Below are 56,155 nucleotides of genomic sequence, written 5' to 3' on the forward strand. Positions count from 1 at the left end.
AGCTCGGCGGCAAATCCGTCGTCGCCCGCCTGCGCGCCGATGCCGGCATCGCTCCGGGACAGACAACTCGCCTTGCCTTCAATCTCGACAAGGCCGTGTTCTTCGATCCGGACAGCCAGGTGCGGATCGGGTGATCAGTCGTCAGGCCGCGGCCGTCACGCTGAAGGTTACCGGCTCGAAACGCGAGGAGACCGCTTCGACGGTGATCTCGCCCACCATCCCGGTCGCCTCCAGCCAGAAGCCGGCGGTGCCGCCCTGCAGCGGCACATTGGCCGGGCCGACGACCCTTGCAGGTCCATGCACCTTCAGCGAAATCGTGTCGTTCATGAAGGGCAGGCGCTGGCCGCACTGGTCCAGTGCGCGGATGATGACGCGGGTGCTGTCGCGTTCGCGGGCTTTCAGCGTCGAGCTGTCGGCGACGATTTCCAGCGTGGTCGGCAAGGGATCGGCCGCCAGCGTCAGGCTGGCCACCGGCTCGCCGGCGATATAGCCGGTCAAGGTGCCGTCGATCCATTCGAGACCCCAGGTGCCGAGTTCATCCGTGGTGAAGTGCCGATGGTCGAGCACGACGGGCGGATGCGGCAGATGCGGATAGTTTTCGCGGTCCGGACCGATGCGCTTGCTGAGCACGCCGTATTGCAGCTCCACCTCGTCGCAATTGGTCAGGATGATCAGCGGCAGCACGCCGCCGATATTGCGTTCGCCGCGCGCCCAGAAGGTCGCCGGCTTCATGACGATCTCTTCGGACGGGTCGCACTGGCTGATATAGGCATAGGCGGCGAATTTCGGCTCGCGGAACATGTCCATGACGCCGTGATAGCAGATGCGGTCGCCGGAGCCGAAATCCTTGTGGGTGTTGTAATCGAACATGCACCAGCCGATGGCGCCGGAGATATCCGGATCGCCATAGGCGGCGTTCAGAACGTCGAGGTGGCGGCGCACATGCTCGGCCTGGCGCTGCTCCTGGTCATAGATCTTCGTCGGGTGCATGTGGCCGTTGAACTCGGTGATGAGGTACGGCACCTTGCGGGACAGGCCGGTATTTTCCTCCTGGCCGCGCAATGCAGTGCGCGGGCGGTTGGCGCCCGGCAGTTCCTCGTTACCGAGGATGAAGTCGTTCATCGTATAGACGTCCTCGAGCAGCTCGCTCTCGGTGATATAACGCACGCCGCCGGTCTGGCGGGTGCTGTCGAGTTCACGGGCGAGCCGGTTGGTCTCGGCGTAGAAATCGTGATCATCCTGCGATTCGTTGATGCGCACACCCCAGATGATGATCGAGGGATGGTTCCAGTCGCGCTCTATCGTGCGGCGGACGTTCTCGATCGATTCCTTCTGCCAGTCGGCATCGCCGATATGCTGCCAGCCGGGGATCTCCTCGAAAACCAGCAGGCCGATCGCATCGCAGCGGTCGAGGAACCATTTCGATTGCGGATAATGCGAGGTGCGGACGATATTGCATTTCAGCACCGACTTCATGATGTCGGCGTCGCGCTCCTGGGCCGACCGGCCGGCGGCATAACCGACATAGGGGAAGGCCTGGTGGCGGTTGAGGCCGCGCAGTTTCAGCGGCTTGCCGTTTAAGAGGAAACCTTCCGGGGTGAATTCGGCGGTGCGGAAGCCGAAGCGGGTGGAGAGACGGTCGGAGCCGTGCTCGGTCCTCAGTTCGACGGTGACCTCGTAGAGCGTGGGATCGGTAATGTCCCAGAGGGCGATGCCGGTGAGACCGCCGAAGGAAAGCCTGGTGCGGTCGCCGATCGTTTCGGTTGCTGCGGTGGCGATCACCGCGCCGTCTGCCTGCTTCAACGTGGCGGTGACGGTCGCCGAGAAGCTGCGCTCCTCGGGATTGGCGATATCGACGCGGATGGTTGCCGACTTCTCCGAGGCGAGAACGTCTGTGGTTTCGATCTTGAGATTGCGAATCGAGACGGGGTCGGTGACTTTCAGCCAGACGTCGCGATAGATGCCGGCATAGGTGAGATAATCGATGCGGCCGCCAAACGGCGGGATGGCAGGGTTTTCGCTGCCGTCGATCTTGACGGTCACGAGGTTCTTCCCCTTGAGGAGCTTGCCGGTGAGGCGTGCCTCGAAGGGAGTGTAACCGTCCTTGTGGGCGATGATTTCTTCGCCGTTCAAATAGACAACGCTGTCTGCCATGGCGGCGTCGAAAACGAGCGAGACCTCGCGGCCCTCGAATTCAGGCAGCCAGCGCAGCACCTTCTGATAGGTGAAGGCGCGCTGATAGCTGGTCTCGTCGAAGTAGTTGAAGGGCAATTCGACGGCGGTATGGGGCAGGCTGACCGACCTGGCGGCATCGAAGTTTTCGAGCAGGCGCTGGCCGAAGCCCTCGTGGAAACTCCAGCCTTCGTTGAAGGAAACGACGGACCGCATCTCAGGCTCTCCCGGTCATGGCTTCGGGAGCGGCGCGGCGCCTTTCGGCGCGTGAAAATCGGGTCATCGGCTATTCCTCCGTGATGCAATAAGGTGCGAGCCAAATTAAAGAATTAGAGCATGATGTTGTCCGAAAACCGCTCACACTTTTCGGCATCATGCTCTGAAGCGAGTCACATCGAATCTCTTTCATGCGACGCGCTTTAGCTTTTTTCATGCCTGTCGTCATCCTGAACCGCTTCACGCTCGGCTACGAACATGCATCAGGCGGTCGAGCCCCAGCGCGCGGTGCAGGTGAGCGTGATGTTGTGCGGGCCTTCGATCTCGGCGTCATGGCGTTCGATCAATTCGACGACGGCATCGATGAAGGCGATGTGGTCGAGGCTCAGCGTGGTGAGGTCATTGCAATCCCAGGCGGCCATGGCGATGCCATCCTGGCCGACGATGGCAATATCGTCCGGCGTGTTTCTGCCGAGCACGCGGCGGGCGGCATCACGTGCGCCGATCGCCATGACGTCGTTGCCGCAGATGATGGCGTCGACCTTGTCACGGTGCAGCAGCAGCACCGCTTCCTTGAAGCCGGAATCATAGGAATAGTCGCCAAAGGCCTGCGCCTCGAAGGCCAGGCCGCGCTTAGCCAGCGCATCGGCAAACCACTTGCGCCTGAGCTTGTCGATCCAGCTTGAAGTGGTACCGGCGAGGTAGGCGAAGCGCTTCTTGCCGTCGCGGACAATCTTGTCGATGATCTCGTCGGCGGCCGCAGAGCCATCGATGCGGATGCTGGAGACATTCTCGTTTTCGAGCGGCTCGAAGGAGACGATGATCGGCTTGGTCGTGTGGAAGATATCGACGGCGTCCTGCATCGATACCATGTCGGAGAAGACGACGACGTGATCGACCTGATAGGTGGAGGCAAGACGCATCAGTTGCAGCCGGTCGGCGTGGTCGGCGCAGCAAAGAATGATCGGCAGCAATTGCCGTGCCTGTAGGCGGTGGACGAGAAGCTGCTGCTCCTCCGCCTCGCATGGGTTGCCGATCGCATTGACGACCAGGGCAACCAGACGCGAGCGCTGGTTGTTCAGCGAGCGGGCGATCGCATTCGGCTGGTAGCCATGTTCACGGGCGACGGCGAGGATGCGGTCCCGGGTGGCGCTGCCGATACGCGAATCCGGCGAGAAGGCGCGGGAAACGGTGGCGGAGGAGACGCCGGCGAGCTTTGCCAGTTCCTTCGAGGTGATCCGCCGTCTGTTCATTCCGCTCATCTTCAGCGCCTATCGGGCGGCGATCCTGACGGAAGCGCCGTCGGCCGCTGCCGATTCCTTAATTGCATCCCATAGCCTAGCGAATCTGAGGCCCATTTCAACGGAGCCGGAGTTTTCCATCTTTCCCTCGCGAATGGCGAGGAAATTCTTCATCGGATTGCCGAGAATCTCGGCCTCCTCGCGCGGCTCGGCTTTGCTGCCGACACTGATCTCGCGCCAGCCGCCCCAGGCGTCGATGCGTACGATCGCCTTCGAATAGAAGAAGGTGATGTAGGAAGCGCAGCCGGGAGGGCCTTCGCCAGCGGCGGTCAGTGTCGCCAGCGCGCCGTTCTTCAGCCGGGCGGAGACGGCGGTGGCGATATCCACCTGTCTGCCATGGTTGTTCATGTAGGCCGACACGCTGTCGAAATCTGAATTGGCCAGCAGGCAGACGGTGTTCATCATGTGGGCGCCGGTATCGAACATGAAGCCGCCGCCCGATATGGCAGGCTGCTGCTTCCAATGGCCGTGATAGTTGGACGACCAGCTTTCCCAGATCATGCCCGATATGGCGATCAGCGCGCCGAATTCGCCAGCGAGAGCTCGCCGGCGGGTGTCCAGTACCAGCGGCGACAGGCCGCCCTGGAAGGCGGTGACGATGGTGACGCCGCTTTTCCTCTGGGCGGCGATCAGCCTCTCGGCCTCGGCGACCGTCGTCACCATCGGTTTTTCCAGGAAGAGGTCGAGGCCGGCCTCGGCGACGGCGGTTGCCTGTTCGGCGTGGAAGGCATGCGGGGTGGAGACGTAGATAATGTCGAGTTCACCGCGGCACTCGGCGAGCATCGGGCGATAGTCCTCGAAGCTCTTTGGCTCGGATGTGCCGGCGGCGAGACAGACGTCGATCAGGCGCTGACGCGAAGCCGCCGTGGTGTCGGCGAGCGCTGCAAATTCGATCTCCGGCATCCTCACCCAGCTCTCGGCATACTCCGCCGCCTTCAAGCCGGCGCCAATGACGCCGAGGCGTAGTTTCTCAGACATGAAATTCCTCCTCGGATGCATTGTGCACACGATTACACAAGTAATGCAGTTATCGCAAGACTTATAATAGTCTGTAAAATCAATGAATTAACTTTTACGCTCGAGTCTTTTCAAAAACGCCTTGCGACTCATTGGAATACGTGTACATTTTCACAGCCGGTGCTGGAGGGCGCCGTGTGTCTGAAAGAGGGAGGATTTTTCGTTGAAGAAAACGGTTCTTGGTGGCCTGTGGGCCATTTTGCTCAGCGCGGTTTCGACCCTGGCGCAGGCTGAGACAATCCGAATTGCAAATCATGGTCAGGCCGGCATCGATGCGATGAAATCGACGGTCGAGCGGATCGAAAAGAAATATGGGGTGACCGTCGAGGTCATCGAATATCCGGCGCCCGACAAGGACTACCTGACCAAGCTGCTGACGGAGCTCGGCGCCGGCAACGCGCCCGACCTGTTCTCTATCCCGACGACGGCGGCCGTCGCCGACATGGTCGAAGCCGGCTACCTCACGCCTGTTACCAAGGCGTTCAAGGCCTGGGACGGCTATGCCAACCTCTATGACGTCGCCAAGGAGCTTGCCGTCAGCCCCGATGGCGAAACCTATGTGATGCCGTTCATGCTCGGTATCCAGGAAATCTATTACCGCAAGGACGTTCTCGAAAAGGCCGGTATTTCAACCGAACAGCCGAAGACCTGGCAGGAGCTTCTCGACCGCGCCGCCGAGATCAAGCAGAAGACCGGTGCCTACGGCCTGCTCTTCCCGGCCGGCGTCTCCTGGGGAAGCGGCGCTTTCGACGAAGGCTTCCAGCACCTGCTCGTCGGCTCGAAGACGCCGCAGCTGGTCGATGCCGACGGCAAGCTCGATCTCAATGGCGAAGGCATCAAGGATGTCTTCAACGTCTACAAGCAGCTGATCGATAAGGATCTGATGCCGACGCAGCCGCTGCTCGGACCGGAACCCTGGGTCGTGCCGAAGTACCAGATGTTCCCGGCCGGCAAGCTTGCCGCGACCACCTGCGGTTCCTGGTGCTACATTTTCGACTGGGGCCGCGAAAGCAAGAACCCGATCCCCGAGGTGACCAAGGTTGTGGGAACCTGGACGGTGCCGGGCCAGAGCAGTGGCCAGTATGTGCTCGCCAACCTCGCCGCGCCGTGGGCCGTCAATTCCAAGTCGGCCAATACCGAACTGGCAATCAAAGCGCTAATGGAGATCGGCTCGATCGAGACGCAGGTTTCCTATGCCGCCCGCATCGGCAACATTCCGGCCAGCAAGGATGCGGCCAAGAATGCCGACTTCCAGAAGCTGACGGAACTGGTTCCGATCCATGCAGCGGCCGGAAACGGCGTCTTCCTGAAGCAGGCCTCCGGTTTCGGCACGGTCTCTGAAGGTGTCGCGCGCGCCACCGAAGCATTGCTGCGCAAGGAAACCGATGCCGCCGGCGCCCAGAAGATCCTTGTCGACTACGTCAAGGAAACCCTCGGCGACGACATGGTCAAATAAGCTGGCCTTTTTACCTCGGGAGCGGGGACGCGGCGTCATCGCCCGCGTCTTCCCGCGTTCATTCGATAGACCGGTTCATACGACAAGGCCGGATTCACATGACAAGGTTTGTGAGCTTCCATGGCCCGAAACTCTCATGAAAGGCGCGCTGAGCGGCAATGGCTGCTGATCCTGCTGCCCTCGCTGGTGCTGCTTCTGGCCTTCGTCATCTACCCGGCTATCTATTCCATCTATCTGAGCTTCACCAACGAGGCGTTGACCGGGGCGGCAGCACTTCGGCCTCGCTTCGTCGGGCTCCGCAACTATACCAGGCTGTTCAACGACGCGAAATTCTGGAACTCCCTGTTCGTCACCTTCGTCTTCGTCATTGGTTCCGCAGTGGTCGGCCAGTTTGCGCTCGGCCTGATTTCGGCAATCGCGTTGCGCCGGCCGATCCGTTTCCGGCGGGTGTTCTCGTCGATCATCCTGCTGCCGAATGCCGCCCCCGAAGTGGTCGCCGGCTTCATGTGGATATCGATGCTGGCGGGTGGCGACAATGCAACGCTCAGCCGCATCGTCAGCGTCTTCGGCATCACGCCGGCCGACTGGCTGCAGGTCTTCCCGCTTTCGATGATCATCATCGTCAACACCTGGCGCGGCATCGCCACGGCAATGATCCTGCTGACCGCGGGCCTCAGCACCATTCCGGCCGAAATCTACGAGGCGGCGCGCATGGACGGCGCCACGCCGTCGCAGATGTTCCGCCGCATTACCCTGCCGCTGATGATGCCGACGATCCTGCTCTACATGCTGATCTCGGCCGTTTCCACTATCGCCGTCTTCGGCCTCGTCTACGCGCTGACGCGCGGCGGACCCGGCGGCGCCACCGAGGTCGTCAGCATTTACATCTACAACCAGTCCTTCACGTCGTTCCAGCTGGGATATGGCGCCGCAGTCGCGGTCGTTGCGCTCGTCATCTCGCTGGTTCTCGGCATTGCCTATGTCCGGGCGATGAAAGTGGAGGTCTGACATGGCCGTCGTTTCCCCAAGCGAGACCGCCAACAAGGGCCGCTCCGACCTCATCGCCTATGCGACGCTGTCGCTGATCTCGATCTTCTGCGCCGTGCCCTTCTTCTGGGTACTGCTCGCCTCGCTCGACGGCAATGCGCAGCTCTTCCTGCATTGGCCGGAGCAATGGACGTTCGCCAACTACGTGAAGGTCTTCACCAAGGAGGATGGGGCGAAGTGGCTGTTCAATTCGCTCTTCGTGGTCGGCGGTGCGACGCTGCTCGTCATGGTGCTTTCCGGGCTCGGCGGTTATGCGCTGTCGCGCACCCGGGCCTGGTGGAAGCTGCCCTTCCTCTATGCGATCCTGCTCATCCGCGTGCTGCCCCCGACCGCACTCGTCGTGCCGCTCTACAAGTTCCTGCTGACGCTGAACAATGCGGAAGCGGCAGTCCTCAGGCCAATCTTCGGCAGCTATGCCCGCGACATCATGCGCTGGACCGGCTTCATCGACGGTTATCTCGGGCTGATCCTGGTGCTGGCGACGATGCAATTGCCGCTGGCGCTCTGGATCATGAAGACTTTCTTCGACGGCTTGCCGCGGGATTACGAGGAGGCGGCGCTAATGGACGGGGCAACACTGATCCAGCGTATCCGCCGGGTGCTGATCCCGCTGGCGCTGCCGGGGCTGGCTGCGGCCGGGCTGTTCGCTTTCATGTCGGCCTGGGGCGATTTTCTGCTGCCGCTGATCTTCCTGTCGTCGCCGGAGCTGCAGACGCTGCCGCTCGGTCTCTTCCGCGCCTTCCTGCGTATCAACGAGATCGACTACGGACTGCTGACGGCGCTGGCATTCATCTACCTGCTGCCTGCCGTCATCGCCTTCAGCTTTGCCCGGCGCTTCCTCGTCCAGACATTTTCGGGCGGCGTGAAGGGCTGAGATCCAGAAAGAGAAACGGATGATCAATCTCAGAAACGTTCGCAAATTCTACGGCGCGCTCGAGGTCATCAAAGGCGTCGACATCACCGTTGAGGACGGCGAATTCGCCGTCTTCGTCGGCCCCTCCGGCTGCGGCAAGTCGACGCTGCTGCGGATGATCGCCGGCCTCGAAGGCATCGACGAGGGCGACCTCATCCTTAACGGCAAGCGCATCAACGACGTGCCGCCCGACAAGCGCGGCATCGCCATGGTGTTCCAGTCCTATGCGCTCTATCCGCATATGAGCGTTGCCGAAAATATTGGCTTCTCGCTCAGCCTGAAGAAGGTATCGGAGGCGGAGATCCGCCGGCAGGTGGAGGGCGTCGCCGAGATCCTGCAACTCACCGACTATCTCGACCGGCGCCCGGCCGCCCTTTCCGGCGGCCAGCGCCAGCGCGTGGCGATCGGCCGCGCCATCATCAAGAAACCGGCGTTGATCCTGTTCGACGAGCCGCTGTCGAATCTCGATTCGGCGTTGCGCGTGCAGATGCGCGCCGAGCTGCAGCGGCTGCACCGCGAGCTGAAAGCAACCGTCGTCTACGTCACCCACGACCAGGTGGAGGCGATGACGATGGCGGACCGCATCGTCGTGCTGAACAAGGGCCTGGTGGCACAGGAGGGGGCGCCGATGTCACTCTACCATCAGCCGCAGAATGAATTCGTCGCGACCTTCATCGGCTCGCCGAAGATGAACGTCATTCCGGTCACGGCGACGCGGGCTTCGGCGGGTGTCCTGCATCTCGACAGCCCGATCGGGCTGTCGTTCGATCTTGCCGACACGGGTGGCGCGGTGCCGCAGGGCGAGGCCAGGCTCGGCATTCGGCCGGAGCATCTGAGGATTGCACCAGAGGGGCAGGGACATTTCACGGCCGATGTCGTCATCGTCGAGCGCTTGGGCGTCGAGACCTACATGACCGTCGGCTCGCCGCAGCAGCCGATCGTCGTGCGCGCCGAGGGCGATATCGCGGTGCGGCCGGGCGATCGCGTGTCGCTGGCAGCCGATCCTGCCGCTTGCCATCTGTTCGATTCCGCCGGCCGGGTCACCCGTTCGCCTTCCGTCTAAAAACAACACGAGGAATGCCATGACAATCAAGGTCACCATCTGGAACGAGGGGCGCCACGAGCAGCTCCACAGAGAAGTTCAGGAGATCTATCCCGATCGTATCGACGGCGCGATCGCCGCCGGCATCGCCCATACGGATTTCGAAATCCGACGCGGCACGCTGGATGATCCCGATGAAGGCCTGCCGGACAGTGTGCTCGATGATACCGACGTGCTGCTCTGGTGGGGGCACATGGCGCATGAGGAGGTGAGCGACGGGCTGATCGACCGCGTGCAGCAGCGCGTGCTGAAGGGCATGGGCCTGCTTGTGTTGCATTCCGGCCATCATTCCAAGCTGTTCCGCCGGCTGATGGGCACGAATGCCAACCTGTCCTGGCGCGAGACGCCTGATGGAGACCTGGAGCGTGTCTGGGTGGTCAATCCCTCACATCCGATCGCCGAGGGGCTGCCGCCCTATTTCGAGGTCAATGCCTCGGAGATGTATGGCGAGCCCTTCGACATTCCGCAGCCGGATGAACTGGTTTTCATCTCCTGGTATTCCGGCGGCGAGGTTTTTCGCAGCGGCTGCACCTTCCAGCGTGGGCGTGGGCGCATCTTCTTTTTCAGTCCCGGCCACGAGACTTATCCGATCTATCACGACAAGATCGTGCACAAGGTGATCTCGAACGGAATCCGCTGGGCGCAGCAGAAGCATCGCGACGGCCGAATCCTGGAAAACTGGCATCGTGCCGAGCCGCTGCACGGCAGGCCGGACGGGGTGAAGGCCTGATCTTATGCCATGGGCCGGCGCCGGCAGGGCGCCGGTGCCTACGGATATTGGGCGCCGTTGGTCTTCGTGTAGATCGAATAGACCGAGCGTGTCGCGGTGATGAAGAGCCGGTTTTTCTTGGGGCCGCCGAAGGTGAGGTTGGACACAGTCTGCGGCACCCTGATCTTGCCGAGCAGCGCACCATCGGGCGAAAAGCAGTGCACGCCGTCGCCGGCACTCGTCCACAGATTGCCGCTGAGATCGAAACGGAAGCCGTCGGGATGGCCGGCTTCGATGCTGCAGAAATAGCGGCTATTGGCGACCTTCCTGCCGTCAATGACGTCGAAAACTCTTACATGGCACGGCACTTCATGTTTTGCCGAACCGGAATCGGCAATATAGAGCTTCGTCTCGTCGGGCGAGAAGGCAAGGCCGTTCGGCTGGATGAAGTCCTCGACGACAGCCTCGATCGCGCCGCTTGCCGGGTCGATCCGGTAGACGTTGCGGGTTGGCTGCTCGGGCTCGCCCTTATGGCCCTCGTAGTCCGACAGGATGCCGTAGGTCGGGTCGGTGAACCAGACGCCGCCATCGGAATGCACGACGACGTCGTTCGGCGAGTTCAGCCGCCTGCCCTTGTAGCTGTCGGCGAGAACGGTGATGCTGCCGTCCGTCTCGGTGCGGGTGACGCGGCGGCGGCCATGTTCGCAGGAGACCAGCCGGCCCTGCCGGTCGCGGGTATTGCCGTTGACGTAGTTGGAGGGCGAGCGGAAGACCGAGACTGTCCCATCCGGTGTCCAGCGCATCATGCGTTCGTTCGGGATATCGCTCCACAGAAGGCAGTTGAGGTCGGAAAACCAGACCGGGCCTTCCGTCCAGCGGCAGCCGGAATAAAGCTCCTCGAGCGCGGCGCTGCCGATGACCAGAGCGCCGAAACGTTCATCGCGAATGTCGTAAAGCGGATTGTCGGCCACGCCGGTTTCCTCCTGAATGCTGTCGCCTTCTTCCTAGCTACAAACGCGGGCAGGTGCCAGAGCCCGCCAATTGAAATGCCGAGCGCTTGCTTCTTTAAAGCGCCGCGACCGGATGCGGCGAGCCGTCATAAGCACCCCAGATCGACTGGTCGAAGCAGATGACCGAGCCGGTCATCAGGCCGGATTCGGCCGATGACAGATAGGCGCAGGCGCGCGCCACCTCATGCGGGTCGACGAGGCGGCCGAAGGGCTGGCTTGCTGCCGCCTTCTCCAGCCAGTCGGCGGGCGCGTGGTGAAATTCGCGCTGGATCCGATCCTCACCCTCGGAAGCCATCCAGCCGATATTAAGGCCGTTGACGCGGATACGGTTGCGCAGCAGCGCATAGGCGGTGTTCTTCGTCAGCGTTTCCAGCGCGCCCTTGGAGGCGCAATAGGCGGCGATGAAGGGCTGGCCCGCCTTGGCCGACATCGAGCCGATATTGACGATGGTGCCCTCGATCTTTTCGCGACGCATGACCTTCACCGCTTCCTGCATCAGGAAAAACGGCGCACGCACATTGACCGCGAACATGGCGTCGAAGAGTTCAGGGCTGGTATCGAGAATAGTGCCGCGGTCGGTGATGGCGGCGGCATTGACCAGCGCGTCGACACGGCCGAAGGCCTCATCGCAGGCACGCACGACATTCTGCGCATCCTCGACCTTGCCGAGATCAGCTCCGACGTAGAGGACCCTCACGCCCGTCGCAGCCGAAATCTCTGCGGCCTTCGCCGTGCCCTTGGCTTCGTTGCGGCCGCAAATGACGATGCCTTCCGCGCCGCGTTCGGCGAACAGACGGGCGATGGTCGCGCCCAACCCTTGCGTGCCGCCGGTGACGATAGCGATCTTGCCGTCGAGGCGGCCGTGATCCGTGCTCATGTGGTTCCTCCTTGGTGATGATATGCGAATGGCCTTCCGCGGGTGCGGGAGGCTCATATGTCAATGCGGATGAGCGGCTTTCAATTCCTTAGTCAGCTCAGCTTCTTCTGCGCTTGCTCGGCAAGTGCTGCCATAAAGGTTTGGTCGCTCCAGCCTTCCCCCAATGCCTCATGCATCAGCTGCGCCTGCGTTTTCGGCGCCAGGCCGCCGAGCGGCGGGTCGCGGTCGAGATTGGTCGGGAAGGAATAACCTTCGGCGCAGGCAGCGACGGCGTTGGTGATCTCATCGGGCGAAAGCCTGCCCTGCAAGGTCTTCAAGGCGGGAAAGAGCTTGGCGCTCATCCTCTGGCGGTTGACGGTTTCCATTGCCCGGCCGAAGGCGGAGGAGACCTGCAGCAGGTTGGCGACACGCTTGATGTCGGCGGAACGATTGGTGCCGGCAGCGTGGAAGAGGGCGGGGTTGAAGAAGACGACGTCGCCTTTTTCGAGCGGCAGCTGGACATGGTTGACCTCGAAATAATCCCGGAACTCTTGCCGCTTGAGGGCGAGATAGCCGGGCACATAGGTCTGGCTGTGCGGCAGAAACAGCGTCGGGCCGCTTTCGAGCGGCATGTCGCAATGGGCGACCGCGCCCTGGAGCGTCAGCACCGGCGAGAGCCGGTGTACATGCGCCGGAAACTGTTCGATCACCCCGGACGACTGGAAGCCGAGATGGTAGTCGCGATGCGCCGATTGGGCCGCGCCGCCCGGATTGACGCGGTTGACCTGCGCCGTCATCTGGTAGCTCGGGCCGAGCCAGGCTTCGCTTGTCAGTGCGACGATGGCATTGCCGTAATATTCGGCGAAATTCGCGGGATCGGCGAGGCAATGTTTCTCCAGCGAATTCCAGATGCGGTCGTTGGCGCCGGGCTTGGCGAAGTGATCGCCGCCGCCGGTCGAGCTGCGGTGCTGGTCCGCGATGATTTGGTCGAAGATGGTGCTGGCGCGGTCGATAATGCCGGTATCCTCGTAAGCATGCTTGAAGACGGCGACACCGGGACCCTCGCCAAAGGCCTCGCAGATCTCCGCCAGGACGGCGCGCCGGCCTTCCGGCGTTGCGACGGCCGCCATCACCTTGCGGCTGTCGTAGATCAGTACGTTTTTTTCGATCGCAGACGCCGTGGGGTAGTCGGCAAGCGCGGTGGTCTTTTCCGCCAGGCGGCGAAAATCGTCGAGATCGCAGCTGTCTTCGCTCAGCCAGACGCGGTCGGCGCGCAATTTCTGCGGGTTGTCGGTTTTCATAATGGCTCCTCCTCTTTCGATGAAGGCACTATACGCTGCGATGCCGGGTGATATAGATCAGCAATCCATCAAAAAACCATCAAGCGGATTCTATGGCCCACCTCTTCCTCGTCAAGGATATCGCCTTCCAGGCGGGGCTCAGCACCGCGACCGTCGACCGGGTGCTAAACGGCAGGCCGGGTGTGCGCCAACAGACGGCAATGCGAGTGAAGGCGGCGATCGCGGAGCTGGAGAAGCAGCAGGCGGGGGCGATGGGCAGCGGCCGTATGCTGGCCATCGATATCGTCATGGAGACTCCCCAGCGTTTCAGCGATGCGGTGCGCGCCGCCTTCGAGGCGGAGATAGCGGCCTTCCTGCCCGGCGTCTTTCGTTGCCGGTTCCACTTCGCCGAGGTGATGAAGCCGGCCGAGATGGCGCAGTTTGTCGATCGCATCCGGCTGCGCGGCACTGATGGTATCGTGCTCAAGGCGCCCGATGTCGCCGAGGTGGCTGCCGCCGTCGCGCGGGTGGATGCGGCCGGCATTCCGGTGGTGACGCTGGTGACCGACCTGCCCAACTCGGCGCGCATCGCCTATGCCGGCGCCGACAACCGGGCGGCCGGAGAGACCGCCGCCTATCTGATCGGCGAATTTCTCGGGACAAAAAGCGGCAAGGTGCTGGTGACGCTGTCCAGTGGACGCTTCCGCGGCGAAGAGGAGCGGGAAATCGGCTTTCGCCGCGTCCTCCGTGCTCATTATTCCGGCATCGGCATCACCGAAATCAGCGAGGGCCATGGCACCGATGCGGTGACGGGAACGCTCGCGGCGGCAGCTCTTGCGGCCGATCCCACGATTAACGCCGTCTATTCGATCGGCGGCGGCAACCGGGCGGTGCTGGCGGCCTTCGATGCGGCCGAGCGCCCGGTCTGCGTCTTCGTCGCCCACGATCTCGATGCTGATAATCGTGCGCTGCTTGCCGCGCGCCGGATCGGCTTCGTTTTGCATCATGATCTCAGAACCGATGCGCGTTCGGCTTTCAGGGCGATCATGAGCCGGGCGGCTTCACCGCGGCGGGCGGTCCCGGCCTCGCTTTCCTCCGTTGAAATCGTCACACCCTACAATATGCCCGCGGACGATTGAGGCAATTGGCTTCCTTCCATGCCGAAATCGGACTACAGCTTGGACGAGAGTGAAGGTGAGCTGCATGGATTATAGCGACGTCAGCACGATTGCAGCCTGGGTCACGGAGCAAGGACTGAAGGGTGCTTCGGAAGCCGAGCTCATGACCGGTTTCTGCTCGGCTTGCCGCAATGCCGGGCTGCCGCTCGACCGCGGCCTGGCACTAATGGATACGCTGCACCCTGTGCACGAGGGCCGGGCCTTCCGTTGGGACAGCGAGGAGGAAATCGAGACGGAGTTCGAATACGGCCCGACGAGCTCCGGGGAAGCCGCGGCGAACTGGCAGAGTTCGGCCTTCTATCATCTTTGGTCCAACAATGAACGGGAGATACGCCGGCGTCTCGGCTTCGGCGATCCGATCGATTTCACCATGCTCGACAAGATCGCCGAAGCCGGGCACACGGATTTCGTGGCGATGGTGCATCGTTTCAGCGAGGCCGGCACGATCGGCGAAATGGATTGTTTCTTCTCGCATTTCGCGACCAAACATCCGGAGGGCTTTTCCGATCACGACCTCGCCATCCTGCGCAAGCTCGTGCCGGTGCTGGGGCTGGCGATCAAGTGTATCGGGCTCGGGCGCATCGCCCGCACCATCGCCGAAGTCTATCTCGGCGAGGACGCGGCGCGCCAGGTGATGGAAGGCAAGATCAGCCGCGGCAAATCGGAGCGGATTTCGGCCGCACTCTGGTTTTCGGATCTTCTGAACTACACCAAGATCTCCGACAGCGTGCCGCCTGAGGAGATCATCCCGCTGCTCAACGACTATAGCGAGGCGGTAATTACAGCCATACACGAATCCGGCGGCAACGTGCTGAAGCTGATCGGCGACGGTGTGCTGGCGATCTTCAAGGGCGAGGTGCCGGCGGAGACCTGCCGTGCGGCGCTCAACGCCGAAGCGCTTCTGCGAGAAAAACTCGCCAAGTTGAATGGCGAACGCAAGGCCGGCGACCGGCCGACGACAGATGTCTATATCGGCCTGCATATCGGCGACGTCTTTTACGGCAATATCGGCAGCCAGGACCGGCTGGATTTCACGGTCATCGGCCCTGCGGTCAACGAAGTCAGCCGCATCGCCTCGATCTGCCGCTCGGTCGATCTCAATGTGCTGATGTCCTCCGATTTCGCCTCGGCGATCCCGGAGGAGGAGCGCGCTGCACTCGCCTGCATCGGGCGTTACGCACTGCGTGGCGTGCAGCGCGCCCAGCAGCTCTATACGCTCGAAAGCGCCCGGCTGAACGGCTGATCTTCACAGGGTCGGGCGAGGGCTATCGCAGCAGACCCTGGCCGCCGTCGATCCAGATCGGCGTCCCGGTGATGTGTCGGGCGCGGTCCGAGGCGAGGAAGAGAATGGTTTCGGCGACATCCTCGCTCTTGCCGGCTCTGCCGCCGGCGATCGGGATATCCCCTTGCGGCCAGATGACCGGAACCTCCGTCTCCTCGCGATGGCGGCTATTTGTGTTGGCGCCGATATTGGTCTCGATCTCGCCGGGGCAGACGGCATTGACGCGGATGCCGTGCCGGCCGAGTTCGAGGGCGAGCTGCTGAACCATGGCAACCTGGCCGGCCTTGGTTGCGGTGTAGGCGGTAGCGCCCGGCGTGGTGAATGTCCGGGTGCCGTTGATCGAGGAGACGACGATGATCGAACCGCCGCGGCGCTTCAGGTGAGGCACCGTCAGATGCAAGGTCAGATAGGTGCCGCGCAGATTGACGGCGATGGTCTTGTCCCATTCATCCGGCTTCAGATCGTCGATTGGCGCCCAGACGCCGTTGATCCCGGCGTTGGCGACAACGATGTCGAGGCCATGGAAGGTATCGGTCAACCGCGCCACGGCGCTCCGCATTTGAGCCTCGTCACTGGTATCGGCCGTCAGCGCGATCGACCCGCCGCCGGCGGCCTTGATCTCGGCGCAGGTCTTTTCGACCTCGTCGGCCGTGCGGCTCAGCACGGCGATCTTTGCTCCCTCGGCGGCGAGCCTCAGCGCGGCCGCCTTGCCGATGCCGGAACCGGCGCCCGTCACCAACGCGATCTTATCCTTCAGCTCCATGGGCGGCTCTCCTTGCCGTTTGACCGTAAGCCAATGTTCGGCACCACTGTTGGTTCCGGCGGAGAGTGCCTCGAGGGAGCTATCTGAGGAGGCCGTGTCTCAACGCCCATTTCTCCGGCCCGTGGACGGCGGCAAAGAGTAGACCGGCAAGGAAGGTGAAGTGATCGATGAAAAAGCCGAACTCGGCCTGGTTCTGCTGCCAATGAGATGGACCGTGGAAAGCGAAGGCGAGGAAGATCACATAGATCCCTGCCAGCAGGCTCGCCTCGGTGAAGAAGGCCCCGGATATGAAGGCCAGCGCCAGCGCGATCTCGAAGAAGGCTGCGACCCAGGCAAGGAATGTCGCCATCGGAAAACCGGCAGCAGAGATGTAACCCGCCGTCGCACCGATGTCGGCGAACTTGAAGCCGGCGGCCATGAAGAAGATGAAGCTGAAAATGATGCGGGCGACGATGATTGCGATTGCTCTGGCCATCGTAAGATCTCCTGTTTGAGTTTCCACCATGACGGACGAGACGACCGATTTGCTACACGGCAAATAAAAAAGGCTGCTCGCGCGGCCAGCCTCTAACTCAAATGTGGAATGCTTACAGTCGCAAACATACCGTTGCAAAGACCACGCGCAAAACTAGGAGTTTCGGGGATATTTGCGATAGAGTTCACCCCAGGCAGTTTCCTCCGATGGTTATTATTCCACACGAAAGCAGTTGTTCGAGTTTCGCATTGCAACGGTGAACTAAAGGACTACCCGATGCACGCTAGAAATTTGGTCGGTATCTGGATCATCGATTCGTTTCAAATTGAGGACTGCGCAACAGGCCAGCGAACGCATCCTTGGGGCGAGCGCCCGTCTGGAATGGTGATGTTCAGTCCCGAAGGCCGCATGTCCGCCCTGATCACACCTGGTGGTCGATCACGCCCAAAGACCGAAGCCGATGAGGCAGCAGCTTTCCGTTCGATGCTGGCTTACTCGGGTCGATACAGGGTCGAGCCGCCCAACCGGCTCGTTACCACCGTCGACATCGCGTGGTTTGAGCCTTGGGTCGGGAGCGAGCAAGTCAGATACTTGGACTTTTCGGGCGACAACCTGACACTGACAAGTGCACCTCTGAGTATGCCTCAACAGGATGCGGCGATGTTCGCTGTTGTGACTTGGAGGCGAGAACTGGCTCGGCAAAGCGACTGAATTCAAAGGCGCCGCAAAAAAAGACATTGTGCGACAGTTCAATGCGAAATGCGCTCTCACCACTCGGCGAAGCTGCCATCGGCGTGGCGCCAGATGGGATTGCGCCAGCGATGACCCTCCTTGGCACGTTCGATGACATAGGCCTCGTCGACCTCGATGCCGAGACCGGGGCCCTGAGGGATCGAGACGAAACCATCGGCATACTGGAACACCTCCTTGTTGGAGATGTAGTCGAGAATGTCGTTGCCCTTATTGTAGTGGATGCCCAGGCTCTGTTCCTGGATGAAGGCATTGTAGCTGACGGCATCGACCTGCAGGCAGGCGGCGAGCGCGATCGGACCCAACGGGCAATGCGGCGCCAGCGCCACGTCATAGGCTTCGGCCATCGCCGCGATCTTGCGGCATTCGGTTATGCCGCCGGCATGCGAAAGATCCGGCTGGATGATATCGACATAGCCGTCCGAAAGAACCTGCTTGAAGTCCCAGCGCGAAAAGAGGCGTTCGCCGAGCGCGATCGGCGTCGAGGTATGGTTGACGATATCGCGCAGGGCTTCCTTGTTTTCGGAAAGCACCGGCTCCTCGATAAACATCAGCTTGTAGGGATCGAGTTCCTTGGCGAGAACCTTGGCCATCGGCTTGTGCACGCGGCCATGGAAATCGACGCCAATGCCGATATGCGGGCCGATTGCCTCGCGGATGGCGGCGATGGTTTCGACCGCCTTTTCCACCTTCTCGTTGGTGTCGACGATCTGCATTTCTTCGCAGCCATTGAGCTTGATCGCCTTGAAGCCGCGGGCGACCACCTCCCTGGCATTGTTGGCGACATCCGCGGGACGGTCGCCGCCGATCCAGGAATAGACCTTGATCCGATCGCGCAGCTGGCCGCCAAGCAGGGAATGGATCGGCTGGCCGAGTGCCTTGCCCTTGATATCCCACAGCGCCTGGTCGATGCCCGAGATCGCGCTCATGTGAACAGCGCCGCCGCGATAGAAGCCGCCGCGATACATCACGGTCCAGTGGTCCTCGATCAGGAAGGGATCCTTGCCGATCAGATAGTCTTCCAGTTCGTGGACGGCAGCCTGAACGGTCAGCGCGCGGCCTTCGACGACCGGTTCACCCCAGCCGACGATGCCTTCGTCGGTTTCGACCTTCAAAAACAGCCAGCGCGGCGGAACGATATAGGTGGTGAGTTTGGTGATCTTCATCGCGTTCTTCAGTCTCTTCTTAGGTTTGCGATCAGCGGCACTTCCGCAGGTTTCCGGTGATCCATCATTTCGTTCTGCCGATCGCCTTTTCGGCGGCGGCAAGGTCGCGCACCGCAAGATCGAGCATGCGGTTGGCGCAGTCGCGGGCGCCAGCCTTGTCGCGCATGCGGAGGGCCTCGACCAACTGGCCGTGAACGAGCACCGCATCCTCGCGATTCTCGACGCCGATGTTGGAGGCATGCAGCGCATATTTCAGCGCCGCATGGATGGCGCTCGACAGGCGGCGGAAGACCTGGTTGTGACTGGCGGTCAGCAGCACCGTGTGGAACATGACGTCGGCATCGGTGAAGCCTTCCGGGTCATGGGCGCTGTCACGCATCTGCCGCCAGGCATTGTCGAGATCGGCGATCTCCTGGGCGCTGGCGCGCTCGGCGGCATATTCGGCTGCTGCCGGCTCGATGGTGCGGCGGGCTTCGAGAATGCAGCCGAGCAGGTCGAAGTCCTTGATGTAGGGTCCCATCCATTCCAGCACGTCGGCGTCGAGGATATTCCAGTCGTCCTTGTCGCAGACGGTGGTTCCGACCCTTGGTTTACCGCGGACCAGCCCCTTTGATTCCAGCACTTTCAGCGATTCGCGAATGACAGTGCGGCTGACGCCGTAGAGTTCGCAGAGGTCGTTCTCGCGGGGCAGCGGCGCGCCCGAGGGATAGCGGTCCGCACAGATATCCTGAGCGATTGCCGCCGTGACGTTGCGGCGGACGCGCGGGCGCTTCTCAATACCAGGGCTTTCGGCCTCGCCCTGTCGCTCGATTGTTTCCAACTCACCTCTCCGCTCTATCTCTGGCGCTAGGCAATCGAACCTCATTATCCGAATTCGATCCGCTATGCGACGCTCCTCCAGGCCCTCGTACATAATCCTATTATTCCAATCATCATACATTGGCAATTGACTGGTATGATGATTTGTCATAATTCATTGGACGCTGCCTGGGAGGCAGTTGCTCGGTTTTAAGAGTTCAGGGAGAGAGAAATGCGCTCGTTCAAAGCAGCCATCCTGGCTGGCACTTTCGCCATTCTGGCCGCCGGCTCGGCATTTTCGGCAGACGTCAAGATAGGGTTCATCGTCAAGCAGCCCGAAGAGCCGTGGTTCCAGGACGAATGGAAATTCGCCGACCAGGCCGCCAAGGAAAAAGGCTTCACCGTCGTCAAGATCGGCGCCGAAGACGGCGAGAAGGTCCAGTCGGCGATCGACAATCTTGGCGCTCAAGGTGCGCAGGGCTTCATCATCTGCACGCCCGACGTCAAGCTCGGCCCCGGCATCGTCGCCAAGGCCGAAGCCAATCAGCTGAAACTGATGACGGTCGACGACCGCCTCGTCAGCGCCGACGGCAAGCCGCTGGAAGACGTGCCGCATATGGGCATCTCCGCTACGAAAATCGGCGAGACCGTCGGCCAGGCGATCGTCGACGAGATCAAGAAGCGCGGCTGGGACATGAAGAATGTCGGCGCGGTCCGGGTCTCCTACGACCAGCTGCCGACCGCCGTTGACCGCGTCGAAGGCGCGATCGCGGTGCTGAAGTCGGCCGGTTTCCCGGCTGAGAACATCTATGACGCGCCACAGGCGAAGACGGACACGGAAGCGGCACTCAATGCGGCGACCACCGTTCTCAACAAACATGCCGAGGTCAAATACTGGGTCGCCTTCGGTCTCAACGACGAAGCCGTCCTCGGCGCCGTCCGCGCTTCGGAATCGGTCGGCATTCCGGCGGCCAACGTCATCGGCGTCGGCATCGGCGGTGCGGAATCGGCGATCAACGAGTTCAAGAAGCCGGCGGCCACGGGCTTTTTCGGCACGGTCATCATCTCGCCGAAGCGTCATGGCTACGAGACGGCGCTGAACATGTACGACTGGATCGCCAACGACAAAGAGCCGGCAAAGCTGACGCTCACTTCCGGTTCGCTGGCGCTGCGTGGCGATTACGAAAAGGTCCGCAAGGATCTTGGCATCGAGTGATCATCCCAGGATGATATGTCCGGCGGCCGCTCAGCGTGCCGTCGGATCCTTCTCGGCGGAGCGGCGATGGCTTTCCTCGAATTCAACAATATCTCCAAGGGTTATCCCGGCGTGCAGGCGCTGGCGAATGTTTCCTTCTCTGTCGAGAAGGGCGCCGTTCACGGACTGATGGGCGAGAACGGTGCCGGTAAATCGACGCTGATCCGCGTCCTATCCGGCGATCAGGCCGCCGATGATGGCCGCGTCCTGATCGACGGCGAGGAGCAGAAATATGGCTCCGTTCGCGACGCTTTCCATGCCGGCGTCATCGTCATCCATCAGGAACTGCAGCTCGTTCCGGAGTTGACGGTCGCCGAAAATCTCTGGCTCGGGCGCTTTCCGGCCAAGGGCGGCATCATCCATTCGAAGACGCTGATCGAGACGGTGCGCTCGAAGCTCGAGGAGATCGGCATCGATGTCGATCCGTCGGCCAAGGTCGCCTCGCTTTCGATCGGCGCCCGGCAGATGGTCGAGATCGCCAAGGCCGTCATGCTCGACGCACGGGTGATCGCGCTTGATGAGCCGACCTCCTCGCTTTCCTCGCGCGAGAGCGAGATCCTGTTTTCGCTGATCGACAGGCTGAAGGCGAAGGGAACGGTCATTCTCTACGTCTCGCACCGTCTCGACGAGATCTTCAGGCTTTGCGACAGCCTGACGGTGTTGCGCGACGGCAAGCTCGCCGCCCACCATCCGGACATCGCTGAAACGACGCGCGAGCAGATCATTTCGGAAATGGTCGGACGCGAGATCAGCAATGTCTGGGGATGGCGCGAACGCGCGCTCGGCGACATCAGGCTCCAGGTCAAGAACCTGTCGGGGCCGAGGTTGCGCAACCCGATCAGTTTCTCCGTCCGCCAGGGCGAGATCGTCGGTTTCTTCGGCCTGATCGGTGCCGGCCGCAGCGAGATGGCGCGGCTGCTCTACGGCGCCGATAGCAGGCATCAGGGTCAGGTCGCGATCGATGGCGTTGCCGTCTCGCCGAACAATCCGAAGGCGGCGATCAACGCCGGGATGGTGCTTTGCCCCGAGGACCGCAAATTCGACGGCATTGTCCAGGGACGATCGATCGAAGAGAATATCGCGATTTCGTCGCGCCGGCATTTTTCGCCCTTCGGAATTCTGAGCCCGAGACAGGAAGCGGCGCTGGCGGATCGGTTCATTGCCCGACTTCGGGTACGAACGCCGTCGCGCAAACAGGACATCATCAATCTCTCCGGAGGCAATCAGCAGAAGGTCATTCTCGGGCGCTGGCTGTCCGAGCAGGGGATCAAGGTCCTCGTCATTGACGAGCCGACGCGCGGCATCGATGTCGGGGCGAAATCGGAAATCTACGACATCCTTTACGAGCTTGCGGCCGGCGGCATGGCGATCGTGGTGATCTCCAGCGAGCTGCCTGAAGTCATGGGCATCTCTGATCGCATCATGGTGATGTGCCAGGGCAGAGTGGCGGCCAATGTTGCCCGACAGGATTTCGACGAGCGCGCCATTCTGACCGCCGCACTTCCGGACAAGAATGCGGCAGGCATCATTTAGGACCAGGAATACGGATAATGAATTCGTTGAAAAAAATTCTTCTCGGCGAGCAGGGACTGGTGGTGATTTTCGCTGCCGCCTTCGTCATCGTCTCGCTCTTCGTGCCGAATTTCCTGACCGAGCGAAACATGCTGGGGCTGCTGCAGTCGGTCGTCACGATCGGCATCGTCGCCTGCACGATGATGTTCTGCCTGGCGTCGCGCGATTTCGACCTTTCGGTCGGATCGATCGTCGCTTTCTCCGGCATGATCGCAGTGATGGTCTCGAACGCGACGGGCTCAATCCCTCTTGGTTTGTTCGCCGCCCTGCTTTGCGGCGCCGTCGTCGGCTTGGTCAACGGCATCATCATCGCCCGCTTTCGCATCAATGCGCTGATCACCACGCTGGCGACTATGCAGATCGTGCGCGGTCTGGCGCTGATCGCCTCGGACGGCCGCGCCGTCGGCATCAACGATCCTGCTTTCTACCAGCTTGCCCTATCGCGCTTCCTCACCGTGCCGACGCCGATCTGGATCATGCTGGTCCTTTTTCTGCTCTTCGGTTTCGTGCTCAATCGCACCGTCTTCGGCAAGAACACGCTGGCGATCGGCGGCAATCCAGAGGCCTCGCGGCTTGCCGGCGTCAATGTCGTCAACATGCGCATCTGGATCTTTGCGCTGCAGGGTCTCGTCTGCGGCATTGCCGGCATCCTGCTTGCTTCGCGCATCACCTCCGGCCAGCCGAATGCGGCGACGGGACTTGAGCTCTCGGTGATTTCGGCCTGTGTGCTTGGCGGCGTCTCGCTGGCCGGCGGCCGGGCGGCAATGAGTGGGGTCATCGTCGGCGTGCTGATCATGGGCATTGCTGAAAACGTTATGAATCTGCTGAATATCCAGGCATTCTATCAGTATGTCGTGCGCGGCCTGATCCTGCTGATCGCGGTGCTGCTCGACAATTTGAGATCTTCGGCTGCGGGGCGGCGTGGATGAGTGAAGGTAGAGCCGTGAGCGACATCGAACTGAGGCACGGTGATCTCGCCGTCAGGGTCAGCCCCCGGGGTGCCGCGGTCACCGCCGCGACGTTTCGAGGCATGCCCTTTCTCGTGGCCGCCGGCGGGCCGGATGGGACGATGGCGAATTTTGCGATGGTGCCGTTCGGCAATCGCGTCGAGGGCAACGCCATGTCCTTTGCCGGACGCGATTATGCCTTCGAGCCGAATACTTCCGATCCGCTCTACCGGCACGGCGACGGCTGGCTGAGCCTCTGGCAGCTTGAAGACTCCAGCCCGGAGCATGCGCAGTTTTCCTTTTCCCGCGCCGCCGACGGGGTTTCACCCTATGCCTATCTTACCCGGCAGGAGATCCGTCTCGCCGGCGATGCACTGGTGCTGACGCTGTCCGTCGAAAACCGCGGCGAAGCGGCTCTCCCCTTCGGGCTTGGTCAACATCCCTTTTTCGCACGGACGCCAAAGACGCGACTGACGATTGCGGCCGATCGCTATTGGAACGAGCGGCCGGACCATCTGCCTGAGATGCCCGGTCCTGTGCCCGGCTATTTCGATTTCGGATCCGAAAAGCTGTTGCCGCAGAGATGGATGAACAATGCCTTCGAGGGTTGGAATGGGCAGGCGGCAATCGCCTGGCCGGAGCTTGGAATTCAGGCGGCGCTGGAAGCCGACGGCGCGCTCGATCGCTTCATGCTGTATATGCCGGTCGACCGGAGCGACTTCTTCTGCCTCGAGCCGATGAGCCACCTGCCGAACGGCCACCATCTGCCGGATTTGGGTGGGCTGACGCCGCTTGCGCCGGGGGAGGTTCTTGCCGGCGGGGTAACGATCCTGATGTCGGCGCTGCCGGTTCAATCGGAGGGGAGATAGATGGGCAGCCGCCTGCAGGGGAAGCACATCCTGATAACAGGAGCCGCGCAGGGTATCGGTCTTGCGATTGCAAAGGCTTTTATGCGGGAGGATGCCGCCGTCTTTCTCGTCGACCGCGACGCCGCACTGCTGGCGAAGACGGCGAAAGAGCTTAATAGCATCGGTGGGCGGCTTGGTTATCTGCCGGCCGACATTACCGATTCTGGAACGATCACGACATTGGTCGCTCAGGCGAATGAAGAGATCGGACAGCTGAATGCGCTCGTCAACAATGCCGGTGTCAATGTCTTTGCCGAACCGCTCGAGACGACCGACGAGGTATGGAACCGCTGCTTCGACATCAATCTGAAGGGCGCGTGGAACTGTTGCAAGGCGGTGCTGCCTGGCCTGATCGAACAGGGCGGCGGCGTCATCCTCAACATTGCTTCGACGCACGCTTTCACTATCATCCCGCACACATTTCCTTATCCGCTGGCAAAACACGCGCTGCTTGGAATGACGAAATCCCTGGGTCTCGAATATGCGGCCCGCAATATCCGGGTAAACGCGCTGGCGCCGGGCTATGTCTCGACGCAGAAAGTGATCGATTACTGGAACGGCTTCCCAGATCCTGAGGCGGCAAAGGCTGAGACGATGAGGCTGCATCCCAGCGGGCGCATCGCGACGCCAGAGGAGATCGCCTTGGCCGCCGTGTTCATGATCTCAGACGAGTGCCCGTTCATGAATGCCACCTGCCTGACGATCGACGGCGGTCTCAGCGTGCTGCAGCATCCAGCCTGAAAGCGCTTCGATTCCGGCTGATTTTTACAGGCCTGTCGTCTTCTCGCGATAGAGCATTATATTGCCCATCGGGAAGGCTATCTGATCTTCCGCAGACATGGAGCGGCGCCCTGCCGCTCCCTCGAAAGCACAATAGAAACAGGAGGACGGCATGCAGATCAATCGCACGGCTTCGGCTCATTGGACCGGTGGCCTCAAAGACGGCAAAGGCCTGATCTCGACGCAGAGCGGCGCCCTGAAGGACTATCCCTACGGCTTTGCCAGCCGCTTCGAAGGCATTGCCGGCACCAACCCGGAAGAGCTGATAGGTGCTGCCCATGCCGGCTGCTTCACCATGGCGCTGTCATTGATCCTCGGCGAAGCCGGTTTTACCGCCGAGCATATGGAAACCTCCGCCAAGGTGACGCTCGAAAGCGTCGAAGGCGGCTTTGCCATTACCGCCATCCACCTTTCGCTCACCGGTCGTATTCCCGGCGCCGATGAGGCGACCTTCACCGAACTTGCCAACAAGGCGAAGGCCGGCTGCCCGGTTTCCAAGGCGCTCGCCTCCGTTCCGATCACGCTCGACGTCAAGCTCGGCTAATTTCCGTTGCCGTTGACGAGGTGCCGCGCGCGTTTGGCGTCGCGGCATTTTTCTATTGCGTTCGATAATAACGTTCGACCGCTCCAGGAAATCCTCACATCTACCAGAAGGACGCGCATTGGCATGGTGCAGCCTGTGTGTTGACAAATGATGCCTGATATTTTACGATTGACGAAATTCAAAAATCGTCAGTCGTAATTCGAGCATCGAAACCATGGACGACATTACGGAAAATACACTGGACGTCACCCGGCAGGAGAATGTTACCCGCATTCTCGATGCGGCCGAGCGGCTGTTCCGCCACTATGGCTACAGCAAGACGACGGTGGCTGACATTGCCCGCGATCTTGGCATGTCGCCGGCCAATGTCTATCGTTTCTTCGCCTCGAAGGTGGAAATCCACCAGGCGATCTGCGGGCGTATGCTCGCCACCTGCTATCAGCTCGCCTACGACGTCCGCCACCTTCCGATCAGCGCCAGTGAACGATTGCGCCGCTATGTCGAGACTCAGCACCAGTGGACGTTGGATACGATGCTCGATGAGACGAAGGTTCATGAGATGATCGTCGTCGCGATCGAGCGCGACTGGCACGTCATCGAAAAACATATCGATCGCATTCATGACATCATCGCCGAAATTATCGCCGAAGGCATTGCAGCCGGCGAGTTCGCCGAGCAGGACCCCGTCGCCGCCTCGCGTTGCTTCGGCGCGGCGACGAACACGCTCTGCCATCCGCAAATGGTGGCGCAATGTCTCTCCAAGACGAACCGCGCGAGCATCGACGAACTGATCGACTACGTGATCAGGGCGCTGAAGAAATAACGGACGGCAGCCGCCGCCGACCCCCCAAAACGATCCAGGAGTGCGGAAGATGTTTTCGCTCAAGACCCTTAGCCATCGCATGCCGTCCGTCGCCCGCCTTGTGCTTGTCGGCGCCATCGGCATCGGTGTTTCCGCCTGCTCGGAAGAAAAGGCTGAGGTCAAGCAAGTCATCCGGCCGGTGAAGGTCGTCGAGATCGCCAAGGCCGGCGACACGCGCAAGCTCGACTATTCGGGCTCGGTCAAGGCGCGCACGGAGATGAACCTCGGGTTTCGCGTCGCGGGCAAGATCACCGAACGCCTCGTCGATATCGGCGACCGGGTGACGCCGGGCGACGTTCTCGCCCGCGTCGACGCCACCGATTACCAACTGGCGGTCAGAACGGCGGAAGCCAATCTTGCTTCGGCCGAAAGAGGCGTTGAAACCGCCGACCTCGCCAACAAACGCGCCGAGCAGCTTTTCGACAAGAGTGTCGCTCCGAAGTCGCAGGTCGAACAGGCCGCGCTCAGTCATGACCAGGCGATTTCGCAGCGCGATGCCGCCCTTTCCGCGCTCGACCAGGCGAAGAACCAGGTGAGCTACACCGAGCTCAAGGCCGGTCAGAACGGCATCGTCACATCAATCAATGCCGATACCGGTCAGGTCGTCGGTTCCGGCGCCGCCGTCGTCACCGTTGCCGTCGACGGCGAGAAGGAAGTGCAGATCGCGGTTCCGGAAAACGACATTGCCGAATTCAAGCCGGGCAAGACGGTCAAGGCAAGCTTCTGGGCCGATGCCAGACTGGTGCTCGACGGCAAGGTGCGGGAGGTGTCCGGCAGCGCCGACCAGCAGTCCCGCACCTTTGCTGTCCGGGTGAGCCTGCCGAACGATCCGCAGGTGTTGCTCGGCATGACGGCGACGATCGAGGCCGACGTCAGCAACGGCAACAGCTATGTCTCGATCCCGCTCAGCGCACTGGCTGAAAAGGACGGCAAGCAGATGGTCTGGACCGTCGACCGTGACACGGCGACCGTGCATGGCCGCGACATCAAGGTCGCCGATTTCACCGGCGACGGCGTGCATGTGACCGAAGGCCTCGATACCGGCGATCTCGTCGTTGCCGCCGGCACGCAGTTCATGAGCGAAAATCTGAAGGTGAAGGCGCCGGACCAGCAGTCGGCCCTGGCCACCACGGACCAGACCGTCCGCTGATCAGGTCATAAAAGGGAACGGAACCATGGACGCCACCACCGAAAAGCGACCCTTCAATCTGTCGCGCTGGGCGATCGGCCATCCGAGCATCGCCCGCTTCCTCTTCGGACTGATCATCATCACCGGCGTGCTCGGTCTGATGCGCATGGGCCAGCGCGAGGATCCCGAATTCACCTTCCGCGTCATGGTCGTTCAGGCGATCTGGCCGGGCGCTTCCATCCAGGAGATGGAAGATCAGGTCGTCAACAAGATCGAGCGCAAGCTACAGGAAACCCCGCATATCGACTGGGTCAAGTCCTATACGAGGGCGGGCAGTGCGATCATCACCCTGCAGGTCAAGGGTGACACCAATTCGCAACAGGTAGCGGATGCCTTCTACCAGGTGCGCAAGAAGGTCGGCGACATCTCCAGCGAGCTACCGCAGGGCCTGCTCGGCCCCTATTTCAACGACGAATTCGGCGACACCTTCATCACGCTGCATTCGATCAGCGGCGACGGCTATTCCTATCCGGAACTGAAGAAATTCGCGATCGAGGCGCGCGACATGCTGCTGACGACGCCGGGTGTCGAGAAGGCGGTCATCATCGGCGACCAGCCTGAGAAGATCTATATCGACGTCTCGTCCAAGGCGCTCGCCGAGCGCGGCCTGACGATCCTCGACCTGCAGAACGCCATCAACGGCCAGAACAATGTCGATCCGGCGGGCTCCGTCGATACCGGCCTGCGCTCGGTGCGCATCTCCGTCGAAGGCGACGTGAAGAAGGCGGCCGATATCCGCGAATTGCGCCTTCGCGCCGGCGGCCAAGTGACCCGGCTCGGCGATATCGCCACCGTCAGTTCCGGGCTCGAGGATCCCTATCAGCGCAAGTACCGTTTCAACGGCCATGACAGCGTCCAGGTCGGCGTCGTGATGGCCAAGGGCTTCAACGTCACCGATGTCGGCAAGGGCGTCGAGGCGACCTATCAGCGCTTCGAGGAGGCGCTGCCCTACGGCGTCGCGGTCGATCAGATCGCCAACCAGCCCGACGTGGTGACGGATGCGGTCAGCGAATTCATGCATGCGCTCGGCGAAGCCCTTGTCATCGTGCTTATTGTCTCGTTCCTGTCGATCGGCTGGCGCTCGGGCCTCGTCATCGCCATTGCCATTCCGCTGGTGCTCGCTGCCACCTTCGCGCTAATGTACGAACTCGGCATCGACCTGCAGCGCATCTCGCTCGGCGCGCTGATCATCGCGCTCGGCCTGCTCGTCGACGATGCGATGATCGTCGTCGAGATGATGGAGCGAAAGCTGGAGGAGGGGCTGGTCAAGATCGAAGCGGCAAGCTTCGCCTATTCCTCGACCGCTTTCCCGATGCTGACGGGTACGCTGATCACCACGGCCGGCTTCATTCCCGTCGGCTTCGCTGCATCGACTGCCGGCGAATATGTGCGTTCGCTGTTTTATGTCGTCGGCATCGCGCTGGTCACCTCGTGGTTCGTCGCCGTCTATTTCACGCCGTGGCTCGGCTACATGATCCTCAAGCAGCGCCATCACGCCGGCGAGCATCACGACGCGTTCGACACCGGCTTCTATCGCCGTCTGCGCGGCACGGTCGGCTGGGCGGTGCGCCACCGGGTCATCGTGCTGCTGCTGACGCTCGGCACCTTCGTCACCAGCCTCTGGGCCTTCCAGTTCATTCCGCAGAATTTCTTCCCGCAATCGTCGCGGCCGGAAATCCTTGTCGATCTGTGGCTGCCCGAGGGCACCAGCATCAAGGAAGTCGAGGTGCAGGCAAAGGCGCTCGAAGCCAAGATGATGGATGATCCCGACAAGAAGTTCATCGCCACCTATATCGGCGAAGGCGCGCCGCGCTTCTTCCTGCCGCTCGACCAGCAGTTGCGCAACCCGAACTTCGCCCAGCTCCTCGTCATGGCCAATGACGAACCGGCGCGTGAGCGGCTGATCGTCAAGCTGCGGGCGATTCTTGCAGAGGATTTCCCGGAGATTCGCGGCAAGGTCGATCGTCTCTTCCTCGGCCCGCCGACTGGCTGGCCGGTGCAGATGCGCGTCATGGGGCCGGACCGACAGGAAGTGCGAGCCATCGCCGATCAGGTAAAGGCGCGCTTCCAGGCCAATCCGATGCTCGGCGCCATTCATGACGACTGGCTGGAACAGGTGCCGGCAATGAAGCTGGTGATCGACCAGGACCGCGCCCGGGCCCTTGGCGTCACCTCGCAGCGGGTTCGCCAGATGCTGCAGACCGCCATGTCCGGTGCGGCACTCGACGATTTCCGCGACGGCGAGGAGACGGTCTCGATCGTCGCCCGTGAGCCGGATGCCAGCCGTTCGCTGCTGTCGGCGGTGAACTCGGTCTATGTGCCGACGGATTTCGGCGGCTTCGTGCCGGTCTCGCAGGTGGCCAAGGTCGTGCCGGTCATGGAGCAGGGCATCGAATGGCGGCGCAACCGCCTGCCGACGATCACCGTGCGGGCGACGTTGCCCGATGGCGTGCAGCCGAACGACGTGGTGATGAAGATGTATGCCGACATGAAGGACATGCGCGACAGCCTGCCGGCCGGCTACAATGTCGAAATCCAGGGCGGCGCCGAGGATGCGGCGGAAAGCCAGATGTCGATCGCCGCCAAGGCGCCGATCATGCTCGCCGTCATCATCGTGCTGCTGATGGTACAACTGCAGCACTTCGGCAAGGCGATGCTGGTGCTGGCGACCGGTCCGCTCGGGATTATCGGCGCGGCGGCCGCCTTGCTGATCAGCGGCGCGCCGTTCGGCTTCGTGGCGATCCTCGGTGTCATCGCGCTGCTCGGCATCATCATGCGCAACTCGATCATCCTGGTCGACCAGATCGACCAGGATATCAAGGCCGGCATGCACCGGCAGGAGGCGATCGTCGGTGCTGCCGTGCGGCGTTTCCGGCCGATCATGCTGACGGCGCTGACCGCCGTGCTCGCACTGATCCCGATCTCGCGCGGCGTCTTCTGGGGTCCGCTCGCCTACGCCATGATGGGCGGCATCCTGGTCGCGACCGTGCTTACGATTCTGGTTCTGCCTGCCGGTTACGCGCTTTTCTTCGGCCGGGAGCCGAAGGCAAAGGACGAGCCAGGCCAGGATGCCGACGCCATCCAGGAAGAGGCGGATGACAGACATCCGCCGGCGTTGGCAGCAGAGTGAGGACGGCGCGGCGAAAGCCGCGCCGTTTTCCTTACGAGGTCGCAGCTCTCTCATCAAACCACGTTGCGCTGCCCGCTCGCCTTTGAACCTGCGTGCCGATTCCATTGCCGCCCCGAAAGAGCTAAGCTGCGAAAACATGCCGGAAGAGCAAGACGGCGTCTCGGCGATGCATTGCCGCCGACGAGTTTGCGGGGAGGCACGATCATGGCCGATTATCGTTTGGACGCGAGCTGGAGCCCGATCGAGGACAGTCTCGGGCGTTTGACCTTCACGCTCTTCAATCTTTCGGCCGAGCCGCTTTCCGGCTTCTCGCTTTCCTATGTATCGGCAACGAGGGTTGCCGACGCAAATGTCTGCGACGGCGCCAGCCGGACGCGGCAGGTTGCGAATTTCCATGAATTCCTGCCGCCCGACGGGCTGAGCATTGCCCCGGGCGGGCGCTGGCGGTTCACCGTCGAAGGGCTGGCCAGCGAACCGAAACATAGGACGGATGGTATCAAATCTGCCCATCTGACGCTTATGGACGGCCGTCACGTTCCGGTTACTTTCGGCGATCTCATGCTCGAAGGCCGGGATGGCGGTGTGGCGCCGCCGCTTCTGCCGCCGGGCCGGATCGAGGAGCCCTATGCGCTGCTGCCCTGGCCGCTGTCGCTCGGGCTGAAGGCGGGAGACTTGCCGGTCGTCCTTTATCCCGTTGAAAGGACCCGGCCCGATGCGATCAAGGCGCTCTCCCTGGTTCTCGCGCTTTGCCAGCGGCTCTATCCGGCCGACAGCGCGCCGTTCTCGCTCGGTGCCGTCAAAGGCGGGCGAGCCATTCGTTTCGTCACCGAATCATCGATCGCCGCCTTCGCTTACGAACTGCGTTTCTCCTCGCATGAGATCGTGCTTTCGAGCGCGGACCCAGCGGGGCGGCAATACGGGCTGATCAGCCTGGCGCAATTGCTGCACGGCGCCCGCGCCGATCGCGAGCGCTTCCAATTTCCCAATTTCGGCACGATCGCCGACCAGCCGCGCCATGACTGGCGCGGCTGTCATCTCGATGTGTCGGGGCGGTTTTATCCGGTGGCGGACGTCATGCGGCTGATCGATATCCTGGCGTGGAACAAACTCAATATTTTCCATTGGCACCTGACCGATGACGAAGCCTGGCGGTTGGAGATCAAGGCCTATCCCGCGCTGACGGAAATCGGCGCACGGGGTGGGCCTGACGAAGCGCTGGCGGCGCAGTACGGCGACGGGCCGGAAACACGCACCGGCCATTATACGCAAGACGACGTCAGGCGGATCGTTGCGCATGCCGCATCGCTTGGTGTCGAGGTGGTGCCGGAAATCGATATTCCCGGCCACAGCGCCGCAGCGCTGTCTTCGTTACCCGATCTCGTCGATCCGCAGGAGGCTGAGGATAGTTACCGCTCACCGCAAGGTCATGCCAACAATGCCCTCAACCCGGCGGTCGAATTCACTTACGAATTCCTCGGCAACGTGTTCGACGAAATGGTGGCGCTGTTTCCCGGCGAGTATTTTCATATCGGCGGTGACGAGGTTGCGTCCGGCGCCTGGCTTTCCTCGCCGCTCTGCCAGGCGCTGATGGAGCGGGAGAAACTGGCCGGCGCCGCCGCGCTGCAATCTCACTTCCTGAAGCGCGTCCAGGGCATGCTGTCGGAACGCGGCAGGAAGCTTGCCGGCTGGAATGAGGTCTCGAACGGTGGCGGCGTCGATCGCGACGGCACGCTGTTGATGGCCTGGGAAAGGTCCGATGTCGGCATCGAACTGGCGCAGGCAGGTTACGACGTGGTGATGACGCCGGGACAGGCCTACTATCTCGACATGGCGCAGGCGGAAGCCTGGTCCGAGCCCGGCGCAAGCTGGGCAGGCTTCACGCCGCCGGAGCGGACCTATTGTTACGAGGCCGAGGGCGAGTTGCCGGAGGCGCTGAAGGGGAAGATGCGCGGCATCCAGGCCTGTATCTGGAGCGGCAACATCGCCTCGCGCACCCATTTCAACCGGCTGGTCTTTCCGCGCCTTCCGGCAATCGCCGAGGCGGCCTGGACGCCTCTGGCGCGCAAGGACTGGGATCGGTTCGCAGCGATCGTGCGGATGTGGCCGGTGCTTTAGGCCACCACCACGTCCGCCTTCAATCCCAGCAGTGCTGCGCCGATCAGGCCGGGTTCGATACGGCATTGGCTGCGCACCACCAGCGGCCGGTCGAATTTGCGCAGGATGCGGGCGCGCACGGCGTGATCGAGCTCGGCAAGCAGCGGCTCGACATTGGACAGCCCGCCGCCGACCGGCACGATGGTGGCGCCGGTGATGTTGATCGTCAGCGCCAGGGGCGAGGCGACGAGATCGACATAGACGTCGATCGTCCGTGTCGCCTTCTCCTCATCATGTTGCCATTGAGCGATGATTTCTTCGCTCGAAAGGTCGAGATCATGCAGCGTCTTGTGCAGGCGCTCCAGGCCACGGGCGCCGCCGACCGTGTCGACGCATCCCCTCTGGCCGCAGCCGCAGGCATAGGCAGGAATGGTGGCAGGCGGATAACCGGCTGCGGATGCGATGATCGGCCCGTGACCCCATTCGCCGGCAAAACCGCCGGCCTCATTGACGAGGCGCCCGTCGGCAACCAGGCCGCCGCCGACGCCGGTGCCGAGGATGGCGCCGAAGACGATGCGGTGGCCGCGACCGGCGCCGAGGCCGGCTTCGGCCATGGCGAAACAGTCGGCGTCGTTGGCGATCAGCACCGGAAGGCCGAGTTCCGCTTCGAGATCTGCCGCCAGCGTGCGGCCATGGATGCAGGGAATGTTGGCGCAGGTCAGCCGCTGCGTATCGGGATCAACGACGCCGGCGATGGAGAGGGCAATGCGGCTCGGCTCTTCGCCGGTTTCAGTGATGATGGCGCGCAAGGTCTCGACGAAAGCGGCGAAATCATCCCTCGGTGTCGGATGCCGGCCGAGGGGGACGATGTCCGTCTCGGAGCGAGCGATGCCACCCTTGATGGCGGAGCCGCCGATGTCGAATGAAATGATCATTGCCACCCTGCCGTTTCTCTGGTCTGTGATGTCTGCTCGCACTGTTGGCGGGGAATTACAAGCCTTCATTCCGCCGCGCGCCACGCGCTTGCGGCGCGAAGAGGAATGATCGAGCCAAATCGCCACCAACAGCTATTCCTGTCTCACAAGTCATTCAATTGGCATATTGCGCGGCCAAAATCTGCGCCTGTACTTCCATCATCTACTGGTATCATGACCATCGAAAACGCCGATTCCCATAGACGCAGAAGACCACGTCCACCCCGTCCCAAAGGCCGCCGCCTCTCATCCATCCTGCGTCAGCTGGCCGCCGACCGGAGCCGGGAGCGGATTTCGATCGGCGACCTGTTCCAGACGATGGGCGACAGGGCGATCAGCGCGTTGATGCTGATCTTCGCGCTGCCGAACGCTTTTCCCACGCCGCCCGGCACTTCGGCAGTGCTCGGCGCTCCGCTCGTCTTCCTGGCCGCGCAGTTGACCTTTGGGCTGAAACCCTGGCTTCCGAGGATAATTGCCGACCGTTCTATGCGGCGGGAGGATTTCGAGACCATTGTCGGCCGCATCCACCGCTGGCTCGCCTGGGCGGAGCGCATGCTGAAGCCAAGGCTTGCGATCTTTGCCGAGCCGCCAGCGGAATATCTCGCCGGGGCCGCGTGCCTGCTGCTGTCGATCGTGCTGCTGCTACCGGTCCCGCTCGGCAACATCCTGCCGGCGATCACGATCTCGGTCTTCGCTTTCGGCATATCGGGCCGTGACGGGCTCTTCGCCCTGATCGGCTTCGTGATGACGGCGGTGTCGCTGGTCGTTGCCGGCGGCGTGATTTACGGTCTCGTGAAGGCGGCGATCTATCTCGTCTTACAATGGTTTGCCTGAGCATTTCTGCAGGGTTCCTTTCAACAGGCTCGACATTTGCCGGAATTTTGTTTTGATCTGGCGGTTACAGATTCAAATCATGTTCGGCGGCGGCACGCCGGCTCACTTTGCGTGGTAGGCATTCAATGGCAAAAAGATCCGAGACCCCTGCACGGCTCGACGATGCGGCGCGTGCCGGCTGGCTCTATTACGTCGCCGGGCGTACGCAGGATGAAATCGCCGCCGCGATGGGGATCTCGCGGCAATCGGCGCAGCGGCTGGTATCTTTGGCGGTTGCCGAACGTCTGATCAAGGTGCGTCTGGATCATCCGATCGCCGCCTGCCTGGAACTCGCCAGTCAACTTCGGCGGAAATTCGGGCTGAAACATGTGGAGGTGGTGCCGAGTGATTCCGGGTCCTCGGCGACGGTCGGCATTGCCGAGGCGGCCGCGGCCGAGATCGAGCGGTGGCTGAAACGGGCCGAGCCGATCGTGCTTGCCGTCGGTACCGGCCGGACGCTGAAGGCGGCCGTCGACCAGCTTCCGGCGATCGAATGTCCCCACCACCGTATCGTCTCGCTGACCGGCAATATCGCCCCGGACGGATCGGCGGCTTATTACAATGTCATCTTCAGCATGGCCGATGCCGTGAAAGCGCGGCACTATCCGATGCCGTTGCCGGTGCTTGTCACCTCGGCGGAAGAGCGGGAACTGCTGCATGGCCAGCAACTGGTGCGCTCGACGCTTGACATCAGCGCGCAAGCCGACGTCACCTTCGTCGGCATCGGTGAGCTCGGCATCGACGGGCCGCTCTGCGTCGACGGTTTTCTCGAGAAGGACGAGATGATGGAGCTGATGCGCGGCGGGGCGGTCGGCGAGATCTGCGGCTGGATCTTCGACGTCGACGGCAGGTTGCTCGACAACCCGATCAACGAGCGCGTCGCGTCGGCGCCGATTCCGTCCCGCGACGCGTCGATGGTCATTGGGCTGGCCAAGGGCAAGCGCAAGTTCAAGGCGATCAGGGCCGCCGTTGTCGGCCATCAAATCAACGCTCTGATTACTGACGAAGAGACTGCTGAGTTTTTGCTCAGGAATTGAGCAAAAAATACGAGATTTAAATCAATGAGATAACTACCTCCTTCGGCACTGCAGCAACGATTGCCGATTGACATTCTGTATCGTTTATTGAGTAATTGCCCATGAGCGAAGCGAATGCTCACACCCCATCTTCTGGGAGGAAGATATGACATTGAGAACTTTTCTGCTGGGCGCCTGCTCAGCACTGGCGTTTGCCGGCATGGCCTCGGCCGAGACGCTGACAATCGCAACCGTGAACAACGGCGACATGATCCGGATGCAGAAGCTGACGGATGATTTCAAGGCGAAGAATCCCGGCATCGACCTTGAATGGGTCACCCTCGAAGAAAACGTGCTGCGCCAGAAGGTCACGACCGATATCGCGACCAAGGGCGGCCAGTACGACGTTCTGACGATCGGCACCTATGAAGTTCCGATCTGGGCAAAACAGGGCTGGCTGCTGCCGCTCGACAACCTCGGCAAGGATTACGACGCCGACGACCTGCTGCCGGCGATCCGCAGCGGCCTGACCACGGACGGCAAGCTCTATGCGGCGCCGTTCTACGGCGAAAGCTCGATGGTCATGTACCGCAAGGACCTGTTCGACGCCGCCGGCCTGAAGATGCCCGACGCCCCGACTTGGGACTTCGTGGCGGACGCTGCCCGCAAGATCACCAACAAGGACAAGGAAATCTACGGCATCTGCCTGCGCGGCAAGGCCGGCTGGGGCGAGAACATGGCCTTCCTGACAGCCATGTCGAATTCCTTCGGTGCACGCTGGTTCGATGAAAAGTGGAAGCCGCAGTTCGATCAGCCCGAGTGGAAAGACACGCTCGACTTCTACGTCAAGCTGATGAAGGATGCCGGCCCTCCGGGCGCTTCCTCCAACGGCTTCAACGAAAACCTGGCGCTCTTCCAGACCGGCAAGTGCGGCATGTGGATCGACGCAACGGTTGCCGCTTCCTTCGTCGCCGATCCGAAGCAGTCGCAGGTCGCCGACAAGGTCGGCTTCGCGCTCGCCCCGGACAAGGGCCTCGGCAAGCGTGGCAACTGGCTCTGGGCCTGGAACCTCGCCATCCCGGCAGGTTCGCAGAAGGTCGAAGCCGCTGAGAAGTTCGTCGCCTGGGCAACGAGCAAGGACTACACCAACCTCGTCGCCGAGAAGGAAGGCTGGCTGAACGCACCTCCAGGCACCCGCACCTCGCTCTACGCGAATGCGGACTACCAGAAGGCGGCTTCGTTCGCCAAGATGACGCTCGACTCGATCAACTCGGCCGATCCGACCAAGCCGACCGTCAAGCCGGTCCCCTATGTCGGCGTCCAGTTCGTGGCGATCCCGGAATTCCAGGGCATCGGTACGGCAGTGGGCCAGCAGTTCTCCGCAGCGCTTGCCGGCCAGCTTTCGGTCGACCAGGCCCTGCAGGCCGCCCAGCAGTTGACCACTCGCGAAATGACCAAGGCCGGCTACATCAAATAAAAACCTCCTGAGCAAGAGGCGGATTCTTGACGATCCGCCCCTCTGGGCCGCCGATTGCCCGAACAGCATCGGCGGCCGCTTTTTCAGACAAAGCTTTCCTGCGGCCGCTCCCCGCTTCAGATCAGATCGGTGATTGCCATGGCAACCTTGCATACTCGCTCCGCAGCGCGCCTGATGATTGCGCCCTCCGTGCTGCTCCTCTTTGCATGGATGATCGTCCCGCTGGCGATGACGATCTATTTTTCGCTGCTGAACTACAATCTGCTCAGCCCCGGCATGGAGAGCTTCGTCGGCTTTCTGAACTACGAATATTTCCTGTCCGATCCTGCCTTCTTCGCGGCGCTGATCAATACGCTGGTGCTCGTGGCCGGCGTTCTGTTGATCACCGTCATCGGCGGCATCGCTTTTGCGCTGCTGCTCGACCAGCCGATGTACGGCCAGGGTATCGTGCGCATCCTGGTGATTGCGCCGTTCTTCGTCATGCCGACTGTGGCCGCGCTGGTGTGGAAGAACATGTTCATGAACCCGGTCAATGGCCTCTTTGCGCATCTTGCCAAGGCCCTCGGCCTGCAGCCGATCGACTGGCTGGCGAATGCGCCGCTGCTCTCGGTCATTCTCATCGTTGCCTGGCAGTGGCTGCCCTTTGCGACGCTTATCATGCTGACGGCGCTGCAGTCGCTCGACGAGGAGCAGAAGGAAGCCTCCGAAATGGACGGCGCCGGGCCGATCTCGAAATTCATCTACATCATCCTGCCGCATATGGCCCGCGCCATCACCGTGGTGATCCTGATCCAGACGATCTTCCTGCTTTCGGTTTTCGCCGAAATCCTCGTCACCACCAACGGCGGGCCAGGCACCGACAGCACCAACCTCACCTATCTCGTCTATGCCCAGGCGCTCCTGCAGTTCGATATCGGCGGCGCTTCGGCGGGCGGTATCGTCGCGGTGGTGCTTGCCAATATCGTAGCGATCTTCCTCGTCCGCCTCGTCGGCAAGAATCTGGAGGCTTGAGATGGCCAGAAAAATCACCACCCGGCGCAAGGTCATTTTTACCGCGGTCGCCTGGACGCTCGGCATCCTGATCTTCTTCCCGATCCTCTGGACGTTCCTGACCAGCTTCAAGTCGGAAGCCGACGCCATCGCCTCGCCGCCGCAGTTCCTGTTCTTCCACTGGACGACAGAAAACTACGCGGAGGTGCAGAGCCGGTCGAACTATCTCAGCCACTTCATGAACTCGGTGATCATTTCCTTCGGCTCGACGCTGATCGGCCTGATCATCGCGATCCCGGCCGCCTGGGCGATGGCGTTTGCGCCGACCAAGCGGACCAAGGACGTGCTGATGTGGATGCTGTCGACCAAGATGATGCCGCCTGTGGGCGCGCTGATCCCGATCTATCTGTTGTTCCGCAATTCGGGCCTGCTCGACACCCGCACCGGCCTGGTGGTCGTGCTGACGCTGATCAACCTGCCGATCATCGTCTGGATGCTCTACACCTATTTCAAGGAAATTCCCGGCGAGATCCTCGAAGCGGCCCGCATGGACGGGGCCTCGCTGATGAAGGAGATCGTCTACGTGCTGACGCCGATGGCGGTGCCCGGTATCGCCTCGACGCTGCTTTTGAACATCATCCTTGCCTGGAACGAGGCGTTCTGGACGCTCAACCTCACCGCCTCGAAAGCGGCACCGCTGACGGCCTTCATCGCTTCCTACTCCAGCCCGGAAGGCCTGTTCTACGCCAAGCTCTCGGCGGCTTCGACGATGGCGATCGCGCCGATCCTGATCCTCGGCTGGTTCAGCCAGAAACAACTCGTCCGCGGCCTGACCTTCGGCGCAGTGAAATAAGATAAAGGGAGACAAACATGGGCAGCATTACCCTTCAGAAGGTTTCCAAGGTCTTCGGCGAAGCCAAGGTCATCCCTTCGATCGATCTCGACATCAGGGACGGCGAGTTCGTCGTCTTCGTCGGCCCGTCGGGCTGCGGCAAGTCCACGCTGCTCAGGCTGATCGCCGGGCTCGAGGACGTCTCCGGCGGCAAGATCGTCATCGACGGCCGGGACGCCACCGAAAAGGCGCCGTCGGAACGCGGCCTTGCCATGGTGTTCCAATCCTACGCGCTTTATCCGCATATGAGCGTGCGCAACAACATCGCCTTCCCGCTGAAGATGGCGGGCATCGACAAGGCGGAGATCGACCGCAAGGTGACGGATGCGGCCCGCGTGCTCAATCTCACCGACTATCTGGAGCGCAAGCCGCGTCAGCTTTCCGGCGGCCAGCGTCAGCGCGTCGCGATCGGCCGCGCCATCGTGCGCCAGCCTTCGGCCTTCCTGTTCGACGAACCGCTGTCGAACCTCGATGCGGCGCTCCGCGTCAATATGCGCCTCGAGATCAGCGAATTGCATCAGCAGCTGAAGACGACGATGGTCTACGTCACCCACGACCAGGTCGAGGCGATGACCATGGCCGACAAGATCGTCGTGCTGAACAGGGGCAATATCGAGCAGGTCGGCTCGCCGCTCGAGCTTTACAGCCGCCCGCGCAACCTCTTCGTCGCCGGTTTCATCGGCTCGCCGAAGATGAACTTCATCAACGGACAGAACGCGGCTCAGCTGGGCGCCCATACGATCGGCATCCGACCCGAACATATGTTGTTGTCGATGGAGAGCGGCGACTGGAAGGGCAGGGTCGTGGTCGCCGAACATCTCGGCTCCGACACCTTCCTGCATATCGACGCCGAGGGCATCGGTATGATGACAGCGCGCGGCAGCGGCGATTTTGCGGCCAAAGCTGGAGACACGGTCTATCTGACGCCGGATCGTTCGCGTATTCACAAATTCAACGAGGGCGGCCTTGCCATCTGAGGCGGGCTGCCGGGCTGGGGGCAGGCATGCGAGCCGGGCGATGGCGCCCGGCCGTTTGGGCAAGACCTTCAAGAGGACTGAAACATGACGTGCAAACTATCGCTGGCAACGCTTTCGGATGTGGCGCGCACCGCGGCCATCCCTGGATATGACAGGGCGTCGCTGAAAGCCGGCATCGTGCACTTCGGCGTCGGCAATTTCCACCGCGCCCATCAGGCGGTCTATCTCGACGATCTCTTCAATGCCGGCGCGGATCACGATTGGGCGATCGTTGGCGCCGGCGTGTTGCCATCCGATGCCGCGATGCGTGAAAAGCTTGCGGCACAGGATTTTCTGACGACGGTGGTCGAGCAGGACAACAACAAGACGGCGGCGCGGGTCACCGCGCCGATGATCGACATCCTGCCGGTCGGCGACCCCGCCGTGATCATCGCCAGGCTCGCCGATCCCGAGATCCGCATCGTTTCGCTGACGATCACCGAGGGCGGCTATTTCATCGACGCATCAGGAACCTTCAACCCGGCGCATCCGGCGATTGCTGCCGATGGCGACAGCCCCGACGCGCCGAAGACGGTGTTCGGCCTGATCGTTGCCGGGCTGAAGGCGCGCAAGGAAAGGGGCATCGAACCCTTTACCGTCATGTCCTGCGACAACATTCCCCATAATGGCATCGTTACCGCCAATGCCGTGGTCGGCACGGCCGCCCTCTCGGACACTGGCTTTGCCGAGTGGATCCGGGCGAATGTCGCCTTCCCGAATGCGATGGTCGACCGCATCACGCCGGCAACCGGCAAGCGCGAAATCGATTTCCTCAGGGACAATTTTGCGATCGAGGACAATTGGCCGGTCTATTGCGAGGAATTCAAGCAATGGGTGCTTGAGGATAAGTTCACCGCCGGTCGGCCGGCATTGGAAAAGGTCGGCGTGACCTTCGTGCCCGATGTCACGCCCTACGAGCATATGAAGATCCGCATCCTGAACGGCGGACATGCTGCGATCGCCTATCCGGCGGCACTGATGGACATCCATTTCGTTCACGATTCCATGGAAAACCCGCTAATCCGCACCTTCCTCGCCAAGCTCGAGAAAGACGAAATCATCCCGATCGTGCCGCCGGTGCCGAACACGTCGCTGACGGATTATTTCGCGCTGATCGAACATCGCCTGCTCAATCCGAAAATTGCCGACACCGTTCCGCGGCTGGCGCAGGACGGATCGAACCGTCAGCCGAAATTCATCTTGCCGTCGACGCTCGACAATCTGCGCCAGGGCAGGGACGTCGTCGGTCTGGCGCTGGTTTCGGCGCTCTGGTGCCGTTACTTCGCCGGCAAGACCGATAGCGGCAAGGATATCGTCTTCAACGACGCCAGCGCCGAGCGCCTGCATGCGGCGGCGCTGAAGGCGAAGACCGATCCGTCAGCCTTCCTGGTCTTCGACGATATTTTCGGCGAAGTGGCGAAATCCGAACTTTTCCGCAAGCGTTTTGCCGATGCACTCAAAAGCCTGTGGGAAAAGGGCACGCGGGAGACGCTGCAACTCTATCTCGACGGCAAGCTCGCAGTGTAAGGAATCCGGATGGCGGCATCTGCTGCCGTCATTCATCCGGCCTTGCGCGCAAGCGGGGCGGTGACGCGCTCGAATTGAACTCAGGTTGGGTCTTCCATGGCTGATGCTGAACCACGGCTGGTCATCTTCGATTGCGACGGCGTGCTCGTTGACAGCGAGCCGATCTCGATCAGCGTGCTCGTCGGGGCGATGAACGATCTCGGCGTCTCGATCACCGAGGATCAGGCCTACGAGCGCTTTCTCGGCCGCAGCCTTTCGACCCTCATCGATACGCTGGAAACCGAATTCAACGTCCGCGCCGGTGAAGAATTCCTCGAGCGCATTCGCACCGATCTCTACACCCGTTTTCGTACCGAACTGAAGCCGATCGAGGGTATTGCGGCGACGATCGATGGACTTGGCGTTCGCTGCTGCGTCGCCTCGTCCAGCCAGATGGAGCGAATCCGGCTGTCGCTGTCCGTCACCGGACTGCTCGACAAGCTGCCCGACATCTTCAGCGCGACGATGGTCAAGCGCGGCAAACCGGCGCCCGATCTTTTCCTGCATGCGGCGCGTGAAATGCAGGTGGCGCCTGCTCAGTGCATTGTTGTGGAGGACAGCCCTGCCGGCATTGCCGCCGCCAAGGCAGCGGGAATGACGGTCTTCGCCTTCACCGGCGGATCACACGCCAACTTCGCCGGCTATCGCGCCGAACTCGACCGGCTTTCGCCGGAAGTGGTGTTTGACGCCATGCCGGATTTGATCCACCTTGTCCGCAACCATAGCTGGACGGGACCAAGATTTGATGCGTGATCATGTGGTTGCGGTGGATATCGGCACGGGCAGTGCGCGCGCCGGCGTCTTCGATGCGCGCGGCCGTCTGCTTGCCAAGGCCGAGCATCCGATCGTGATGAACCGGCCGCGTGAAAACCATGCCGAGCACGATTCCGAAGATATCTGGTCCGCAGCCTGCACGGCGGTGCGCAAGGCGATGGAGCAATCCGGCATCGCCGCCGCCTCGGTCGGCGCAATCGGCTTCGACGCCACCTGTTCGCTCGTCGTGCGTGACGTCGAGGGCCGGCAGCTCAGCGTTTCCACCGGCGGCGAGACACGCTTCGACACGGTCGTCTGGCTCGATCACCGGGCGCTGAAGGAAGCCGATTTCTGCACGGCGACGGAGCACACGGTGCTCGAACATTCCGGGCACGTCATGTCGCCTGAGATGGAAATGCCGAAGCTGATGTGGCTGAAGAAGAAGCTGCCTGCCACATGGGAGAAAGCCGGTTATTTCTTCGATCTCGCCGACTTCATGACGTGGAAATCGACCGGATCGCTTGCCCGTTCGCGCTGCACGCTGACAGCGAAGTGGAACTATCTCGCCCATCGCGAAAAAGGCTGGCAGCAGGATTTCCTGGAGCGGATCGGCCTTGAGGACCTTCACGAGCGCGGCCACCTACCGGATGAAACCACGCCTGTCGGAGGCAACGTCGGTTGGCTGACGCCGGAAGCGGCGCAGGCGCTCGGGCTGACCACGGACTGCCATGTCTCCGCCGGCATGATCGACGCCTATGCCGGCGCGCTCGGCGCGCTCGGCGGCTACGCTGCCGATCCTGTAAAACGAGAGCACCAGCTGGCGCTGATCGCCGGCACGTCGAGCTGCATCGTCACATTCTCGCGGGAACGCAAGCCGAGCCATGGCATGTGGGGCCCCTATTACGAGGCGGTCTTTCCAGAATCCTGGCTGGTGGAGGCGGGGCAATCGGCGACTGGCGCGCTGCTCGACCACATCGTGCGCATGCACGCGGCGGGCGGTGAGCCGACGGCGGCACTGCATCAGAGGATCGTCGCACGCATCGCCGAATTGCGGGCCGAGGAGGGCGATGCCTTCGGCGCACGCATTTTCGTGCTGCCGGACTTTCATGGCAACCGTTCGCCGCTCGCCGATCCGCATGCCGTCGGTGTCGTCAGCGGGCTGACGCTCGATACGTCCTTCGATGGGCTTTGCACGCTTTACTGGCGCACGGCCGTGGCGATTGCGCTCGGCATTCGCCACATCCTCGAAATGATGAAGGAATATGGCTACGTGCCCGATACGCTGCATATTGCCGGCGGGCATGTGAAGAACCCGGTGCTGATGGAGCTCTATAGCGATGCCACCGGCTGCAAGGTGGTGGTGCCGAAAATGAACGAGGCAGTGCTGCTCGGCACGGCGATCGCGGCATCCGTCGCCTGCGGCCTGTACAGGGATTTGGCGGCAGCCGGCGAGGCGATGTATCCGGGTGGCGACGAACGGCTGCCTGACAAAACGAAACAGGCGCTCTACGATCGCGACTACCGCCGTCTTCTCGCCATGCACCGGCATCGTGCCGAACTGGAGACGATGAAGTAGCCCTCAGTGATTCGCCGTCTCGCCGAGGACGGTCGCGAATTCCAACATGCGGCGGCGGCGGAGAGCGGCCTCTTCTCCGACTTCGAGGATGACGGATTCCGACAGGCAATCGAGCAGCGCGATCAGCGGCGGAAGATTGTCGAGATCGGGGGCGCGCGCGGGCGGTAAGGGCAGCATGACATTCGACTGGTCCGCCATCCAGTCCGCTTGCTGCGGTGAAATGAGCACGACCTTATAGCCGTAGCGCCGAGCGGTTCGGGCAAGCAGCCGCGCCTTGGCGAAGCGGCGACAATCGATGATGACCAGTAGCGCGTCATCAACGGCCAGCCGGGCGAAAAGCTCGGCAAAACGGTTGTCGGCGCCGTCGAGCGTGCGCACGCCGTCGCGGGCTTGCGTCAGCCGCTGGCAGAAATGATGGGCGAGGCTTGCAAGCCGGGCATGCGTGACGATCGACACTTCGCGGGCAGTGCTGATCAAGCTGACGGCTTCGGACCAGTGTGGCTGCGCCGTCAGATGATAGATATGATGGAGCGCCTGGATCTGTTCGGCAACCAGCACGGCGAGCGGTTTGCCCTCCCCAGCGTCCTGATGCAGCTCGCTCATGGCGCTTTGCAATTGCGCCGGCGATGTCGTCACGGTCTCGCGAATCTCCACTTTGACGCTGTCCAATCCCTGATAGCCGAGCGAGCGCAGGAAGCGCCCGACGGTCATCGGCGAGAGATCCAGGCGATCGGCGACCGATGCAGCTGTCTCGAACGGCAGGTCGTTCAGGTGTTCGGTGAAATATTTCGCAATGCGACGTTCGGCCGGTGTGCCGGTTTTTGCGTATTGCCTGAGTTTTTGCACAAAGTCTTCCACATCAGCCTCCCCCGTTTTTCCTTAGAGGCGTTCCGTGGATGCGCTGTTGCGACCCCTTGTCTTTGCAACTATTTCGGAAGCTGCTTCTTAGGCCCGTGCATATTGGATACGTGACAATACTATATTAGCATTTAATTTTCGACAAGTTTTCTATTACCGCATGCAATTTATTCTCTCTTGTCGGTAGCCTCCATCTTTCCTACATCTTCGGCGCAACCGGAGACGCCTGAGATATGATTCTTGCCGCCGCTCGACTCTCGCTCACCAATTTGTTTGCGCCGGAAACACGTTCGGTCTTCTGGAAAGTGCTCGGCCTGACGATTCTCGTCCTGGTCGGTCTCTGGTTCGCGCTGCGTGGGGCCTTCATGGCTTTTCTCTTTCCCTGGCTCACCGGCTTCTTTCCCGATGTGCCGGATTGGGCGGGGTGGCTCGCTTTGGTTTTCGCAATTCTTGCCGGTGTCGGCCTTGCACTGATGCTGGCGTTATTGCTTTCGCCGGTGACGGCGCTGATCGCCGGCTTGTTTCTCGACGATGTCGCCGATGTCATCGAAAAACGCGATTATCCCAAGGACATGCCGGGCACCGCCATGCCGCTCGGCCCGGCGATGGCAAGCTCGATCAAGTTCCTCGGCGTGGTGATCCTCGGCAATATCGTGGCGTTGCTGCTGCTGGTCATTCCCGGCGTCAATCTGATCGCGTTCTTTCTGGTGAACGGCTATCTGCTCGGACGAGAATTTTTCGAATTCGCTGCCATGCGCTTCCGTTCGCCTGAGGAGGCGCGGCTCCTTCGCGCCAAACACGCCTCCACCGTCTTTCTTGGTGGGCTGGTGATCGCCCTGTTTCTGGCGATCCCGTTCGTCAATCTTCTGACGCCACTTTTTGCCGCCGGCATGATGGTGCATCTGCACAAGCTGATTTCCGCGCGCGACATCGGTTCGCGGGCCTGAGATCAACCGGGCAGGGCGGCGGCGGCGTACAGCGCCGCGAATTCGGCGCTCGGTGGAATCGGCGTGATGATATCGATCAGCACGCCGTTCGGATCGGCGGTGATGAAATGCCGCTGGCCGAAATTCTCATCGCGGATCTCGCGGAGAATTGGCAGGCCGGCGCTCCGGCAGGTTTCGTAAACACGATCGACATCCTCGACCTCGAAATTGAGCAGCAGGCCGGAGACCCTGCCGCGGGCCATGGCCGGGATAGTCTCATGGCTGCCGTCAAGGATGGCGAGCGCTATCTGCACGTCCTCAGCCGATTGCAGGTGAACGTACCAATCGCTTTCGAACAGCGCGTTGAAGCCGAAATGCGAGCAATAGAAGCTGGCGGTGCCTGTGACGTCGCCGGTCATGATGACCGGGTAGTAGCTGGTCGATTTCACGTCTCGCTCCTTTTCCATTTTACATACAGGTTGTATGTTTTTGGCTATTAACATACATGCAGTTTGTATGTAAATAACCCACATGAGCCGGAGCAATCGCGAGAGAACGGAACAGACAAGGCAGGCGCTGATCGACGCCGGACGGCGCATCTTTGTCGAGAAAGGATATGCCGAAACGGCGACACCGGAAATCGTCACCGCGGCAGGGTTGACGCGTGGGGCGCTTTACCATCATTTCGAGGACAAGAAGGCGCTCTTCCGCGCGGTGATTGCGTGCGAAATGCAAGAGGTGACCAAGACAATCGAGGCGTCTTCAGCGCCTGAGGACGGGCCGCGCGATGCGCTGATTGCCGGCGCTTCGGCCTATTTCACCGCAATGACGCAACCCGGCCGAACACGGCTGCTGCTGATGGAAGCGCCTGCGGTTCTCGGCTTGCCGGCGATTGCGGCACTGGATGCCGAGAATACGGAGGCGACTTTGCGTGGGGGACTCGCAGCGCTTATACCTGCGGCAGGAACCCTGCTCGACCCGCTGACGTCGCTGCTGTCGGCAAGTTTCGACCGCGCGGCGATCGCGATCGAAGCGGGTGGGGAGAGGCGGGATTACGAGCAGGCGATTGCAGCTTTACTCGATGGCCTCGCCGATCACCTGCGGCGGTAGCTCGACGAGCGGCGCTGGCACATCCCAACTTTTCTCCGGCGATTTGCAGAGATCGGCGATGACGCAGCGTTCGCATTCGGGGCGGCGTGCCTTGCAGGTGTAGCGACCGTGCAGGATCAGCCAGTGATGGGCGTGATAGAGGGAATGTTTCGGGATCACCTTCATCAGCCGCGCCTCGACCTCGTCCGGTGTCTTGCCGGGGGCAAGGCGGATGCGATTGGCAATGCGGAAGATATGCGTATCGACGGCCATCGTCGCCTGACCGAAGGCCATGGACAGCACGACGTTGGCGGTCTTGCGGCCGACGCCCGGCAATCGCACCAACTCGTCGCGCGTCTCCGGCACCTTGCCGCCGAATTGGTCGACCAGCATCTGCGAAAGCGCGATGACGTTTTTCGCCTTGTTGCGGTAGAGGCCGATCGTTCTGATATGATCTCGCAGCCGCTCCTCGCCGAGATCGAGCATCTTTTCCGGCGTATCGGCAATCTGGAAGAGTGCCCGCGTCGCCTTATTGACGCCGACATCGGTCGCTTGCGCTGAAAGCGCGACCGCAACGACCAGAGTGAAGGGGTTGGTGTGCTCGAGCTCGCCCCTCGGTTCCGGCCGCTGCACCGAGAAACGGCGGAAGATCTCCTCGCGCTCGGCCAGGGAATAGGCCGTCTTCACCGCCGCCGGTTTGCGGCGGGCGATCACATTCGAGTTTTGCGATGGTCTGGTAACGGATTTGAGTTTCGGATTTGCCATGGAGAATCTATACTCAACGGCTATGATGGAAAGCAACGCCGACAGCTTCAACGAGCAGCCTGTTTTCGCCGCCGAGCTTTTCCCCCACCGGTCGCTCGGCCGCCGGGGCTTCAGGGTGCTGCTTATCCTATCCGGTTCCGTCTGCCTCCTCTATGGCATGTTCTTCATCGCGACCGGCGCTTGGCCGATCGGCTTCTTTTTCGGACTGGATTTCGTGCTTCTCTACGGTGCCTTCTGGCTGAATTACCGCTCCGGCAAAGCGCGCGAACAGGTGACGGTGTCGCGCACGGACGTATCGGTGCGCAAGTTCACAGCGTCGGGACGGATGGTTGAACATCACTTCAATCCGTTCTGGGCGCGCTTCCTCGTTCGCCGGCACCAGGAGATCGGCATCCTTTCCATGCAGATCTTCGGCGAGGGCCGGCGCACGGATATCGGCTCCTTCCTCAATCCCGACGATCGTGAAAGCTTCGCCAAAGCCTTCAAGGGCGCACTCGCCACGGTCAAGCAGCGTATCTGAGCTTACTTGGTGCATGCGCAAGAAACGGGTGGTTTGCCAACACCCTATTGATTATCTCCTTGTGACAAGGAGAAAGACGATGAACATGATTGCGAACCTGCAGACAGACATGACGCCTGACGGCCCTGATTACGACATTGTCCGTCGGGTGATCGAACTCATCACCGAGGATTACCGCGACCAGCCTTCGCTGGAGGCGATCGCGGCCCGGCTCAACCAGTCGCCGACGCAGTTGCAGAAGACCTTCACCCGCTGGGCCGGCCTGTCGCCCAAGGGTTTTCTGCAGGCAGTGACGCTCGACCACGCCAAGCGGCTGCTGCGCAAGGAAGACATGCCGCTGCTCGAGACCTCGATCGAGGTCGGCCTCTCCGGGCCGAGCCGCCTGCACGATCTGTTCGTCACGCATGAGGCGATGTCACCCGGCGAATGGAAGGCGAAGGGCGGCGGTCTCACCATCCGCTACGGCTTCCACATCTGCCCCTTCGGCATCGCACTGATCATGGTGACCGACCGCGGCCTCGCCGGCCTTGCCTTCAGCGATTCCGGCGACGAGAAGGCCTGCCTCGACGATATGACCTGCCGCTGGCCGAACGCCTGTTATGTCGAGGACCTGCAGGCGACGGTTCCCTATGCCGCCCGCATCTTCGAGCCGGGCAAATGGTCCTTGGAACAGCCGCTGCGGGTCGTGCTGATCGGCACGGATTTCCAAGTGAGTGTCTGGCAGAGCCTTATGAAAATCCCGTTCGGCAAGGCCGTCACCTATTCCGATATCGCCAATGATATCGGCCGGCCGACGGCGCAGCGCGCCGTGGGGGCCGCGGTCGGGGCGAACCCGATCTCCTTTGTGGTGCCATGCCATCGGGCGGTCGGCAAGAACGGCGCGCTGACGGGTTACCATTGGGGCCTCACCCGCAAGCGGGCGATGCTCGGCTGGGAATCGGCGCACGCCTGATAGCGTTCCGACCCTCGCTCGCCCCCTCATCGCCTTGCTAACGCTCCGGCACGTCTCCCCGCTGGGGAGAAGAGACAGGCGGTGATGTCTCAGCCAATTCCAGCAGTGCCCGTGCGGCACTTTCATCGGTGATCAGTGTGTTGCAGCCGATGCGTTTGATCGTGGCGCGGATGGCGACGGCCCGGTGGGCACCGCCGGAGGAGAGCACGATATGCTTGGCCTCCTTCAGCGTGTCGAGATCGACGGACATGACGCGGCGATTGATCGAGTGGTCGACAGACTTGCCGTTCTCGTCGAGGAAATTGAACATGGTGTCGCAGACGCAGCCGGCGTCGATCAACTCCTGCAGCTCGGCCTTCGAGATCCAGCCTTCCGACAGCGAGGTCGAATGCGGACCGATATCGCCGCAGCTGACAATCGCCAGATCGAGGTTTTCGGCGAGACGGTAAATCGTATCCAACCCGCATTTTTCGATCAGATTGCGCTTGGTCTCGATGGAATCGACGAGAAGCGGTGCCAGGAACATGTAACATTCGGCGCCGAGCTGGTTTGCCAGCCGCCAGGTATAATCGATCGGGTTCGTCTGGTGTACGGCGACGATGCCGCCCAGAAGCGAGACGATTTTGCAATTGGCGCGGCGTGGCGGCCGGAAGCTCGACAGGGAGGCGGTCATGGTGCGGCCCCAGCCGACGCCGATGGTATAGTCGTCGGGAATGGCTTCGGAGAGGAACTGGCCAAGCGCCAGGCCGACATTTTTCGCCAGCGCATCGACGTCGCAGTTGACCGGTGCTGGTACGACGATCGCCTCGTCGAGGCCATAGGCGCGCTCCAGTCTCACCGATAGCTCGACGCAGTCGCCGATCGAATCGTTGATCCAGATCTGGACTTCGCTGCGCTTCATCGCCTCATCGAGCAGGCGGATCACGGTGGTGCGGCTGATGCCGAGTTGTTCGGCGACGTCCTTCTGGGTCAAGCCCTCGTTGTAATAGAGCCATGCCGCCCTCAGCCGCAGCGAGGATGCTTCCGAAAAGGCCGTGTGCGTGCCGCGTTTAAGCTTGACCACATCTCCTCCGCACAATTCCTGGCCTTAGACCCCTCATGGAGGCGAGAGGTTGCGATGACGCGTTTGTTGCGGGGGATAATGACGGGTGTGACACTTATGTCAATTGAAATGCACAAATGTCCTTGACTTTTCGTCAGGCGAATGGCGATAGTCCGGATGATACAAGTCGTTCCTGTCCGTCCGAGGAGGACATAGTGCGGGCATGCCGAAAGTCACGATCGGCCTTCCAGCCGCAGGCGGTGTCGCTTGCGTTCGGGAACACGGCTACTGTCCTTCACGTTTATGAATCATCCGTGACGGATGCGCGCATTTTCGCCTGCAGCATGCAAATAACCTGTCGATAGACCACCTTTGCCCGGCGGAACTCGTGCCGGTCGCAGCCCAAGTTCAACAAGGATTATTGACCATGACATCCAAGCTTGACCAACTCCGCGAGATTACCACCGTCGTCGCTGACACCGGCGATATCGAAGCCGTCGCCCGCCTGAAGCCTGTCGATTGCACGACGAACCCGAGCATCGTGCTCAAAGCCCTCGGCACGCCGATGTTTGCCGACGCCATCAAGGAAGCCGTCGCCTGGGGCAAGAAGCAGGGCGGCAATCCTGAAGCCGTTTCTTCCGCCGTCGCCGATCGCCTCGCCATCTCGGTCGGCGCCGCCCTGGTGAAGCTCGTCCCAGGCCGCGTGTCGACCGAAGTCGACGCCGATCTTTCCTTCGATACCGAGGCTTCGCTTGCCAAGGCGCGCGCGATCATCGCCGCCTACAAGGATCGCGGTATCGGTCAGGACCGCATCCTCATCAAGCTCGCCTCCACCTGGGAAGGCATCCGCGCCGCCGAAGTGCTGCAGAAGGAAGGCATCGACTGCAATCTGACGCTTCTGTTCAGCAAGGCCCAGGCGATCGCCTGCGCCGATGCCAAGGTGTTCCTGATCTCGCCCTTCGTCGGCCGCATCCTCGACTGGTACAAGAAGTCGACCGGCAAGGACTACACTGCCGAGGAAGATCCGGGCGTCATCTCCGTCCGTGAAATCTACAACTACTACAAGGTGAACGACATCAAGACGATCGTCATGGGCGCCTCCTTCCGCAGCGCCGGCGAAATCGAAGCCCTTGCCGGCTGCGACCGCCTGACCATCAGCCCGAACCTGCTCGACGAGCTCGCCAAGGATGACGGCAAGCTGGAGCGTAAGCTCTCGCCGGAGAGCCGCAAGCCGGATCCGAAGGTCTCTGTCGACGAGAAGACCTTCCGCTGGATGATGAACGAAGACGCAATGGCGACGGAAAAACTCGCCGAAGGCATTCGCGCCTTCGCCAAGGATCTGGGAACGTTGCGCACCATGGTGCAGAAGGAACTGCAGCTCGCCGCCGCCTGATAAGGTCCGGCATGCAATCGAAGGCGCGGCTGTTGCTGGCAGGCGCGCCTTTTTTCATGCTGTTATCAAAGGCATATGCAGTTGGAGACCGATATGGCGGGTGAGAACCGGGCAAGTTCGCTGGCGGCATTTGCCTACAAGCATGCGAGCTTCATCATCGCCATCCTGGCCGGACTGGTGGTCTTCTTGGCTGTGACCTCGCGCGAAGTCAGCGCCGGCAACATCTTGTTCGGCTGGAATGTCAGCGCCGGCGTTTTTGTCGCGCTCAGCTGGCGCAAGATGCTGCGGGCAACGGTTGAAAGCATCCGGAAACGCTCCGAGGATCTCGATTTCTCCGACACCGTATTGCTGGCTCTTTCGATCGGTGCGGCGCTTGCCAGCGTCGCCGGTATCGGCCTCGAGCTTCATTCGATCAAGGAAGCAACACCTGACGTCGCGCTGGCCCGGGCAGGGGCCGCGGTGCTGACGATCCTGATCTCCTGGATCTTTCTGCACACCCTCTTCACCATCCATTATGCCCATTATTTCTATGGTGGGGCGGACGAGGAGGGTGGCCTCAAGTTTCCTGACGGGATCGAAGAGCCTGGCTATTGGGATTTCCTCTACTTCTCCTTCACGATCGGCGTTGCCGCGCAGACGGCGGATGTCGCGGTCAGTTCGACCAGCATGCGCAAGCTGACGCTGCTGCATGCCGTGCTGTCGTTCCTGTTCAACACGACGATCCTGGCGCTGGCGATCAATGTCGGGGCGAGTCTGCTTTAACCCTTCGCCGCCGCCCTGAAAAAGGTCTCGAACTCGGCCAGGTCGCCTGCGGCGACATCCGAAACCGCCCAGAACACCAGCCCTCCATCCGACCATTGCGTCATATTGTAGCCGTCATGCACCGTCGTCGTCTGTGCGGCCGATGCCGCCGGCCAGATGAACAGGTTGATGACATGGCCGTGGCGCCGGTAGACGAGGGCCGCGACGGCGCGATCTCCGATATAGTCGACACGCCCGCCGGTCAGCGGAAAGCCATCCTTGGAGAGATCGCTGACCGGTGGCGAAAAATCGATCTTGCCGTTGAACCAGGGCTTTACCGTGTGCTGATCCGAGGTCAGCACGTCGGTCAGATGATCGGCCATCATCGACCTGACATGGCTTGCCATGATCTGGTCCTGCAAAAGCAAGGTCTGCGACGGTGCATTGATGAACAGGAAAGCGCCTGCCGCCAGTACTGCGAGCGAAGGCACGAAGCTCCATTGTCGGATGAAATCCAAGGCGTGGCGCCAGACCGGCGCCTGGCGTGGCGGGGGCAGGCTGGACGTCGCCGCTGCCTGTTCAAACGACAGCATTGACAGGACTTGCGAACGCAGTGCCTCCGGCGGCCGCCACTTGACGCCATCCTGATCGATGATCTCTCTCACGGCACGGACCCCTTCCATCTCCGCCCTGCAATTCGCGCAGGTGCCAAGATGATCCTCGAATTGCGCTGCATGGACGGAATCGAGCTCGCCGTCGACGAAGCCGTGCAGCATGATGCGCCATTCCGGGCAACCTCTCTGTTGGGCTTCACTCATCCTGCCGTCTCGTTTTTGCTGCATGCATCCCAGGCTTCGCCAAATTCACGCCGCGCCCTGGCAAGCCGCGACATGACCGTGCCGATCGGCGCATCGATGATCTCGGCGATCTGCCGGTAGGAAAGATCTTCAAGCTCGCGCAAGACAAGGATTTCCCGCATCGCCTCCGGAAGCCGACTGATAACCGCGCGTACACGTTGCTGTTCGCTTCGCCGGATCGTCGCCGTTTCCGGCGAATCCTCCTCCGAGGCGATCTGGTATTCGCCACCTTCATCGGGGTCAGCGTAGCCGTCATTGCCCAAAGGCTGCTCGAACCGCGCTTTGCGGCGATCCTGCTGGCGCCAAACATGGCAGCAGTTCCTGACAATGGCAAAGAGCCAGGCGCGCGGATCGCCGCCACGATAGGTTTCGAAATTGCGATAGGCACGCAGGAAGGCTTCCTGGACAATATCCTGTGCGGCATCTGCATCGCGGCTGAGGAAGCGGGCAAAATTATAAGCCGCGTCAAGATGCGGAACGATCATGTCCTGAAAGCGCTGCATGAATTCATGCTGCGCCGTCGCATCGGCTGTCGAAGCGACTCGATCGCTGCTCGATTTTTCCGAGACCATGAAGTGGAATAGCCGCACCGCGCCGCCCAGAAGCGCCGTCAGCGGTGATGGTCGAATGCGGGTCTTCGACGCTTGCCGGCCCAGCAGCAACCAGTCGTTCGATCCGACGGGATAGGTGATCTGAGCGTTTGTCATCATTCTCCCTGCCTCAACAGCGGCCGAATTTAGGCGTGAGACCCACAGGCATGCAATGCGGTCCTTGCCGTCTAGACCGATCGGCACATGGTTTTATTCCACGTCGACGCCAGTTTTTTGCATGCAGCGGGCCGTTAATCGCACGCGATAGAAATCGAAAAACATTTTCAACAGCTTGAAGAAATAACTCCCCAGATTGGGAATAAGCGGGCTGTGCCAGCGATCTAGTTCGGCAGTGAGGACATCTGAACAGTTCCAGTCTTCGCCACCAGAAATGCCATCAACAAGAGGAGGCATATCCATGTTTACCATGTCACGCCGCGCCGTCCTGGGATCGGCTGCCGCGGCGGCCGCATTCGGTCTGTCGTCAAAGCTCGAATTCGTCATGCCGGCGCTCGCCGCGACGCCGCTGGAGCCGATGGTCGGCTTCTATAAATACAAGGTCGGGGATGTCGAGGTCACGGCGATCTATGACGGTATCTGGAAAAAACCGCATGACCCGACCTTCATCAAGAACGCTTCGATCGAGGACACCAAGGAGGCGCTTTCCAAGGCCGGGCTCACGACCGAATTCATGCCGATCCCGTTGACGGTGGTCGTCCTGAAGCTCGGCAACCGTCTGATCATGATGGACGCCGGCTCGGGCGTCGGTCAATGGCAGGCAAATGCCACCCACCTGCCGGCGAACATGGCGGCCGCCGGCATCGACTACAAGACGATCGATACGATCTTGATCTCGCATTTCCATCCGGACCATGTCTGGGGACTGATGGAAAAGGGAACGAACGATCCTGTCTTCCCGAACGCCGAACTCATCGTCAACGCCGTCGAATACAACTGGTGGACGGAACCCGGCCGGGTCGAGAAGCTTGCGGAAGGCCGCAGGCCGGCCGGCAAGCGTATCGCCGAGGTTTTCCCGAAATGGAAGAACTGGAAACTGGTGGACGATGGGGCCGAGGTTGCACCGGGAGTGCGGCTTCTCGCAGCTTTCGGCCACACGCCCGGCCATTCGACCTACCTCGTTACTTCAGGCAGCAAGCAACTGCTCGTCTCGGCCGATATCATGTATGTGCCGGCCCTGCTCGCGCCGCATCCCGAATGGCAAGGCAGCTACGATCAAGACGGGCCGATGGCCGTCGACACGCGCCGCCGTCTCATCGACCGCATCATTGCCGACAATATCGCCATTTGCGGCTCGCACTTCCCTTTCCCCGGCTCGGGCACCTTCGTCAAGGACGGAAGCGCTTTTGGCTTCACACCGACAATCCAGGCCTGAAAGGCCGGAAGGAGATCACCATGATGAAATATGCAATTCTCGGATTCATCTGGCTTTGTGCCATATCCGCCGGCTTTTCGGCGGTGACGGCGCTTCCCGCCTTTGCCGTCGACAACATGCAATCGACGGACGCTCCCGACTTGACGTCGGTGCGCGCCAAGATCGATGTCAAAGACTATGCCGGCGCCCTGGCGGAGCTTCGCGGCCTTGCCGAGGACAACCAGCAGGCAGATGTCTATAATCTGATGGGATATACGCTGCGCAAGACGGGCGACTACAGAACGTCGCTGACCTACTACACCAAGGCGCTGGAGCTTCAGCCCGACCACAAGGCAGCGCGTGAATATCTCGGCGAACTCTATGTTGAAACAGGCGAGACGGCGAAGGCCGAGGAGCAGGTGTCATCACTGAAGCAACTTTGCCCGAGCGGCTGCGAGGAACTCGAAGAGCTGCAAAAGGCAATTGCGGCCAAGGGAGGGAATTGACGAGTATATGAATGTAAGAGCAGGCGGCGGAACCGTCTGCTCTTCTCAAACCGGAGGATATGATGGAAAACGCCCCAAGCCGGCTGCAACTGGCCGATCTCGTTCTTCTCCTGGGCAGGCTGCTGCTGTCGCTGATCTTCCTGCATGAAGGGTTGTCTCTCGCGACCAATATCGCCGCGACCATCGACACTTTCGCAACGCTCGGCCTGTCGGCGCCGGTTGCGCTTGCGGTGATCGTCCTTCAGATCGGCGCCGGCCTTTCTATTGCTGCAGGTTTCCTCAGCCGACTTGGCGCACTTGCATTGGCGCTCTTCTGCCTGGCGACCGCCTTTCTCTTCCACACGAATTTTGCGAGCCAGAACGAGCTGCTGCATTTCGAGAAGGACCTGGCGATTGCCGGCGGCATGTTCGTCCTGGCGGCTTCAGGCGCGGGATCGATATCGATCGACAATCTGCTGCGAAAGCGAACAAACAGACTGCATCCCTGGCTCCGGGCGGTGCTGTAATCGAAGCTTCGCGAGCCGTCCCCCGGCGCAATAAAACCGAATAAAACCGAACAACCCGAAGCGCCGATGCGGGCTACACTTATGGCGACAGTCAGGAGTGTGCCAATGATGTCTTCCGCGCAACGCGATCAGC

General features: G+C 61.5%; 55 protein-coding genes and 1 pseudogene (1 of these 56 cut by a window edge). 38 read left to right on the forward strand and 18 right to left on the reverse strand.

The features are described 5' to 3' along the window. Positions 1 to 134, forward strand: a pseudogene (locus HJB83_RS08660) (sugar ABC transporter ATP-binding protein); the annotation flags it as partial. Positions 135 to 141: 7 nt separating this feature from the next. Here HJB83_RS08660 and HJB83_RS08665 read toward each other — a convergent pair. The 3 genes from HJB83_RS08665 to HJB83_RS08675 all read right to left on the reverse strand — a co-directional run bounded on the left by HJB83_RS08665 (position 142) and on the right by HJB83_RS08675 (position 4,667). Beyond that, entirely contained in the window at positions 142 to 2,388 is a 2,247-nt protein-coding gene (locus tag HJB83_RS08665; RefSeq protein ID WP_221131713.1) for a glycoside hydrolase family 2 TIM barrel-domain containing protein, read from the reverse strand. A 263-nt stretch (positions 2,389 to 2,651) separates the two neighbouring features. Then, positions 2,652 to 3,650, reverse strand: a complete 999-nt coding sequence (locus HJB83_RS08670) for a LacI family DNA-binding transcriptional regulator (protein ID WP_207581914.1) — start codon at positions 3,648 to 3,650, stop codon at positions 2,652 to 2,654. A gap of 9 nt (positions 3,651 to 3,659) precedes the next feature. Next, on the reverse strand, positions 3,660 to 4,667 hold the full coding sequence (locus HJB83_RS08675) for a Gfo/Idh/MocA family protein (RefSeq protein WP_207581913.1): 1,008 nt from the start codon (positions 4,665 to 4,667) through the stop codon (positions 3,660 to 3,662). Positions 4,668 to 4,869: 202 nt separating this feature from the next. Between HJB83_RS08675 and HJB83_RS08680 the strand changes: the two genes are divergently transcribed. From HJB83_RS08680 to HJB83_RS08700, 5 genes are all read left to right on the forward strand, one after another. After that, positions 4,870 to 6,162, forward strand: coding sequence for an ABC transporter substrate-binding protein (locus HJB83_RS08680; RefSeq protein ID WP_221116577.1), 1,293 nt, complete (start codon positions 4,870 to 4,872; stop codon positions 6,160 to 6,162). Between the two features lie 120 nt (positions 6,163 to 6,282). Then, positions 6,283 to 7,170 carry a carbohydrate ABC transporter permease gene (locus tag HJB83_RS08685; protein WP_221116578.1) on the forward strand — a complete coding sequence of 296 codons (888 nt, stop codon included), beginning with the start codon at positions 6,283 to 6,285 and terminating at the stop codon, positions 7,168 to 7,170. 1 nt (position 7,171) lies between these two features. Next, positions 7,172 to 8,083 carry a carbohydrate ABC transporter permease gene (locus HJB83_RS08690; RefSeq protein WP_207581910.1) on the forward strand — a complete coding sequence of 304 codons (912 nt, stop codon included), beginning with the start codon at positions 7,172 to 7,174 and terminating at the stop codon, positions 8,081 to 8,083. A gap of 19 nt (positions 8,084 to 8,102) precedes the next feature. Next, on the forward strand, positions 8,103 to 9,185 hold the full coding sequence (locus HJB83_RS08695) for an ABC transporter ATP-binding protein (protein ID WP_207581909.1): 1,083 nt from the start codon (positions 8,103 to 8,105) through the stop codon (positions 9,183 to 9,185). Positions 9,186 to 9,204: 19 nt separating this feature from the next. Continuing rightward, complete coding sequence (locus HJB83_RS08700) at positions 9,205 to 9,954, forward strand: ThuA domain-containing protein (RefSeq protein ID WP_207581908.1); 750 nt, start codon at positions 9,205 to 9,207, stop codon at positions 9,952 to 9,954. Between the two features lie 38 nt (positions 9,955 to 9,992). Here HJB83_RS08700 and HJB83_RS08705 read toward each other — a convergent pair whose 3' ends face one another. The 3 genes from HJB83_RS08705 to HJB83_RS08715 form a co-directional block, all read right to left on the reverse strand. Continuing rightward, positions 9,993 to 10,904: an SMP-30/gluconolactonase/LRE family protein gene (locus HJB83_RS08705; RefSeq protein ID WP_207581907.1), complete on the reverse strand. Its 912-nt coding sequence runs from the start codon at positions 10,902 to 10,904 to the stop codon at positions 9,993 to 9,995. A gap of 94 nt (positions 10,905 to 10,998) precedes the next feature. Then, the gene (locus HJB83_RS08710; RefSeq protein WP_207581906.1) at positions 10,999 to 11,820 is read right to left on the reverse strand and encodes an SDR family oxidoreductase; all 822 of its coding nucleotides are present in this window, start codon (positions 11,818 to 11,820) and stop codon (positions 10,999 to 11,001) included. Positions 11,821 to 11,912: 92 nt separating this feature from the next. Next, positions 11,913 to 13,100: a phytanoyl-CoA dioxygenase family protein gene (locus HJB83_RS08715; RefSeq protein ID WP_221131714.1), complete on the reverse strand. Its 1,188-nt coding sequence runs from the start codon at positions 13,098 to 13,100 to the stop codon at positions 11,913 to 11,915. Between the two features lie 92 nt (positions 13,101 to 13,192). Here HJB83_RS08715 and HJB83_RS08720 point away from each other — a divergent pair, with 92 nt between their 5' ends. Together HJB83_RS08720 and HJB83_RS08725 are read left to right on the forward strand one after the other, a co-directional pair. Then, entirely contained in the window at positions 13,193 to 14,218 is a 1,026-nt protein-coding gene (locus tag HJB83_RS08720) for a LacI family DNA-binding transcriptional regulator (protein WP_221131715.1), read from the forward strand. A 64-nt stretch (positions 14,219 to 14,282) separates the two neighbouring features. Continuing rightward, positions 14,283 to 15,500: an adenylate/guanylate cyclase domain-containing protein gene (locus HJB83_RS08725; RefSeq protein ID WP_207581903.1), complete on the forward strand. Its 1,218-nt coding sequence runs from the start codon at positions 14,283 to 14,285 to the stop codon at positions 15,498 to 15,500. Positions 15,501 to 15,522: 22 nt separating this feature from the next. On the opposite strand, the gene HJB83_RS08730 is transcribed toward HJB83_RS08725, so the two are convergent. Then, a complete protein-coding gene (locus tag HJB83_RS08730) occupies positions 15,523 to 16,302 on the reverse strand; it encodes an SDR family NAD(P)-dependent oxidoreductase (protein ID WP_221131716.1) in 780 nt (259 codons plus the stop codon). Between the two features lie 79 nt (positions 16,303 to 16,381). Further along, positions 16,382 to 16,777 (reverse strand): DoxX family protein, encoded by a 396-nt coding sequence (locus tag HJB83_RS08735; protein WP_221131717.1) that lies wholly within the window; start codon positions 16,775 to 16,777, stop codon positions 16,382 to 16,384. Positions 16,778 to 17,053: 276 nt separating this feature from the next. On the opposite strand from HJB83_RS08735, the gene HJB83_RS34695 reads away from it, so the two are divergent. Continuing rightward, positions 17,054 to 17,488: a lipocalin-like domain-containing protein gene (locus HJB83_RS34695; protein ID WP_221131718.1), complete on the forward strand. Its 435-nt coding sequence runs from the start codon at positions 17,054 to 17,056 to the stop codon at positions 17,486 to 17,488. A gap of 56 nt (positions 17,489 to 17,544) precedes the next feature. Here HJB83_RS34695 and dgoD read toward each other — a convergent pair whose 3' ends face one another. Both dgoD and HJB83_RS08750 read right to left on the reverse strand, forming a co-directional pair. Beyond that, complete coding sequence (gene dgoD, locus HJB83_RS08745; RefSeq protein WP_207581899.1) at positions 17,545 to 18,693, reverse strand: galactonate dehydratase; 1,149 nt, start codon at positions 18,691 to 18,693, stop codon at positions 17,545 to 17,547. A gap of 64 nt (positions 18,694 to 18,757) precedes the next feature. Next, on the reverse strand, positions 18,758 to 19,513 hold the full coding sequence (locus tag HJB83_RS08750) for a FadR/GntR family transcriptional regulator (protein ID WP_207581898.1): 756 nt from the start codon (positions 19,511 to 19,513) through the stop codon (positions 18,758 to 18,760). A 210-nt stretch (positions 19,514 to 19,723) separates the two neighbouring features. Here HJB83_RS08750 and HJB83_RS08755 point away from each other — a divergent pair, with 210 nt between their 5' ends. From HJB83_RS08755 to HJB83_RS08800, 10 genes are all read left to right on the forward strand, one after another. Next, positions 19,724 to 20,707: an arabinose ABC transporter substrate-binding protein gene (locus tag HJB83_RS08755; RefSeq protein ID WP_221116583.1), complete on the forward strand. Its 984-nt coding sequence runs from the start codon at positions 19,724 to 19,726 to the stop codon at positions 20,705 to 20,707. A gap of 66 nt (positions 20,708 to 20,773) precedes the next feature. Further along, positions 20,774 to 22,279, forward strand: coding sequence for an L-arabinose ABC transporter ATP-binding protein AraG (araG, locus tag HJB83_RS08760; protein ID WP_221116584.1), 1,506 nt, complete (start codon positions 20,774 to 20,776; stop codon positions 22,277 to 22,279). A gap of 17 nt (positions 22,280 to 22,296) precedes the next feature. Continuing rightward, positions 22,297 to 23,247, forward strand: a complete 951-nt coding sequence (gene araH, locus HJB83_RS08765) for an L-arabinose ABC transporter permease AraH (protein ID WP_207581896.1) — start codon at positions 22,297 to 22,299, stop codon at positions 23,245 to 23,247. Next, complete coding sequence (locus HJB83_RS08770; protein WP_207581895.1) at positions 23,244 to 24,134, forward strand: aldose 1-epimerase; 891 nt, start codon at positions 23,244 to 23,246, stop codon at positions 24,132 to 24,134. Before araH ends, HJB83_RS08770 begins: the two co-directional genes overlap by 4 nt. Then, positions 24,135 to 24,914, forward strand: a complete 780-nt coding sequence (locus HJB83_RS08775) for an SDR family oxidoreductase (protein WP_207581894.1) — start codon at positions 24,135 to 24,137, stop codon at positions 24,912 to 24,914. A 151-nt stretch (positions 24,915 to 25,065) separates the two neighbouring features. After that, positions 25,066 to 25,497, forward strand: coding sequence for an OsmC family protein (locus HJB83_RS08780; protein WP_207581893.1), 432 nt, complete (start codon positions 25,066 to 25,068; stop codon positions 25,495 to 25,497). 214 nt (positions 25,498 to 25,711) lie between these two features. Further along, the gene (locus tag HJB83_RS08785; RefSeq protein ID WP_207581892.1) at positions 25,712 to 26,320 is read left to right on the forward strand and encodes a TetR family transcriptional regulator; all 609 of its coding nucleotides are present in this window, start codon (positions 25,712 to 25,714) and stop codon (positions 26,318 to 26,320) included. Positions 26,321 to 26,369: 49 nt separating this feature from the next. Beyond that, positions 26,370 to 27,509 (forward strand): efflux RND transporter periplasmic adaptor subunit, encoded by a 1,140-nt coding sequence (locus tag HJB83_RS08790; RefSeq protein ID WP_207581891.1) that lies wholly within the window; start codon positions 26,370 to 26,372, stop codon positions 27,507 to 27,509. 25 nt (positions 27,510 to 27,534) lie between these two features. Beyond that, positions 27,535 to 30,678 carry an efflux RND transporter permease subunit gene (locus HJB83_RS08795; RefSeq protein WP_221131719.1) on the forward strand — a complete coding sequence of 1,048 codons (3,144 nt, stop codon included), beginning with the start codon at positions 27,535 to 27,537 and terminating at the stop codon, positions 30,676 to 30,678. Positions 30,679 to 30,882: 204 nt separating this feature from the next. Beyond that, complete coding sequence (locus tag HJB83_RS08800) at positions 30,883 to 32,793, forward strand: beta-N-acetylhexosaminidase (protein WP_221131720.1); 1,911 nt, start codon at positions 30,883 to 30,885, stop codon at positions 32,791 to 32,793. On the opposite strand, the gene HJB83_RS08805 is transcribed toward HJB83_RS08800, so the two are convergent. Then, positions 32,790 to 33,707: an ROK family protein gene (locus HJB83_RS08805; RefSeq protein ID WP_207581888.1), complete on the reverse strand. Its 918-nt coding sequence runs from the start codon at positions 33,705 to 33,707 to the stop codon at positions 32,790 to 32,792. The genes HJB83_RS08800 and HJB83_RS08805 overlap by 4 nt on opposite strands. Before the next feature lie 294 nt (positions 33,708 to 34,001). On the opposite strand from HJB83_RS08805, the gene HJB83_RS08810 reads away from it, so the two are divergent. The 9 genes from HJB83_RS08810 (at position 34,002) to HJB83_RS08850 (ending at position 43,905) form a co-directional block, all read left to right on the forward strand. Continuing rightward, the gene (locus tag HJB83_RS08810; protein WP_207584382.1) at positions 34,002 to 34,580 is read left to right on the forward strand and encodes an exopolysaccharide biosynthesis protein; all 579 of its coding nucleotides are present in this window, start codon (positions 34,002 to 34,004) and stop codon (positions 34,578 to 34,580) included. A gap of 125 nt (positions 34,581 to 34,705) precedes the next feature. After that, positions 34,706 to 35,656, forward strand: a complete 951-nt coding sequence (locus HJB83_RS08815) for a sugar-binding transcriptional regulator (RefSeq protein ID WP_221131721.1) — start codon at positions 34,706 to 34,708, stop codon at positions 35,654 to 35,656. Positions 35,657 to 35,801: 145 nt separating this feature from the next. Then, positions 35,802 to 37,112: a sugar ABC transporter substrate-binding protein gene (locus tag HJB83_RS08820; protein WP_207581886.1), complete on the forward strand. Its 1,311-nt coding sequence runs from the start codon at positions 35,802 to 35,804 to the stop codon at positions 37,110 to 37,112. Between the two features lie 138 nt (positions 37,113 to 37,250). Beyond that, the gene (locus HJB83_RS08825) at positions 37,251 to 38,123 is read left to right on the forward strand and encodes a carbohydrate ABC transporter permease (protein ID WP_207581885.1); all 873 of its coding nucleotides are present in this window, start codon (positions 37,251 to 37,253) and stop codon (positions 38,121 to 38,123) included. 1 nt (position 38,124) lies between these two features. After that, the gene (locus HJB83_RS08830; RefSeq protein ID WP_207581884.1) at positions 38,125 to 38,955 is read left to right on the forward strand and encodes a carbohydrate ABC transporter permease; all 831 of its coding nucleotides are present in this window, start codon (positions 38,125 to 38,127) and stop codon (positions 38,953 to 38,955) included. A gap of 17 nt (positions 38,956 to 38,972) precedes the next feature. Beyond that, positions 38,973 to 39,971, forward strand: coding sequence for an ABC transporter ATP-binding protein (locus tag HJB83_RS08835; protein WP_207581883.1), 999 nt, complete (start codon positions 38,973 to 38,975; stop codon positions 39,969 to 39,971). Positions 39,972 to 40,055: 84 nt separating this feature from the next. Then, a complete protein-coding gene (locus HJB83_RS08840) occupies positions 40,056 to 41,537 on the forward strand; it encodes a mannitol dehydrogenase family protein (RefSeq protein ID WP_207581882.1) in 1,482 nt (493 codons plus the stop codon). A 96-nt stretch (positions 41,538 to 41,633) separates the two neighbouring features. Then, positions 41,634 to 42,329 (forward strand): HAD family phosphatase, encoded by a 696-nt coding sequence (locus HJB83_RS08845; protein WP_207581881.1) that lies wholly within the window; start codon positions 41,634 to 41,636, stop codon positions 42,327 to 42,329. Further along, positions 42,322 to 43,905, forward strand: a complete 1,584-nt coding sequence (locus HJB83_RS08850) for an FGGY-family carbohydrate kinase (RefSeq protein ID WP_207581880.1) — start codon at positions 42,322 to 42,324, stop codon at positions 43,903 to 43,905. Before HJB83_RS08845 ends, HJB83_RS08850 begins: the two co-directional genes overlap by 8 nt. Before the next feature lie 3 nt (positions 43,906 to 43,908). Here HJB83_RS08850 and HJB83_RS08855 read toward each other — a convergent pair whose 3' ends face one another. After that, complete coding sequence (locus HJB83_RS08855) at positions 43,909 to 44,763, reverse strand: MurR/RpiR family transcriptional regulator (RefSeq protein WP_207581879.1); 855 nt, start codon at positions 44,761 to 44,763, stop codon at positions 43,909 to 43,911. Between the two features lie 233 nt (positions 44,764 to 44,996). Between HJB83_RS08855 and HJB83_RS08860 the strand changes: the two genes are divergently transcribed. Then, positions 44,997 to 45,710, forward strand: a complete 714-nt coding sequence (locus tag HJB83_RS08860) for a sulfate transporter family protein (protein WP_207581878.1) — start codon at positions 44,997 to 44,999, stop codon at positions 45,708 to 45,710. Between the two features lie 2 nt (positions 45,711 to 45,712). On the opposite strand, the gene HJB83_RS08865 is transcribed toward HJB83_RS08860, so the two are convergent. After that, complete coding sequence (locus HJB83_RS08865) at positions 45,713 to 46,138, reverse strand: VOC family protein (protein WP_207581877.1); 426 nt, start codon at positions 46,136 to 46,138, stop codon at positions 45,713 to 45,715. An 82-nt stretch (positions 46,139 to 46,220) separates the two neighbouring features. Here HJB83_RS08865 and HJB83_RS08870 point away from each other — a divergent pair, with 82 nt between their 5' ends. Next, the gene (locus HJB83_RS08870) at positions 46,221 to 46,799 is read left to right on the forward strand and encodes a TetR/AcrR family transcriptional regulator (protein WP_207581876.1); all 579 of its coding nucleotides are present in this window, start codon (positions 46,221 to 46,223) and stop codon (positions 46,797 to 46,799) included. Here HJB83_RS08870 and nth read toward each other — a convergent pair. Continuing rightward, entirely contained in the window at positions 46,764 to 47,543 is a 780-nt protein-coding gene (nth, locus tag HJB83_RS08875) for an endonuclease III (protein ID WP_207581875.1), read from the reverse strand. The genes HJB83_RS08870 and nth overlap by 36 nt on opposite strands. Before the next feature lie 22 nt (positions 47,544 to 47,565). Here nth and HJB83_RS08880 point away from each other — a divergent pair, with 22 nt between their 5' ends. Further along, positions 47,566 to 48,063, forward strand: coding sequence for a DUF2244 domain-containing protein (locus HJB83_RS08880; RefSeq protein WP_207584381.1), 498 nt, complete (start codon positions 47,566 to 47,568; stop codon positions 48,061 to 48,063). Positions 48,064 to 48,142: 79 nt separating this feature from the next. Next, complete coding sequence (locus tag HJB83_RS08885; protein WP_207581874.1) at positions 48,143 to 49,015, forward strand: bifunctional helix-turn-helix domain-containing protein/methylated-DNA--[protein]-cysteine S-methyltransferase; 873 nt, start codon at positions 48,143 to 48,145, stop codon at positions 49,013 to 49,015. A gap of 37 nt (positions 49,016 to 49,052) precedes the next feature. On the opposite strand, the gene HJB83_RS08890 is transcribed toward HJB83_RS08885, so the two are convergent. Next, complete coding sequence (locus HJB83_RS08890) at positions 49,053 to 50,078, reverse strand: sugar-binding transcriptional regulator (RefSeq protein WP_207581873.1); 1,026 nt, start codon at positions 50,076 to 50,078, stop codon at positions 49,053 to 49,055. A 406-nt stretch (positions 50,079 to 50,484) separates the two neighbouring features. Between HJB83_RS08890 and tal the strand changes: the two genes are divergently transcribed. Together tal and HJB83_RS08900 are read left to right on the forward strand one after the other, a co-directional pair. Beyond that, entirely contained in the window at positions 50,485 to 51,450 is a 966-nt protein-coding gene (gene tal / locus HJB83_RS08895) for a transaldolase (protein WP_207581872.1), read from the forward strand. 93 nt (positions 51,451 to 51,543) lie between these two features. Next, positions 51,544 to 52,212: a DUF1345 domain-containing protein gene (locus HJB83_RS08900; RefSeq protein WP_207581871.1), complete on the forward strand. Its 669-nt coding sequence runs from the start codon at positions 51,544 to 51,546 to the stop codon at positions 52,210 to 52,212. Here the strand turns inward: HJB83_RS08900 and HJB83_RS08905 are convergent. From HJB83_RS08905 to HJB83_RS08915, 3 genes are all read right to left on the reverse strand, one after another. Continuing rightward, positions 52,209 to 53,009: an anti-sigma factor gene (locus HJB83_RS08905; protein WP_221116589.1), complete on the reverse strand. Its 801-nt coding sequence runs from the start codon at positions 53,007 to 53,009 to the stop codon at positions 52,209 to 52,211. The two genes, HJB83_RS08900 and HJB83_RS08905, sit on opposite strands and share 4 nt — an antisense overlap. Next, positions 53,006 to 53,758, reverse strand: coding sequence for a sigma-70 family RNA polymerase sigma factor (locus tag HJB83_RS08910; protein ID WP_221116590.1), 753 nt, complete (start codon positions 53,756 to 53,758; stop codon positions 53,006 to 53,008). The genes HJB83_RS08905 and HJB83_RS08910 overlap by 4 nt, the downstream gene beginning before the upstream one ends. Positions 53,759 to 53,848: 90 nt before the next feature. Then, positions 53,849 to 54,067, reverse strand: a complete 219-nt coding sequence (locus HJB83_RS08915; RefSeq protein ID WP_221131722.1) for a hypothetical protein — start codon at positions 54,065 to 54,067, stop codon at positions 53,849 to 53,851. Here HJB83_RS08915 and HJB83_RS08920 point away from each other — a divergent pair. From HJB83_RS08920 to HJB83_RS08935, 4 genes are all read left to right on the forward strand, one after another. Further along, positions 54,057 to 55,031: an MBL fold metallo-hydrolase gene (locus HJB83_RS08920; protein ID WP_207581868.1), complete on the forward strand. Its 975-nt coding sequence runs from the start codon at positions 54,057 to 54,059 to the stop codon at positions 55,029 to 55,031. The genes HJB83_RS08915 and HJB83_RS08920 overlap by 11 nt on opposite strands. A 20-nt stretch (positions 55,032 to 55,051) precedes the next feature. Next, on the forward strand, positions 55,052 to 55,516 hold the full coding sequence (locus tag HJB83_RS08925; protein WP_221116592.1) for a tetratricopeptide repeat protein: 465 nt from the start codon (positions 55,052 to 55,054) through the stop codon (positions 55,514 to 55,516). Between the two features lie 62 nt (positions 55,517 to 55,578). Beyond that, positions 55,579 to 56,022, forward strand: a complete 444-nt coding sequence (locus HJB83_RS08930; RefSeq protein ID WP_207581866.1) for a DoxX family protein — start codon at positions 55,579 to 55,581, stop codon at positions 56,020 to 56,022. Between the two features lie 99 nt (positions 56,023 to 56,121). Further along, positions 56,122 to 56,155: the 5' end (the start) of a hypothetical protein gene (locus HJB83_RS08935; protein ID WP_221131808.1), read on the forward strand. It continues 458 nt past the right edge of the window; only the first 34 of its 492 coding nucleotides appear in the window; the start codon lies at positions 56,122 to 56,124; the stop codon falls past the right edge of the window.

This window comes from Rhizobium sp. NZLR11 (assembly GCF_019685115.1).
Classification (GTDB): Bacteria; Pseudomonadota; Alphaproteobacteria; order Rhizobiales; family Rhizobiaceae; genus Rhizobium.

Excerpts from the sequence above, each read along its gene's own strand:
- HJB83_RS08710 (WP_207581906.1), bottom strand. The coding sequence starts at position 11,820 with ATGAGCACGGATCACGGCCGCCTCGACGGCAAGATCGCTATCGTCACC.
- HJB83_RS08840 (WP_207581882.1), top strand. The coding sequence starts at position 40,056 with ATGACGTGCAAACTATCGCTGGCAACGCTTTCGGATGTGGCGCGCACC.
- HJB83_RS08720 (WP_221131715.1), top strand. The coding sequence starts at position 13,193 with ATGGCCCACCTCTTCCTCGTCAAGGATATCGCCTTCCAGGCGGGGCTC.
- HJB83_RS08920 (WP_207581868.1), top strand. The coding sequence starts at position 54,057 with ATGTTTACCATGTCACGCCGCGCCGTCCTGGGATCGGCTGCCGCGGCG.
- HJB83_RS08910 (WP_221116590.1), bottom strand. The coding sequence starts at position 53,758 with ATGATGACAAACGCTCAGATCACCTATCCCGTCGGATCGAACGACTGG.
- HJB83_RS08800 (WP_221131720.1), top strand. The coding sequence starts at position 30,883 with ATGGCCGATTATCGTTTGGACGCGAGCTGGAGCCCGATCGAGGACAGT.
- HJB83_RS08885 (WP_207581874.1), top strand. The coding sequence starts at position 48,143 with ATGAACATGATTGCGAACCTGCAGACAGACATGACGCCTGACGGCCCT.
- HJB83_RS34695 (WP_221131718.1), top strand. The coding sequence starts at position 17,054 with ATGCACGCTAGAAATTTGGTCGGTATCTGGATCATCGATTCGTTTCAA.
- HJB83_RS08845 (WP_207581881.1), top strand. The coding sequence starts at position 41,634 with ATGGCTGATGCTGAACCACGGCTGGTCATCTTCGATTGCGACGGCGTG.
- tal (WP_207581872.1), top strand. The coding sequence starts at position 50,485 with ATGACATCCAAGCTTGACCAACTCCGCGAGATTACCACCGTCGTCGCT.
- HJB83_RS08870 (WP_207581876.1), top strand. The coding sequence starts at position 46,221 with ATGAGCCGGAGCAATCGCGAGAGAACGGAACAGACAAGGCAGGCGCTG.
- araH (WP_207581896.1), top strand. The coding sequence starts at position 22,297 with ATGAATTCGTTGAAAAAAATTCTTCTCGGCGAGCAGGGACTGGTGGTG.
- HJB83_RS08690 (WP_207581910.1), top strand. The coding sequence starts at position 7,172 with ATGGCCGTCGTTTCCCCAAGCGAGACCGCCAACAAGGGCCGCTCCGAC.
- HJB83_RS08730 (WP_221131716.1), bottom strand. The coding sequence starts at position 16,302 with ATGGAGCTGAAGGATAAGATCGCGTTGGTGACGGGCGCCGGTTCCGGC.
- HJB83_RS08725 (WP_207581903.1), top strand. The coding sequence starts at position 14,283 with ATGGATTATAGCGACGTCAGCACGATTGCAGCCTGGGTCACGGAGCAA.
- HJB83_RS08900 (WP_207581871.1), top strand. The coding sequence starts at position 51,544 with ATGGCGGGTGAGAACCGGGCAAGTTCGCTGGCGGCATTTGCCTACAAG.
- HJB83_RS08880 (WP_207584381.1), top strand. The coding sequence starts at position 47,566 with ATGATGGAAAGCAACGCCGACAGCTTCAACGAGCAGCCTGTTTTCGCC.
- HJB83_RS08915 (WP_221131722.1), bottom strand. The coding sequence starts at position 54,067 with ATGGTAAACATGGATATGCCTCCTCTTGTTGATGGCATTTCTGGTGGC.
- HJB83_RS08820 (WP_207581886.1), top strand. The coding sequence starts at position 35,802 with ATGACATTGAGAACTTTTCTGCTGGGCGCCTGCTCAGCACTGGCGTTT.
- HJB83_RS08830 (WP_207581884.1), top strand. The coding sequence starts at position 38,125 with ATGGCCAGAAAAATCACCACCCGGCGCAAGGTCATTTTTACCGCGGTC.
- HJB83_RS08930 (WP_207581866.1), top strand. The coding sequence starts at position 55,579 with ATGGAAAACGCCCCAAGCCGGCTGCAACTGGCCGATCTCGTTCTTCTC.
- HJB83_RS08835 (WP_207581883.1), top strand. The coding sequence starts at position 38,973 with ATGGGCAGCATTACCCTTCAGAAGGTTTCCAAGGTCTTCGGCGAAGCC.
- dgoD (WP_207581899.1), bottom strand. The coding sequence starts at position 18,693 with ATGAAGATCACCAAACTCACCACCTATATCGTTCCGCCGCGCTGGCTG.
- HJB83_RS08775 (WP_207581894.1), top strand. The coding sequence starts at position 24,135 with ATGGGCAGCCGCCTGCAGGGGAAGCACATCCTGATAACAGGAGCCGCG.
- HJB83_RS08675 (WP_207581913.1), bottom strand. The coding sequence starts at position 4,667 with ATGTCTGAGAAACTACGCCTCGGCGTCATTGGCGCCGGCTTGAAGGCG.
- HJB83_RS08670 (WP_207581914.1), bottom strand. The coding sequence starts at position 3,650 with ATGAGCGGAATGAACAGACGGCGGATCACCTCGAAGGAACTGGCAAAG.
- nth (WP_207581875.1), bottom strand. The coding sequence starts at position 47,543 with ATGGCAAATCCGAAACTCAAATCCGTTACCAGACCATCGCAAAACTCG.
- HJB83_RS08685 (WP_221116578.1), top strand. The coding sequence starts at position 6,283 with ATGGCCCGAAACTCTCATGAAAGGCGCGCTGAGCGGCAATGGCTGCTG.
- HJB83_RS08825 (WP_207581885.1), top strand. The coding sequence starts at position 37,251 with ATGGCAACCTTGCATACTCGCTCCGCAGCGCGCCTGATGATTGCGCCC.
- HJB83_RS08805 (WP_207581888.1), bottom strand. The coding sequence starts at position 33,707 with ATGATCATTTCATTCGACATCGGCGGCTCCGCCATCAAGGGTGGCATC.
- HJB83_RS08780 (WP_207581893.1), top strand. The coding sequence starts at position 25,066 with ATGCAGATCAATCGCACGGCTTCGGCTCATTGGACCGGTGGCCTCAAA.
- HJB83_RS08755 (WP_221116583.1), top strand. The coding sequence starts at position 19,724 with ATGCGCTCGTTCAAAGCAGCCATCCTGGCTGGCACTTTCGCCATTCTG.
- HJB83_RS08785 (WP_207581892.1), top strand. The coding sequence starts at position 25,712 with ATGGACGACATTACGGAAAATACACTGGACGTCACCCGGCAGGAGAAT.
- HJB83_RS08850 (WP_207581880.1), top strand. The coding sequence starts at position 42,322 with ATGCGTGATCATGTGGTTGCGGTGGATATCGGCACGGGCAGTGCGCGC.
- HJB83_RS08860 (WP_207581878.1), top strand. The coding sequence starts at position 44,997 with ATGATTCTTGCCGCCGCTCGACTCTCGCTCACCAATTTGTTTGCGCCG.
- HJB83_RS08790 (WP_207581891.1), top strand. The coding sequence starts at position 26,370 with ATGTTTTCGCTCAAGACCCTTAGCCATCGCATGCCGTCCGTCGCCCGC.
- HJB83_RS08700 (WP_207581908.1), top strand. The coding sequence starts at position 9,205 with ATGACAATCAAGGTCACCATCTGGAACGAGGGGCGCCACGAGCAGCTC.
- HJB83_RS08715 (WP_221131714.1), bottom strand. The coding sequence starts at position 13,100 with ATGAAAACCGACAACCCGCAGAAATTGCGCGCCGACCGCGTCTGGCTG.
- HJB83_RS08905 (WP_221116589.1), bottom strand. The coding sequence starts at position 53,009 with ATGAGTGAAGCCCAACAGAGAGGTTGCCCGGAATGGCGCATCATGCTG.
- HJB83_RS08925 (WP_221116592.1), top strand. The coding sequence starts at position 55,052 with ATGATGAAATATGCAATTCTCGGATTCATCTGGCTTTGTGCCATATCC.
- araG (WP_221116584.1), top strand. The coding sequence starts at position 20,774 with ATGGCTTTCCTCGAATTCAACAATATCTCCAAGGGTTATCCCGGCGTG.
- HJB83_RS08815 (WP_221131721.1), top strand. The coding sequence starts at position 34,706 with ATGGCAAAAAGATCCGAGACCCCTGCACGGCTCGACGATGCGGCGCGT.
- HJB83_RS08770 (WP_207581895.1), top strand. The coding sequence starts at position 23,244 with ATGAGTGAAGGTAGAGCCGTGAGCGACATCGAACTGAGGCACGGTGAT.
- HJB83_RS08695 (WP_207581909.1), top strand. The coding sequence starts at position 8,103 with ATGATCAATCTCAGAAACGTTCGCAAATTCTACGGCGCGCTCGAGGTC.
- HJB83_RS08795 (WP_221131719.1), top strand. The coding sequence starts at position 27,535 with ATGGACGCCACCACCGAAAAGCGACCCTTCAATCTGTCGCGCTGGGCG.
- HJB83_RS08665 (WP_221131713.1), bottom strand. The coding sequence starts at position 2,388 with ATGCGGTCCGTCGTTTCCTTCAACGAAGGCTGGAGTTTCCACGAGGGC.
- HJB83_RS08735 (WP_221131717.1), bottom strand. The coding sequence starts at position 16,777 with ATGGCCAGAGCAATCGCAATCATCGTCGCCCGCATCATTTTCAGCTTC.